Origin of the sequence: Wolbachia endosymbiont of Rhagoletis cerasi (assembly GCF_018454475.1) — a bacterium.
Taxonomy (GTDB): domain Bacteria; phylum Pseudomonadota; class Alphaproteobacteria; order Rickettsiales; family Anaplasmataceae; genus Wolbachia; species Wolbachia pipientis.
Map to the genome: position 1 here is coordinate 173,015 of NZ_JADCNC010000009.1, position 57,671 is coordinate 230,685.

Consider the following 57,671-nt stretch of genomic DNA (forward strand, 5'->3'; position numbering starts at 1 on the left):
GAGAAATAATAGGTAAAAACACGATCTCTTTTGCACTTGGTCAAGGCAGACCAGAAATTTCTAGAGATACTAGAATTCTATTGCAGCAGATTCTTGATGGATACCAAATGGGCATAGAGATTTTATCTGTTCAAATGAAAAAAATTGATCCACCAGAAAAAGTAATCAGTTCGTTTAGAGATGTACAAAGTGCTCGTGCAGACAAAGAGCGTACTATAAACGAAGCATATGCTTATAATAATGATATTATACCTCGAGCAAAGGGTGAAGCGATAAAGATAAAATTAGATGCACAAGCATATGAAAATGAAGTAATAAATGAAGCAAAAGGTAATGCAAATCGCTTTTTATCTCTTTATGAGGAATATAGACAGAATCCTTCTCTCGTTAAGAATCGTATTTATCTTGAAACTATGGAAAATATTTTCAGTAAGGTAGACAAAGTTGTTGTAACTGATGATCTGAAAGGTATGTTTTCTTATTTACCTCTTACAAATTTAGGAAAATAACCATGAGTAGTAATATTAAAATTGTTTTTGTTTCTGTATTTGTTGTTTTATTGATTGTTTTATCTAATTCAATATTTGTTGTGCAAGAAACAAAGCAAGCAATAGTTATACAACTGGGTAAAGTTGTAAGGGATGTTAGGGAAAGTGGCTTATATTTTAAGTTGCCATTCATAAATAGTGTAGAGTTTCTTGATAAAAGAGTTTTAGATTTAAGTCCTGATAAGATCCCAAGGGAAGTGATAACAGCGGATCAAAAACGTATTATAGTAGATGCGTATGCAAAATATAAAATAACAAATCCTGTTACTTTTTACCAGGCTGTGAGGAATGAATCAGGGCTGGTTAGAAGATTATATCCGGTTATAGAAGCACACATAAGAGAAAATATAGGCAGATTTTCGTTGATTAGCTTGTTGAATGAAAAAAGATCAGAGGTTATGCAATTGATTCAGCGTGGAGTTTATTCTGAAGCTGAAAAATTTGGCATAGAAATAATAGATGTAAGAATTAAGAGAGCAGATTTACCAGAAGAAAATAGTTCTGCAATATTTCGCCGTATGCAAACTGAAAGGGAAAAAGAAGCAAAAGAAATTAGAGCAGAAGGAGAGCAAGCTGGGCAGGAAGTTAGATCAAAAGCTGATAAATTAAAAAGGGAAATTATCTCCAGTGCAGTAAAAGAATCGTACGAAATAAGGGGCCGTGGTTATGCTGAAGCAACTAGAATTTATAATGAGGCATTTAAGGTTGATGAAGAGTTCTTTAACTTTTATCGCTCTATGAGCGCTTACAGTAAATCATTTGCCGAAAATAATACTAAATTTGTACTTTCACCAAACAATAACTTTTTAGATATTTTAAATAAAGGATGGAAATAATTTATGAAAAGTAAGGCATTTATTTTATCTATATTTGCATATTTTCTAATTGCGTTTTCTTCGTATGCTAATATGTTTGATTGGAATGCAAAAAAGGTCGTTGATGCTAGCACTACTGCATGCAACTGTAATCAAGGACTTGCCGATTTAGTGGAAGAACTCATTCCTGCGGTTGTAAATATTTCAAGCGAACAAATCATCAAACAAGAAAATAACAGCAGAACTAGAGTTCCATCTATGCCAGGAAATAATTTTTTTGATGATTTTAGAGAGTTTTTTGAGCATTTTGATCAGTTTTTTATGGATAGGGGCCCTAGTGTTAACAAAGAGGCGGTGTTGCTTGGTTCTGGGTTTATTATAGATAAAGGTGGAACTATAGTAACCAATTATCACGTTATTAAAAACGCCAAAGATATCACAGTTACTATGAACGATAATACTTATTTCAAAGCAGAAGTTTTAGGCTATGATGCAAGAACTGATCTTGCTGTGCTTAAGATTAATTCTGATAAAGATCTTTCTTCTGTTGCATTTGGTGATTCTGATAAAGCAAGGGTTGGTGATACGGTTATGGCAATAGGTAACCCATTTGGTTTGGGTGGCTCTGTAAGCACAGGAATTATATCTGCAAGGTCCAGGGACATTAGTATTGGCACTATGAATGAGTTTATTCAAACTGATGCTGCAATTAATAGGGGTAACTCTGGAGGACCGTTATTTGATTTAAATGGAAAAGTTATAGGTATTAATACTGCTATCTATTCTCCATCTGAGTCTGGCGGCAACGTGGGTATAGGTTTTGCCATACCATCTAATTTAGCTATGTCAATTATTGACACATTAAAAAGTGGCAAAAAAATAAAACATGGTTGGCTTGGTGTGCAAGTTCAGCCTATAACGAAAGAATTTGCTGAGTCCTTGGGTTTAAAAGATATAAAAGGCGCATTGGTTGCAAGTATAGTAAAGGATAGTCCTGCAGAAAAAGGTGGGATTAAAGTAGGTGATATATTATTAGAATTTGACGGTAAAAAAATCGATAGAATGACACAATTACCTCAAATGGTTTCAAGAGCTGGACCTGAGAAAAAAGTGCAAGTTAAGTTACTTAGAAAGAGCAAAGAGGTTAATATTAAAGTTGTGATCGGAGAATCTACAAATGATGGCCAAGATAACAATCAAGAAGAAAATAAATCAACATCTGATTATGTAACCGGTTTAACTGTTTCAAATCTGCCAAAAGAATCAAAAGAAAGTAAAAATAATGTACCTACAAAAGGTGTGATAGTTACCAATGTAGATAGTAACAGTAATGCCACGTTGCGTGGTATTAAAAAAGGAGACATTATTATCCAATTAGATGGAACCGATATAGAAAATACTAATGATTTTCAAAAACAAGTTGATTCAGCAGTAAAGAAAAACGGTAAAGATTCAATAATGTTGCTCATTTACCGCAATGGAAATCAATTTTTCGCTTCAATAAAGTTAAAGAAGTAATTTTATTCACTAAATTTACAAAACAGTAGTGTTGTAAGCTCGCTACTGTAACACTTCAATCTTATAAAATAAATTAAAATCTACACTAGATTTCTTGCATAACCATATAAAAAACCAAAGGATGTCATTCCAGTGTCAGCTACTTGCATGACGCCGTCATAAAGGAACCAGTGTCGGCTACTTGGATGACACCATAGGGGTTACTTGGGTGATACTATAGGAGGCCTAACATGAACTTTCTAAAATTCATTGAACTGTGCTTTCAAACAGTGGTGCCGGGATGTGAGTATAATGATTATCAGTACATAAAAGTCATAGCAGACAGGCTGGAAGCAGCGAATGCTGGCGAAGTAAGGCGCATAATATTCAATATGCCTCCGCGTTCAATGAAGTCCATATGTATGAGTGTTGCGTGGCCCGCATGGATACTGAGAAATCAGCCAACTGCAAGAATAATAGTTGCAAGTTATTCTAAGTTGCTTAGTGAAAAACATTCGCTCGATACCAGGTGCATAATGCAATCTGATTGGTATAAAAAGCTATTTCCAGAGGTAGAACTATCCAAAGACCAGAACACTAAATACAAATTCCAAACAGTACAGAGAGGATACAGAATCGCAACATCAGTTGGAGGAACATTAACCGGTGAAGGTGGTGACTTTATTATTGTGAATGATCCGCTTAACCCTGCTCAAGCTTTGAGTGAAACATTTAGAAAACGTGCCACAAACTGGTTCGATCAGACTTTAGTAACGAGACTCAACGATAGAAAAAAAGGAGTAATTGTGCTTGTGATGCATAGGCTCCACCTGGAAGACTTAACTGGGCACCTCTTATCCAAGCCAAAAAACATATGGCATCACATTTGTTTGCCAATGATTTCTGAAAATAAGGAGGTTATTTATTCAATTAATAACCATACTGGTGTCATTCCAACCCCCCCTCCTGTCATCCCAGTGCCCAGACACTGGGATCCAGAAAATTCAACCGCAAAAGACTGGATTCCAGCATCAAGTGCTGGAATGACACTACCTGCAAGAGTATTATACTCAAGAGAAGAGAATGAGTTATTATATCCCCTGGAGGGAGGAAGAGAAGAAGTTGAGATGATAAAAGTTGAACTCGGGAGTTACGCTTTTGCTGCTCAATATCAACAAAACCCCCTGCCGCTTTCAAGTGGTATAATAAAACAAGAGTGGCTAAAGCGCTATAAAAATTTCCCTGATAATCTCTCACATGTAACTCAAAGCTGGGACACTGCAGTTTCAACAAACGATTCCAGCGACTTTAGCGTCTGCACCACCTGGGCAAAAATAGATAATAAATTCTATTTACTTGATGTATATCGAGCAAAGCTTGAGTACCCAAAGCTTAAAGAGCAAGTTCTGTCACTAGCTGCAAGATGGACGCCACATGCAATTTTGATCGAAGCAAAAACAAGTGGTCAGCAATTAACACAAGAGCTAAAGGCAAATAGCGATCTACCGATTATTGAAATTGTGCCACACAATGACAAACTCACTCAAAATTGTTCCGGTGATAGAGTCTGGTAGGGTTTTTTTGCCACAGCAAGCAGTATGGCTCAGCGATTTCGAGTACGAAATTTTAATGTTCCCAGAAGCTCGCCATGATGATCAAGTGGATAGTACCGCGCAATATCTGCAATGGATGAGAAAAACTAACACCAGTGCTTTCAGGGTCAGGGATTTTGGTCCCAACCCTAATAAAACACTTGGGTGGTTAAGATATATCTAAAAACCTAAATTTCTTTCCCCCAAAGCTTCTGACGTATGCTTTACCTGTTGCGGATGTTTAAGCTCTGAAGAGACACTTCCCTTATGTTGCACATCAGGAGAAGCAGGTAATCCTGAAGAATAACCACTATCTCTTTTAGAACTAGAGTTATCAGGTGACAATAATTGTGCTTCTGCAAGTCGCCGTAACTGTGATTCTTTACTCTCACATAGAAATCTGCTTAGCTCCCTTTTCCCCTCAGGAGTATGCGTCAAGTATAAAAGCCGCTCCTTCCCAGGGGAGAAAGAGTTGGAGTCTAGCTCCTTTTGCAGCTCAGAAGAAAGACATAGGCGTAGTTCCTTCCTCTCGTCACTAGTAAGAGGTTTTAGTCCACCTGACGCACCTTCATGCGTAGGAGAAGTCACCGCTGAGGATGGATTACTTCTTGCTCTTATTCTAGCTGGGAATGAAGAAAATAGCTTAGACACAGATGATTTTTTAGTTACAGGAGTTTCAGGAGTACTTCGCGTTGTATCACGCCCTTCATCATGTCGCTTAAAGCTTGCGTTATGTTGCTTAGGCTGAGGAGATAAAGAGAAGAAACTTTTTATTTTACTTTGGAGACCACCCCCATGTTTCTTCGGAGATTTACTATCTTGTGACTTTGCTTCAGAATACTCATCACTACTTTTTCGATCACTTTTATCAGTAACTTGCTGTTTTTCAGATTCCTTATTAGAAACCTCAAGATTTAAGAATGTTGAACTATCCCATGCTCTAAGAGAACAAGTGGATTGACTTGGATCTATTTCCAGCACCCCCCGAAAAGGCTCTGTTTCTTCCTCTCTTTCTGATCCTTGCCTGGGATGCTTCTCTAACCTTTCACCACGACTCCGCTTGGGACACCCCCGTGTCTGTGATGCTTCAGCTAATAGCGTTCGAGGAAGCTCAGGGTCAATGGCCAGTTCATGCCTTTTATTGATTACGGAGCTTTCCACGATTTTATTCAGCACACAATAAGAAATGTCTTTGTCATAAAAGTCTATTCCATATACTCCTCCATTACCAAATACCGGTAGGTGTTTTGGTGAAGTACAATCTTCAACATTATTTAACACAACCATACCAAATACATTATTAATACAGCCCGCTTCTTTCTTATTTAAAAGTCTACAATTTTCTTTACCTCCAATACCAGGAGTAATTTGTATCATAGGTACAAGAATTGAATTCTCACTATGGCCTGTATAAGAAGTATGAAGTATAAAATCAACCGGTATACCTATTTCATAAAACAAATCAATTACTGGAAATTTTAGACTCTCAACAACTTCATCCTCGCTACTTGGAACCTGAAAGTCACGACATATCAAAGATGCTTTTCTTTTTACTACCTCCCTAATGAACTCAACATTATCAAAAATGCTTGCCTTTATATACACAGAATTGTCCTTGATTTTCAAAAAACCACCAGTTTCTTTAGGACTATTTTTATAACCTTTTACTGTCGCTGAGAATGACTCTATAAAATACTCTTGTAACCTTTTATCATAGAAATGCATACAATATAGATAAGATTTCCCGTTAAAGCTTTCATCAGATGTATACTCTTCTACATGTTCTAAACCAAAATCTCTTCCCATAGCACCTGTGACGTCTCTCGCAAGCCCATTAGCTAGCAAACATTTTAGATTAAAAACTACACCTTTATCTATTGGCACTGAAAATCTATACTTTCCATTACTATCTACCAATTGGCTCCGATTGAAATTAAAAGGAAAAGATTTCATATCAAAAGATAAACTAGCAGTACTTTCATTTCCACAGAATGTTTCTACTATCCTTCCTTTCATATTGTCTAAATACTCCATGCATTGACCAACATCCATACTTTTATCAAATGAGATAACAATATAATCCTTGTTGCGTAAGCTTTGACGTACATTTTGTACAGTAAAATTAGTAATGCCAATATCATTTTCACAAAGAATAATGTTAAATGCTCTTACTAACTCTTGATTTATTTTGCTAGGCATAACACCTCCCTACTTAAATTACCATAAACTTGCTGTTACTTACCACTTTTGCCACTACCTTGACTACTAGACTGATTTTGTTTTTTTTCTTCCTCTTTACGTCTAATTCTCTCTCTAAAGTCATCAACTCTTCTTGGATCTACTTTACTTAGGTCAATTCTTCCTCCTCCAGGAGCATTATTGTCACCATATTTTCGTTTATTATCATTATCATTCGGCATATTACTCTCCAGTAAAAATATTATGTAATTAATATACTAAAAATAAAATTAAGTGCAAGCACTTTTTTATATTTTTTTTCAAAAAATTTTATTCACTCTTTTTCATAAAATTCAGCTTTCTAGATTCCAGCGTCACGCGCTGGAATGACAAGAAAGAGGTACCAAAAAGAGTAAAATTCCTTTTTCTTGTCGCCTTAGTAGCCATTCTAACATAGAATGTCATCCCAGTGCCCAGACACTGGGATCCAGTCTTTTTTGTCATCTAAAGCTAACACTAGCTATCCCCTCGATGGTGCTTTTTCTGGTGCCTTTCCTATTGAATCCACATAATTATTAACTTTTACATCATCAATCAATCTTTTTGGTGGTTGAGCATTACTTGCAGAACTACGCTGATCAGCACTAGCATTAAACTTACCACTAGTGCCTGATGGAGCTTGCCAATCACCAATTGGATAATCGTGCGCAGGAGGTTTATTACTGTTATCTAGGTTTGCTCTTCTTAATTTCCTATCACCAAGTTTAAATTTTCCACCTCTTTTTCGCTGATCTTGTTTTGGCTTCTCCTCCTCCTGAGGTTTCGGTGGACACACTTCTTTCTTCGGTTCCTCCGGCTTCGCTTTTTTCTCTTCTTCCACTTTTGTTTCTTTTATCTCGCGGGTCTCCTCCTTTATAACTTCTTTAGGCATTAGTTCTTTCATAGGTTTTGGTAAAAGATCAAGCTCTGGTTTGCTCAGAGGAATTGGCCTTACAAATCCTGGTGAAATTTCAAAAAGGAAAACTGGCACTTTAGGTTTTTCTCTTTCATCTACCTTGATTTCTACGTCTTTACGAACTTCTTTATTTTCTTCCTTTAATGATGTTTTTTCTGCTTTTTTATCTTCTTTTTCTGTAGATGCCTCTACCGCAGCCGCCAACTCAACTCCAAACATCTCTGCGAACATTGTAACAATCCATCCGACAACGGCCATTTGTAACCTGAGTTTCAGATCTTGCAATGCAGTTAATCTTTCTAACGCCCTTGCAAACTCTTCTTCTGATAACTCACCACTGCCTAATTTCTCCTGCAATTCTTTTATCTCTTTGTCCAACTTCTGATTGAAACTTAAATCGCGTGCAAAAATCTTCTTGATTAACTCCTTAAGCTTGTCACGCATAAATTTAATTATCGAAAGAAGCCAATTTTTTTCTTTCTTCTCCTTGAGCATTTGGTAGATTTTCGGATCATCTACATCTACTTCAAAAAGGTTGAAGAGAGATTCAAAGAAATTCCAGAAATCTCCGAGTACTCTTCCTTTTTCACCAGTGAAGTAATCCTCATCATCACCTTCTCCGATATGTAGCTCTGCTTGAGATGATATTTCATCGATACAACTAGAAGCCTGACGCTCACACTCGAGCCTCCTGAGCAAATCTTGTCTGGTGAGCTCCTCTACGCACTGCCTCTATTGCTCTGATGTAGCTAAAGTGACTTACGATAATTTGAAAAACAAAAATTCGTCATTCCGCTACTTGTTAGCGGAATCTATACCGCGAATGAATCGCGGTATGACGTAGGACTGCTGTCATCCCAGTGCGTGACACTGGGATCTCGTTCCTTAACTTTATAGGTAAATTATTTCAAATTGTGTCTAGCTGCAAGTATAATAATTTCCATTTATAGATAAAGTATGTTGCAAATGTTATGCCAAAGAGTATAATAAAATCTATATCAAATACTTTACAAGAAAAAGTGGGATAGAGGCAAAAACAAATATTAATAAGGATAATTTAAGAAAAGAGCATGCTAGAGTTTGAAGAAGCAGTAAAAATAAAAAATATTATTGAAAGGTTAAATAGCACATGATATAATATATATATATAGTGTAAAAATGTAAATAATTTTATTGACATCTTTACATTAATAGTTCTTAAATATTTAGTACTGTAGAATTAAATTATTAAGTTTTATGAAGGAAGTAAAAATGGTGGAAAGCTTTTTAGGTAACAACAAAGGCAGTAATTTTATTGAGGAGGCAAAAATAATGGAAAATTTTTCAGATAATAACGGAAACGGTAGCTCAATCTTCCAAGGAAAAATCAGGGAGCAAGATTTCTCTGCAGAGCAGAAGTTAAATGAACTAAAAGCAGCCATAGAGGAGCTCACCAGACAAGATTTGCTCAGGAGGCTCGAGTGTGAGCGTCAGGCTTCTAGTTGTATCGATGAAATATCATCTCAAGCAGAGCTACATATCGGAGAAGGTGATGATGAGGGTTACTTCAATTGTGAAAAACCGCTGGGAGATTTTTGGAGTTTCTTTGAACCTCTCTTCAACCTTTTTGAAGTAGATGTAGATGATCCGAAAATCTACCAAATGCTCAAGGAGAAGAAAGAAAAAAACCTGATTGCTGCGATAATGAAGTTTTTGCGTGATAAGCTTAAGGAGTTAATCAAGAAGATTTTTGCACGCGATTTAAGTTTCAATCAGAGGTTGGACAAAGAGATAAAAGAATTGCAGGAAAAATTAGGCAGTGGTGAGTTATCAGAAGAAGAGTTTACAAGGGCGTTAGAAAGATTAACTGCATTGCAAGATCTGAAACTCAGGTTACAAATGGCCGTTGTCGGATGGATTGTTACAATGTTCGCAGAGATGTTTGGAGTTGAGTTGGCGGCTGCGGTAGAGGCATCTACAGAAAAAGAAGATAAAAAAGCAGAAAAAACATCATTAGAAACAACTAAAGAAGTTCGTAAAGACGTAGAAATAAAAGTGGATGAAAGAGAAAAACCTAAAGTGCCAGTTTTCCTTTTTGAAATTTCACCCGGATTTGTAAGGCCCATTCCTCTGAGCAAACCAGAACTTGGAATTGTGTCAGATCCTTTGAAACATCTATTACGTCTTACTGAACCTGAAAGAAAATCTCATGAAAATTCACAAAAACCAAAAGTGGAAGAAGAGAAAAAAGCGAAGCAGGAGGAACCGAAGAAAGAGGTGTGTCCACCTGCTCCAAAAACTGCAACGAATACGACGGGGACGGGGCAGAGGAGACAGGATGTTCAAGGATGCGATAGTAGTAAGGAAAGAAAGAAAAACCACGATGAAAATAATAATAAGCAAGCTCCAAACCAACCTACTCAAGGCTCTGTTCCTAACGGAAAAGCTTCGAACCAACCTATCCCAAAATCTATGTCTGACAGAAAGGCTTCAGAGCAATTTGTTAAAAATCCTGTTGCTGATTGTGAATATGATCTTACAGTTGGTTTTTGGAATGGTCCTGAGAATGAAGGTTCTGTGAGTAATGCTCAACCACCAAAAGAATTGACTAATGATGTAAAAGTTGAGAAATGTGCAGAAGGTCAGTCAGTAGGAAAGACATAATCATGAAGGTAGTTAGATTACAGTGATTTCTTTTTTGTCATTCCAGTGCGTGACACTGGAATCCAGGCTGTGGGTTTGGTAAGTGTAGGGTTTTATGTTAAAAGGGAGTGGTTTTGATGAAATTGCAAAGAACCAGTGTTAGCTACTTGGATGACAAAAAAGACTGGATCCCAGTGTCTGGGCACTGGGATGACAAGAAAGGGTAGCGCGTGACGCTGGAATCTTGAAATTTGTGTTTTATGAAAAAGAGTGAATAAATTTTTTTTAAAAAAAATATAAAGAAGTGCTTGCATTTAATTTTATTTTTAGTATATTAGTTACATAATATTTTTACTGGAGGGTAATATGCCGAATGATAATGGTAAGGAAAGTTTTAAGGGAGAAAAAGAGTGGGATCTCCGGAACAAGGGGCTAGGTGGTGGAATAGTGACGCATGTTAAAGGAGCAAGGATTGATGATCATCGTGATGCACTTAAGGACGTGCGAGAGAAGCTACGTCAGCCTAGCAGTTCTATGAGCGGGTCAAGCTCTAGTGGAGTTGGTAGCGGTAATAAAAGGTAGTAATAAAAAATAGTTGTTGTAATTTAAAAATGGGGAGGTTGGTATGCCTAATATAGAAACAGTAAGGGCGTTGATTAACGCTTTTAATGTACATAATTATTTTTCTAATACAGTTAAAACTAATTTTAAGCTGCAAAGCGAGGGCAAGAAGAACTATATCGTAGTCTCATTTGATAAGAGTATGGATACGTATCAGTGTAGAAGATATCTGGACAGTATAAAAAGGAAGATAATACGTGAATTCTACGGCATTGAGGAAAGTAATGATGCAGAAATATTGGATACAGCTAAGCTAATTTTTGATGTTAATTCTTTTCCGTTTGATATCAATGATAGAGACTGGTCTTGGGATAAACAGCATGGGTTTAAGTTTGTAACACCTGTAGATAAAGGTGTAATTTTTAATCTAAAGTCTCACTTAGCTTCTTCACTTAAAAAAGATGTTCTAGAAGGTATGCCAACTTGTAGCATATTCACTAATGCATTTGACAAGAAAAAATATTTATGGTGCGGTGAATTTGATAATGAAGAATTAAGTCAGCAATTTAAGAGTAAGTTTTTATCAAGGATGAGAGAAAGATATAAAAATGTTCCTAAGAGCCCTCTGAAGGTTGAAGGTAATGATGTATATATCAAAGATGTTTTTGATGACGCTCGTTTTATTGATAGTGTAACACGGTATAAGGCATGGCTTACAGGTATGGACCTTGGAGTTGGCAATGATGTTGATCATAGTGTGAAGTCATTTAAAAATATGATAATAAGATCTACTTATTCGGTGACAAAAGTGATGGTAGATGGTTTTATACTTGCTCCTCCTTTAAATGGGAGAGTAGTTTCAATTCTTACACCTATTACACAAAATGGTAAGGGGATTAAATTGTTAACAAAAGAAGAGGTACGTGCTATAAATCGTGCATTTAATCATGCTGTACTTGATGATATTAGTGGTAGAACTCAAGCAAAATTATCAGTGAATGGAAGCAGTGGAATATATGGCATAGACTTTTCCAATCCGTACATTTCTCACTGTGTGATAACCAAAATAATAAAAAACTCTGTAATCAACAAAGACCATGAACTGGCCATTGACCCTGAGCTTTGTTTTCGAGCATTGTCGCGATCACCATCGACTGAACTGTCAGATATGAAATGGGAGTCTCCCACGCGGAGTCAGGGTGGAGTAAAGGATTCTCCCAGGCAAGGATCAGAAAAAGAAGAAGGAGAAGAAGGACCGCGGTTGCTCAATTATGTAAATTCAGTTAGAACGAGTGATAGGCCATTGACAGATCTGAGTTATGCTACAACTAGTTGTGGTGTTCCAGGGATATCTAGAGATCTAAGTGCTGTTCAAAATGTGCAAGCAGGACCTAGTGGTTCATCATGGACACGGAGTGAACCTTCATCATCGAAAGGTGCTGAGGCAGATGATGAAAGTATGCCAATAGAGATTCGGGGTGAGCAAGTGAGCTATAGGTCATCATCGATTCCTTCTCCTATAGCATGGAATGATTCAACATTCTTAAATCCTGAGGTTTCTAATAAGGAACCTGAAAAACAGCAAGTTACTAAGGAAAAGGAAGAAGAAAAGTTGTTTAAAGCATTGCTTTATTGGTTTAACTTAAATAATTATGCTTTGGATCCTCCTCATACTAACTTTATTGCAGAAAATGGGAAGATTGCTAGTTTAATTGATGATAGTGTTGATGTAAAAGAATATTTACAGGAGATAATAGATAAAACGAAAGAAGAGTATCGTGTCAATAAGGAAGAAGCCTATGATTTCAATGAGTTTCCATTTCAATTTCTTTCTAATTGTGAGAAAAACCAAGAAACAACAGTTGTTGCTAATATAAGTTGTGGTGCCTTACTTAACTTAAAAGAACTTTTTAGTCGGGAGCATGAGGGAAAAGTAGAAATAAAAGATATCGACATTAACATCGTCGAAAAGGCAGTGAAATCTGAAAAGGACGAATGGGTAAATTCCCAGGTGCGAGAACATAGGTTATGCCCTGGCGCAGCAATTACATCCTGTTATCCCGATGAAAGCGCATTAGAATATATTTCAATTACAAAAGACGAAGGTGGATGCTGGATTGACCGTACTTATGATGCTTCGGAAGTAGAGTCGTTTAGGAAAGAGCAATGGCCTGCTAAAGGTATATCAAAAGCTGAAAAGATGAAGTCCGAAGATAATAAAGACAGCGGTATCTCTTCAGCAGAGGCGACTGATGCTGAAAACGTAAGCTCTAAAGCTGAGGCAACAACAAGTAGTGGTTATGAGTCTATGGATTGTGAGAATACTAGAGAAGGATCGCCAAAACGTACTCTAGAATTGAGTGTGGGAATGGAAGAATTGACAATATCCACAGACCTGTATGCCACTAAGGCCGAGCAGCACTCTCCCATAAAAAAACTTAGAAGCAATTGATCTAATCCACTGCTCTCAGCCACCTAAGCGTTTTATTAAGGTTAGGGCCAAAGCCCCTGACCCTGGGGATGCTGTCGGTGGTTTTTCTTGTCCATTGTAAGTATTGCATGGTACTAAATGTTTAAAAAGTATTAATATAAAGATATCAATAAAATTATTTACATTTTTATACTATGCCCATAGCATCATATATTACTTAACCTTACAATAATTTTTTTATTCTTGCTGCTTCTTCAAACTCTAAATTTTCAGCATGCTCTATCATTTGCTTTCTCAAATCATCCTTATTAGTATTTACTTTCGGTTCTGCTATTGCCCTCTCCTGTAAGGTGTTTGATATAGGTTTTATTATAGTCTTCGGGATAATATTGTGCAATATATTATGTTCTTCTTGTTTTTTTCTTCTTCTTTCGGTCTCTTTTAACGCACGGTCCAGAGAACCAGTGATTTTATCTGCATACAAAATTACTCTACCTTCAGCATTACGCGCAGCACGACCGATCGTTTGAATTAATGAAGTTTCCGATCGCAAAAATCCTTCTTTATCAGCATCCAAAATTGCAACCAACCCACACTCTGGAATATCAAGACCTTCCCTCAGCAAGTTAACACCTACTAAAACATCGATTTCTTTAGATCTCAATTTGTATATAATTTCTATTCTCTCCAGCGCAGCAATATCAGAATGCAAATAACTCACTCTCATATTCAATTCACTCATATATTCAGCTAAATTTTCAGCCATTTTTTTCGTCAATGTAGTGATTAAAACACAAAATCCCTTCCCTATTGTCACTTGTGCCTCATGAATTACATCATCAATTTGACTCTCTATTGGTTTTACAATGCAGATTGGGTCCGTAAGCCCTGTTGGACGGATAACTTGCTCTATAAATACATTACTGGTCTTTGCCAACTCATACTTTCCGGGAGTGGCTGAAATGTAAACAGTCTGCGGCCTAACTCCCTCCCACTCTTCAAATTTTAATGGACGATTATCAAAAGCGGAAGGGAGCCTGAAGCCATAGTCGATCAATTTCTTTTTACGCGCCTCATTACCACTGTACATCGCACCAACCTGAGGAACGGTGACATGACTCTCATCAACAAATAAAATTACGTCTTTGGGTAAATATTCAAACAAAGTAGGTGGTGGATCCCCAGCTTCCATTCCATAGAGATAACGCGAATAATTTTCAATACCTTTACATATTCCCGTTGTTCTCATCATTTCGATATCAAAATTAGTGCGTTGCTCGAGGCGCTTTGCTTCAACAATCTTATTTTGCGAGTAGTAATAATCCAAGCGTTCATGCAGCTCTTTTTTGACTAGTTCAATTGCCTGCAACAAAGCCTCACGCGGGGTTATGTAATAGCTATTTGGAAAAATGGTGATTTTATTTACGCCTTTGGTAACATTGCCCGTTATAGCATCAACTTCAGAAATTTCTTCTATTTCATCGCCAAATAACGATAAACGCCAAGCTTTATTTTCATAATGGGAAGGAAATATATCAACAATATCGCCGCGCACTCTGAAATATCCTCTCTCAAACCTGGCATCAGAGCGCTTGTATTGAAGATCAGTTAAGTTGCTCAGGAAATCATTAATACGAATTTTATTTCCAACACTAAGCGGTATGATCATGCTGCGGTAGCTCTCAGGCGAACCAAGACCGTATATGCAGGAAACACTGGCAACTACGATCGTATCCCTGCGCTCCAAAAGGGAGCAGACGGTGGAATAACGCAGCATCTCAATTCTTTCGTTAATTGCAGAATCTTTTTCGATATAAGTATCAGTTTGTGGTAAATAGGCTTCAGGTTGATAATAATCATAATAAGAAATGAAGTATTCAACAGCATTATGGGGAAACAATCCTTTCATTTCCTCATAAAGCTGTGCTGCTAAAGTTTTATTGTGTGCCATAATTAATGCAGGCCTGTTTGTCCTTGCAATAACATTTGCCATAGTAAAAGTTTTCCCAGAACCAGTAACTCCAAGCAAAACCTGATCTCTTTTATTGCTATTTAGCCCTGCAATTAAGCTATCGATTGCCTGTGGTTGATCCCCAGCCGGTTGAAAATGTGTAGCGATTTGAAATTCCATAGACTTTACTTACTATCTTTGATTCATTGTATAGTAAACACTATATTGCTTTTAAGATAAGTTGTATAGCTATCGTAAAGCCATAAAACATTAACCAACAATGTCATGCAAGTAGCTGACACTGGAATCTTGTTTCAATGTTAAACAAAATACCATAGAATTCAAGAAGACAATTCCTAAAAAATCCCTACATCCAAAAAAAGGCAAAATGCTGCTTGAATAAGCTAAATTTTTTTAGATGCAAAAACAATAAAACATAGTTGATACTAAAGTTATAGTACTCCTATGACAACGTTACAAAAATTAAGGAAATGGATAGCTCTGATCAATTGGAATAGTATTTTCAGGTACCGGTGGTCAATATGACATTTTTAAAATAAAGATTTAGAACCTGTTTAAAATCTTCTCAATAGAAGAGAAATGAAGGAAAGAACGACCATTTGTAGGCTAGTGTTAAGTTTTCGCTCGCAATTTTTCCACAATCGTCTGCATTTTTCTAACCAAGCGAAAGATCGCTCTACAACCCATCTTTGTGGCAATACAGCAAAGGAATGTAATTCACTTCGTTTTATTACTTCTACAGTTGCTCCAATAATCGTTTTTATTTGAGTTGCAAAATTTTCTCCTGTATAACCTGCATCGACCAGTATATTTTTAACTTCTGAGAGGTTTTCTTTTGCGCTTTCAACCATTCTCACAGCACTGCTAACCCCAGTTGTAAATTAGAAAAAATAGAAAAGGTAAGGAAATAGGGTAAACTCCGAGGTATTTGATATTCATTCCTAAAATAGGAGGTTACCAATGAAAGAAAAAGTAACAGAAATCTTTTGTATAGTCGATGATTTTTGCAATACAGTCGATGAAAATTTTGCAGAAAAACTTCTACCAAGTGGCAAAAAACCAACCAGGACGCCAGAGATTACGCATTCAGAGATTTTTACCATAATATTGCTATATCAAGTGCGACAATTTTAAAATTTTCTATGTGCATTATTTGAAATTATTATACGAATCAGCGTTTCCAAAATTGCCATCCTATAGTAGGTTTATCAGGTTAAAATCGCGGGCTTTATGGTATTTAGCGCTCTTAATGCAATGGTTTTGCGAACAGTCAAAAGTGACAGGGATTTCGTACATAATCTATCGCTGTTTGCCATCCAAAAAGGACCTCGAGAAACAAAGTTTTCAAAGGGTTGGCAAAGATTGGAAAGACTACTTATGGGTGGTTTTTCGGTACATCTAGTAATCAACGAAACTGGCGAAATTCAAGGGGTTACGGTGACAAAAGGCAACGTTGATACCTGTGCCAAATTTAACTCAGAAATTGACTGGATTATTGTTTAGAGATAAAGGATATATCAAAAAAGATCTTTTTCACGAATTATTCGATAGAGGGTTAAAGCTTGTAACCAGTATAAAAAGGGTATGAAAAACTCATTAATGGTGCTAAATGAGAAGATTTTGTTAAGAAAAAGATCGATTATTGAGACAGTTTTTGGCTCTCTGAAAAACAAATTTGAGATTGAGCATACTCGCCACAGATCACCGATAAATTTTTTGGTACACATTTTTTCTACGCTTGTTTCATATTCCATGCAGCCGCTGCATTTCTAAGCTTTACTTCGTTGGCTAATCCGCAACTGGGGTATATCTTACTATTACCCACAAATAAAAACATAGTATTGTATTTACTCAAATAATTTAATTTTATTAACCTGAAAGCTTATTAGATTAAAATTATTAAACTAAGAGTTATAATTTTAGCAACTAAAAGCTGTAAATTGCACCATATAAACAGTTATTTCAAGCAAAAGTTATGCCATTAAGAGCTATGCAACAAACATTTATATTTGCGGGTAATAGTAAGGGGGTATATAGGGTTGACACCAAGGCAATATTCTTCTGGAAAAGTTGATCGGCATGGCAGCATATCAAAGATGGGACCAGCGGAATGTAGAAGTATGTTATATGAAGCTGCACAAATAATGCTTACAGTTACCAAGAGGACATTTAAATTAAAAAACTGGGGTTGCGAAGAAAAAAGGAATGAAAAAAGCAATTGTAGCAGTAGCAAGAAAATTAGCTGTAATTATGCATAGGATGTTGGTTGATAAAACAGAATTTTATTATCAATAAATATCAAAAGAGCATAGGACAATAATTTTATTGAAAATAAAGATAGCAATGCCGATGGAAGGGACAAGCAAGAACTTAGTTAGACTTCGTGGTAAATATGTTGCCGTCCACTTCCGCCTAACAAGTATGATGCGGCTTGACAAATTTATTGTCATCTCAGACCGCGGAGAGAACCATATGCTACTTTTAACTTATGTAAAATTACCAAGGATTATGGAGAAGATATGCTGTTTTGATTTGTGTGAAAATTATTGTTGACTTATGTGCAATTAGAGAACCTAAGTCACTTTAGCTATATATAAAAGGTTTAAGTGGTTGTATTGATGTATCTTTGTATTAAAAAACACCCAATAAGCAGAGTTGTAAGTGGAATAAACCACAAAATGTAAGTGCTAGATTTTATAGGCGGTACGATTATAATTGAATTGCCGTAAGAATTTTTTAACTCTGAGATTATCTCTTCATCTGTGTATCCATCATTGATTTTTTTACGAATTGCTTCTCGCATATCATACGCGATCTGAGATCCAGATTCAGACAATGATTCGCCAGAACATATTGGACACCTTATTATTTCAAATAAACTTGTTGCTCGTTTTTCCATGCTTTTATCTCTGAGTTTATTATCCAGAGTAAAAGCGTTTACGCCTGAGTGGAATATCAATATGAAAAGTAAACTAACTACTGCTCTCATCCTTGATTAATTGGGTTATTTTACTGAGCTGGTTCATAAAATCAGTGGTGGATAACTTTCCAATAAAGCTTGACCCTACATCATCATCGTACTTTATTGAAAATTGAATGCCATCATCAGTTGTTTTTTCTGATAAGGAAGACATTAATTTTTCAAACGCATCTGAAGTTTTTGAGTCACCAATCATAAACGAGATTAATTCTTTATAATTTGATATAGCCACGTTGATTTTGTCTTTAAATGAAGACGTAACCAAATTATAATTTCGCACTCCACCATCTGCAGCAAGAGAAAAATTATTACTTTGAATTAAAAATTTCTCTATGTTGAAATTAATTCTGGAAGCTGAGATGTGGTTTACAAATTCGTAATCAAATTTAGTGTCGATACTAAGGTAACTTTCAGGACTTGCAGTATTTTTATACCGATAAGTATAAAAATCAAATCCTAGTTTAGTATTTCCACTTGGTTCTTTATCGAGGTGAAATTGAATGTAATTGCTTTTATCATTCACTTCAGTTATAACACTTTGCTGATTTTCTAAAACATCACATTTTAATCCATAATCTTCGTAACGAAGTGTATCTATATAGTCTATCACGGTACTATTTTTGTTGAATCGCAATGAAGATGGTAAATCGTTTAGTCTAACAACAAAGTGGCTGCTATCGTTTGTGTGGCATTTTATATTCTTTTTCTCATCATCATGAACAGCAATGTTGACTTCATTGCTTGGTATGTAGATATATACTGATTTATCAAACAATCTATTTTTTATCAATAAAGCATCAGATGAAATGGTTAATTGCTCATTGGAAAATTTTGGGTTTGTCACACGAAAAATTAGGTTAGAAGGAAATCCACTAAAATCATGTGAAATATCAAATTTTTCGTCGTTAATGTATAGTATTGTTTCAGCTAAAAGATTTTTTACCTTACATGCAGAAAAATACCAAAAACCACTATACGCTACAGGAATAAACAAAAGTAAAGAGATGATAATATAGATAAAAATCTTACGCATGATTCCCCTGTTTATCTAATGATATGTTTCTTGTACCCCTTGGTATGGTTACACACAAGCCGTCGATATCTTTTGTGATTTTTATTTGGCATCCAAGCCTCGACGTCTCTGTTAAGCCGAAAGCTAGGTCTAACATATCATTTTCCTCATCAGATATAGGGTTATGTATTTCTACAGCATTATAAAACTTTGGATCAACAATTACATGGCATGTAGAGCAAGCAAGAGAACCTTCACATGCACCTTCAAGCAGATCTGGATCACTTCTGTGGGCTAAATTGAGCAGAGTTTCTCCCTCTGCAGCTTCATAGCTTTTCTTACTCCCATCAGGTAAAATAAAAGTAACAGATGGCATATTATTCCTATTAAAATCCTTACTAATTTCTTTATATCCTACAGGTAATAACTAATATTTGCAAACTCTTTACAATTCCAGTACCTATATTTCTTGTTATCCAAGTAGCTCTTTGTTGTCATCCGAGTAGCTGACACTGGTTCCTTTATGACGGCAGTGCCCTCTTCTTGTCATCCCAGTGCCCTGATTACTTGGATCCAGAAAAAAGAATGGTGTCATGCAAGTAGCCTCCTTCTCCTGTCATCTGAGTAGCTGACACTGGGATGACACCCCACTTAACCGTCATACTGCCGCGGTATCTCTTAGCCGCTAACAAGCAGCGGGATAACGAGCTTATCGTCACGCCGTCGCGAACCGTCATACCGCCGCGAACCGTCATACCGCGATTCATTCGCGGTATCTCAGCCGCTAACAAGAGATCCCGCTAACAAGCAGCGGGATGACGATTGTCGTTTAGCCATAAATATTAAGAAATTTACCAAATGAAAAAAAGGCAAAAGAAGCCCCGTGGTTATTATCTGCTTTAAAATATTGGCGTTTTTTATGTTTTAAACGCTTGACAAGCGAAATTCAGCTGCTTTTAATTGCAACTAACCTACGCTGCAAATGTTTAAGAAATTTACCAAGCAGAAAAAAAGACAAAGAATCCCCGAGTTAGCTAGTCTTTTACTATCTCTGTCGAGTATTGGCATTTTTTGATGTCTTGTAACGCTTTATAAGCGCGTTCAGCTTATTTAGATAAAAATCTAGATGTAGATGAAGTTTTGTAAAGACATACAGTATCTATATACTGCAAAAAATTGAACATAAGACGCCGATACATTAAGTAATCCTTACCTTTTAATCTGCAGATTGGCGAAAGCAAATACAATAGCTTCAGTTTCATGATAAGGGCGCTGGCGGAGTTTGTCAAGCAAGTTTTTTCGTTTCTATTGAATGACAGTTATAACCTACGCAAGAAGTCTGTTGTAGTTTGTACGATATCTTTATAAAATGGTTCGCATAAGTTATCTAGCAGTGCAACTAAACAAATACAAAAATCAAAACGTCGCGGTTTTTGGTCTTGGTAAAACTGGTTTATCCGCCATTAACGCTCTAACAAAGAGTGGTGCAAGAATATATGCATGGGATGATCATGAAGAGCAAATAGCAAATGCAAAAATGATGTATAAAAAATGTAATTTTATTCATCCCAAGGAATACAATTGGCATGAGATCAGTGCATTGGTTTTAAGCCCTGGAGTGCCAACAGAGCCACATTGGATAGTAAAACTTGCAAGGAGATTTGATTGCAAAATAAAATCAGACATTGAGCTATTTCTTGAAGCTAAAACTACGAACCAGAAGGTAATAGGCGTCACAGGAACAAATGGTAAATCAACCACTACATCACTAATAGGGCACATATTAAAATCTGCAGGGAAAAAAGTAGCTATTGGTGGAAATTTAGGCGTTCCTGTTTTGGATCTAGAAAGAGATGCAGAAATTTATGTAATCGAACTCTCCTCTTTTCAATTGGAGTTGATGAATGAAATTAACGTGGACATTTCAGCACTGCTCAATATTACACCAGATCACATAGATAGGCATGGAAGTATGGAGAACTACATAGCAACTAAATTAAAACTGATAAACGGTAGTGAGGTTGCCGTAATAGGATGTGACAATGAGATTACTGCTGATATATTCAACAAATTCACTGGAGACAAAATTCCAATCTCAGTAACATATTCCCCGATGTCATTCCAGCGCGTGACGCTGGAATCCAGAAAAGAAAAACCATTGCCAACTACTCAGATGACAGAGGGTGGTGCAAGAGATCTAATATCATTGGCAGGTAACAATTTGCTTGATTATAGTGAACAGATTACTGGTATAGATCGAAATTATCTGGATCCCAGTGTCAGCTACTTGGATGACAAAAGGGGCACTGGGATCCAGAAGATCTCGTTAAAACTAGAGAATCATAGCTTATCAGTAAGCGACGTGAAAATAAACCTAATATCCAACGCAGAAAACATAGCAGCCACATATGCCGTATGTAAGGTACTTGGAGTAGATAGCAACACTATTATCAATGGAATCAAGTCCTTTTCAGGACTGAGGCATAGGAATGAACTGCTTGGCAAAATAAGAAATGTGTTTTTCGTGAACGATAGCAAAGCAACTAATGCAAAATCGAGCGAAAAGGCGATCTTATCTTATGAAAACATAAATTGGATCGCTGGTGGAAGAAGCAAAAAAGGTGGAATAGAATCATTAAGCAAGCATTTTACAAGGGTTAGAAAAGCTTTTCTTATTGGAGAATCAACCGAAGCTTTTGCAAATGTTATGGAGAACAAAGTAGATTATGTTAAATGTTGCAATCTAGAAGATGCATTCAGATTGGCTTTTGAAGAGGCCTTAAATAGCGCAGAAGAAGTAACAATATTACTTTCTCCCGCGTGTGCTTCTTTTGATCAATGGAAAAATTTCGAGGAACGTGGTGAAGCATTTTGTAGAATGTTTGAAAATCTCAGGTACAATCACACATGCTGTTTAGTATGATGTTGCGTGGAACAAAAGTTAATAATAGATAAGCTAATTAGGGTTATTCCATTTGAAGGGATAAGCGATGAAACCCTATTAAAGGTGTGCACTGACCTTAATCTAGCTAATAGCTTTTGCAAATTTCAGAATGGAATATATAGCGCTTTGGAGCACATAGCAGAGGACTTAAATAGCTCAATGGAAGCTGAACTAAGGAATTCTAATTTAGAAGATATGAAAGTGCGAGAGCGAGTAAAGTTAGCCATTCAAATACACCTTTCAAACTATGCTAAGCTACCGAATTATAGAGAACTTTTAAAAAATGTTTTATCATTCTCCGTATCACCAAAAAATACATATTTTTCTAGTAAACTTTTATACAGAACTATTAGTGCGATTTGGTATGGCATTCATGACCAATCAACAGATTTTAACTACTATACAAAAAGAGCAATATTAGCTGGAGTGTACTTAAGTACGATACTTTTTTTTATCAATGATTATTCAGAAGATTTTGCGGATACTTTATCGTTTCTTGATAACCGTATCAACAATGTCATGACATTTCAAAAATTCAAAACTCGCTTAAAAGGAATCATAGGAAATTTCTTATAAGCTATTGATTGTTGGTAGAAAAGTACTTGAGCACGATCCTGAAAAGGTTTGTGAAAATAAAAATATTCATGCTGATCATAAAGAACATTTAGTTTATTGTGAGGATAATAATGGTACAACAAAATACACCAGTTACGAAGAAAAAGAAAATAAATTTATTGAAGAAGCACATGAATATTTAATAGACTCTGAATTTAATAAAAATTTTGATCTAGGGCAGTACAGAATAAGTAATTTCTCCGGAAACTTGACGAAAATAGAACTGGAACTCATCAATGAAAAGTATATGCAAGTTCAAGTTAATAGAGAAAGAAAAATTATTCTCGCTATACCGTAGGTGCGTTCCAAGATTATACTGAAGTTTTTATTGCACTCAAAATCTTCGTTTTTCCTAATCTCTAGAATTATCAATGCATCATCACTTAACCAGCCTGAGTGAGCTAGTCCATTCAACGTTGATTCAACTAGATTGCTATTGTAAGGTGGGTCTATAAAAACTATGTCACATTTTGAAATAGGTTGTGGTAAGCAGTTAGCACTGCAGCAAATTAGCGTAACATTGTCCGTAATTCCAAAATCTTTTGCTGTTTTTTTAGGCAATTGCAAATTGTAATAATCTGAATCTACCATAAATGCATGTTTAGCGCCGCGAGAAAGCGCTTCAAATGAAAAAGAACCACTACCACAGAATAAATCAAGTACATTCAAGTTATAAATAGGTTTTCTTGAGGAAAGCATATTAAATATTGCTTCTCGGACAATACTCATAGTTGGCCGTGCAGCTAAATGCTTACCTGTAGTTATTTTTCTTCCGCGATATTTGCCTGCAATGATGCGTAGCATATTAAATAAGCTCCAAAATAATTAATTATTTATACTATATGATTAATGTCAATATGGCTTTAGCAGTTTAATAGAGAGAAGCTATCGAGTCGCTTGTAAGAAAAACACAAACACAAGACTCATCAGTTATCTTTTTCTGATTTGCCTGCTGCATTAATTGCTTGACCAATCTCATCTTGTAAATCATCATGATCATTTTTTTCATCATGATTTAGCCCTTCAATTCTGCTTTCTAACTCTAACTTAATTATAGTATTGATTTTATCTATATTATCAAGAAAGCCTCTACATTCTTCTTCACTATACTCTTCACCAGATGCTTTTTTTTCAATAAATAGGTTTTTAAATCCTGCTAGATCAGAATTCTGATCGGTATTTAGTACAACATTTCTCTCTATGAAGCTAAGATCTGACAGCAGTAAGCTAACCTCTAACAGATCTTCACTTTTCACGCTTTTAAGGTCTTCAAGACTTTCTAAAATACTAAACACCTTAATCCTTTCTTGTACAATCTCTTTGTCTTCCTTATCAAATTCAGACAATAAACTATGATTATCTACAAATTTCTCACTCAAAGCTTTATTCAATTTAGCAAAATTGACATCCTTGTCAAGTGATGTGTTATCCCGCAACAAGTCTACCCTTGCCCTACGCGCATTTAAAATGTCGTCGTAGTCATTTAACTTTATGTTGCCATCTTTGTCTTGCTGCAATTTATAATAATCAAGGCCTTTGAAATTTTTATTAGTCTTCATCTTCAATCCTCTTCTCATCTCCTTTTGCATCTGGTTTCCTCATTGGTTCCGGTAATTTCCTTTTACTGTCTTCTCGATTTCTTTTTTCCTCTCTTTCAGCACGTTTTTTTATAGCTTCCTGGGTATTCATTTCAAAAAGTGCCTTAACGTACTCTTCTGGATTTTTTGGTTCTTTAAATAAAGGCTTAAGATTATAAACTTCGTCTTTTCGATCTCTTTCTTCTTTTCTTCTAGCTCTTTCAGCACGTTTTTCTACAGCTTCTGGAGTGTTCATTTCAAAAAGTGGTGAGAGGTTGTAAACTTTATTTTGACTTCTTCTGCCTTCTCTTTCAGCACGTTTTTCCATACCTTCAAAAGCAGATCCAAAATCATCAATTTCATCTGGGCCTTTTGGTTCCGTGCCTAAATTTCGTGTCACTTCATTTGATTGATCAGGCTTATCTTCTTCTGTTGGCTGATCATGCTGTAGTTGATTAGGCTTGTCTTCTTGTTCTGTGCTTAGTTCTCGTACTACCTTATCTGGCTGACCTCCCCCTCGTAGTCGAAGAGGGTCGCCTTCTTCTAGTGGCTGATCATGGTTATCTCTTACTAGTTCCGTGCCTAACTCTCGTTCTACTTTATTTGATTGATCAGGATTGTCTTTTTCTGGTTCTCTCTTACGGCCGATAGTGTAATCATGAAGCTTCTCCAAGAAATCTCGCCTATATTCTTTTGCTCTATAGAGTAGGTTATGATCATAGCCATGCTTTCCTATAGAGTCAAGACCATGCTCCCAAGTAAATTTCATAGCATCTTCTATTGTATAGCCCAAATGTGATCCTACGTATCCTTTATAATAATCTAAATATTTACCGATCCTTCTGTGTGTAATATCTTCCTTATCAACTCCAAATGCCCTGTAAATTTTTTCCTCGAGCTTATCAACATCATTTTCAGGCGATGTTGCAAACTTCGTTGCTTCAATAGTAGCACCTACAAATTTACGTGGCACATCAATAGCGTATTTCAGCACTCCTCCAACTCTTGGTACTCTCCCCAGCAGATTAGCTGCACCTCCGGCTAATCTATCCGGTAAATGAGTAGCCCAACTGCCTAAAGACTCAAGTCCTCTACCAGCAAAATTTTGCCACTGCTGTTTGAATCCTTCCATTATGCCAGTCAAAGGCGATGCCTGATACATACTAGATATATTGTAAACGCTGAATCCACCACCAGCGATACTTGAGCCCATTTGTTGTACGAACGTGCGTAAGGAGAACATTAAAAATGAAAGCAAGAATAACACAAAGATTTCCCCTGCATTGATTAAATAACCTCTCTGTATGTCTTGCACCCTTTGGTAATCGCTATTTTCTTGATAATTTTTGCAATCCTCACAATCTTTACATTTCTGACAGTATTCACTGTTGGGATCCTTATATAAATCATGAAGTTTCAGTATTCTACAACCTTGTTTTTCTACCGCACTCCGCACTAAAGATCTTATTTCATTAATTATTTCCCTATAACTATTGCATTTATTTATATCTTGACAGTAGCGTTTTATTATTTCACTAACATCACCTATCCTTTTCTCTATATTGTTGATCAGTAATATAATGTCAGCCCTCTCTGATGCATGAGATAAACTATTTGTTAAGCGCACTAGATCTTTTTCACTACAGCCATTACTAACTACCATATCACTTTCTGCAATATAGTGGTCTGCTGGATTATCTTTAGTTCCAGGCATTGGATTAAAGAAAGGATAATCTATATAACGAAACCCTTTTATATGTTCACCATTTTTATCTTTAGGGTAATCCGGTGGAAGCGGGATATATCCAGCGCCTCCAGTAAATTTTATTGTACCACCTTCTCTGCTTATCTTTTCTATACCTTCTATACTTTTATCTATGTTAAGAGAAGAAGCTTCTCCAAGAGTGTAAGGTACAAAAATTTGCCCTGGGGTCCAACCAAAGTACTGCTTATCAACGATACAAAAACCGCCAAACACCCATTTTGGAGCACATAACTTTACCTCGAACCATTTATTGTAGCATACAGTAAAACCTAGTTGTCTATAAAAGGTGTTCATTATAATAGCAGCCAGCAATGACAGCAGGGTAAATATCATAATCGACTGTAAACAAAAGCTTATACAGAATTTTATCCAACCTTCAAATAGACTTTTCAGCGGTGAAAATAAAATAGAGATCAGGAACAGTGGCATGATAGCTATAAGAAAAGCTATACCCATAAAGCCAGAGAGAAATATTATGTAAGCATACAAGCACAACAAGAAGTATAGCACAATCCCTATGAAAATTGCCGGTATCATAAGAAGGCTTGCCCACATTTGGTAATGTAAAAACGCTGCAAACTTTTTCCAAACAGAATAAGCAAAAAATTTATTGAACATGTCCTCCATGAAGCTAAACAACTTAGCTTCATCTCCTTGAGCAATACTTCCGGTGTTCATGTTGGGAGCAAAGTTAGTAATTACACTTATCAATTGTTCAAGACCTTTAACGAATAAAACAAGAAAATGATCATAGAAAAATCTAAAACTTCCAGGAGATATAAGCACTATTACTAGAGTGATTTTCATCATTCTGATGAGCATATCATGCTTAGTTTCTCGTATCATGCCAAAAAGATAAAGAAGCGATGAAATCATTACAAATAGAACAAGCAAGGAAAGAACAAAATTGTGAAAGCTCGTACTTTTTTCAGCTATATTTTCGAACATAGCTTGTGCAACTGCAGGATCATTGCTATTAAAATGTTCTTTGCAATTTTCGTTAATCAATAATACACATTTTAGATAGTTATAAATGTAATCAAAAAACCCAAAACTACTTGGCTGCTGCACTCCACTTAAGAACTCAAAAGAGTAGCCACCTACATTATCTAAGTAATATCTATCTAATATTTTTACATATATTTTCCATCCCTTTTTTAATTTCACCGGGTTACAATTTCTGTCTTTTAATTTAGTGCTATCTCTGTCTAAAGTAAAAAGACCGCTCCCATTTTCTGCCACGGAGTTGTAACCTAGATGTACAGTAGGATATTGAGGATCGCGCATTAACTTTAGATTTTCGTTAGGATCATCTTTCCCCGTTTGAAACAAAAGATAAGCACCATGACCATTGGTAAACCAACATGGAGCACCACGTGATACTGTATTTGCGCTATCATCTTCATTAATGCACTTGCAATTTACAGTGCAACTTGTATCAGACTTACTTGAAAATTTTTGTATGCTAGGTTTATAATCATTACAAACTAAGTGAAAATTAGGTAAACTATTATCACTTTGTTTACCTTCAAATTTAGTTGCATATTTTAACTGCTCCAAGCTTTGTAAGGTATAACTGCCTTTTTTAGATTCCTTCTTGTTATTATTACTCCAAGATGTCCATGCACCATTTACTCGCACTATTAAGCTATCTCCATTGGTTTCTAATCCAGTATCTTTCCACTTCACCACTTGGTTATGGTGAAAACCAGAATTAATTTCACCAGTGTCAGGATCAATAACGCTTTCATCTTCACCTTCTGGAATAAAAGCATCATGATCGCTTGAAAAATGAGCGCTTACTGCAATAGGTTCAGGACCAAAATAGTCAGCAGATATGCACCTTGGAAAAGGCATATCGTTCTTACTACAACCTGTGATCAGCACATAAGCTGCAAGAAGTAATACCCTAAACCAACATTTGCCTAAACGTGATTGCATATCTAAACTTTTTCCAAATACAGAATAAATTTCTAAAACTTTACTTAAAATATCTTTTTAATTAGTTACTCCATAATATCATTTATATCTTACTCCTCTCCATTTTCTTCCTTGTTTTTAGCTTTAGCACTAGGATCACTTCTTATTGTTTCATCAGAATTTTTTTGCTGATCTGATTGTTTTAATGTTTTAGGTCTATCACTCGTTGTTTTATCAGAACTTCCTTTAGAATCTTCTTTTTTGTCTGGTTGCTTTGGCGTGTTAGGTAATTTAGCCTCAATTTTTCCCCGATCTTTACTCATTTTCTGCTTGATACTCTGTATCATACTTTGGGTCTTATCATCAAGGCCAACGGTTGACAGCATAGCTTGCGATGCGCTCTTAGCAACTGTACCAACACCGCCAGTAACTCCATAACCAGAGCTAAATAGTGTTTGTACCATAGTTTCCGATATAGAAACAAAAGCTTCCATTGCACCGGCAATAATGAGGTATATAAACGCCTGGATTAGGTCTATAGGTAATGCTGCAAAGTGTCCACCAGCCCTTTCTCCGGTACTGAGTGCAACATCAACGCTAGTGCCAGGACTGTATCCAAGAGGCAGTATTGATTTCATCAAGCACAGATCATACGATAAGAAATTTACGCTAATTAAACATTGATAGCATGCAGAAAAATTTGTGAGGTTATATAAAACTGAATACATCAACTGATTTAAAAGAGATAAAAATGAAAATAAAATGACTGGTTCTAATGAAACATGAGCCAACGTTTTTATCCAATTATCAAACAAGGGTTTAGTCTTTTGAAATAGAATAAATACGATAAATAAAGGTGTTAATGACAGTAAAAACGCCACTAGAACAGTAGATATTACATATTTAAACGTAGCGCTAATAATGCATTTTAAGAACATAAAAGTAGCATAGAGTATTGCCAAAAATGCAATAAAGCCAAAAGGACCAGAGAGCATCAACGATAAAAACTTTAGCCAAGTTTCTGTTGTGAATAATACTCCTGCTGTCAAGTCTAAGAATGCAAATTTTCTCCCCCCTTCCCCTATATAGCCAGAAAAGCTATCAACTAAATAAGTGCTACCATCTACAAAAAGTCTGGATAAAGTTGTACCAAAAAGTTCCCAGCTTCTATCGCTAAAGGCAAAAGCTATAAATGCTATCTTGAACATTCTTACAATGAAATCAAATTTACTTAGCTGTATTGTTCCAAGCATATAGCCAACGACAGTAAATATAACGTATAGAGTAAGCAAAGCTTTTACTCCTTGAAGAAGACCTCTTGCATATCCTTTGTATGAATCTTTAACGCTGTCCCCAATTACTTCTTCTTTTATAAATTTAAATACCCCGTTTACATTCGATGAAATAAAATCATTAATTTTTCTTTTGACAAATAAAGTTACACTATACTTATTGTTTTCGTAATATTTGCCATTTTTGTCCGTAATGTCATCTTTCTCTACGTTGCTTACATTGATGCCGAAATATATCTTCTTAGGTTTGCATTCATCTGTTATAGGTTTTTTGTCTTTGCATTCATCTGTTAAAAGACCTCCATCTATTATATAATATACCTTATCCTTTGTTTTATCTAAGTTCTCTACTTTTTTGAAATCATTAGTCTTTGGAGCAGATGGATCCCCTGGCGGGTTATCACCCAAATACACATACAGTTTTTTGCCATTGATATATTCACACGATCTAGTCACTTTAACATGGTACCCACCTCTATTAGCTCCATAGTGACCATAATCTGCAATGGCAAGCATCACACTGCTACCAGGTGTTACACTTCCTATTGGATAGTCATGATTTAATTTTAAGGAAAAATCTTCAAAATTATCACTGATTTTTGAGCATACTAGTTTATCATTTTTCTCCTTTCCTGCTCCTCCTCTTTTTGGAAGACATTGAATACCTTTAGCATCGCCCTTCATATCATTACGCTTGCCTTCAGAAATACTTGCATCACCTGGATCGCTTATTTTTGCAACAAGAGCCTCAGCCCAAGATTTATCATCTTCAGTAAAACTACCTGCTTTAACATTCCCTTCCATTTTTTCTAGATAAGAATACATATCACATTTATTTCCTTTATCGTACTTCTTATACCTTATAGAGGAGACACAGTTCCGTTCTCCTGCTTGACCTAAACCATAGTTCCATATACCCTTCTCAGTATAGCATATATTTTGATGGTAACAGTTAAGCTCATAGGAGGAGTACTTTTTTCTCTCATCAAGACTACAGTTTTTTCCATCACATAACTCGTTCAATCCTATTTTAGCGCGGCGTAAATCAAGTAGTGAACCATATACCCATGGTTCGTTGTCTTGAATATAACCTTTATTAAAATGCACCTTATTATCATATGGGGTATACCCATTGCCAACTAGCACTTTGCTTTCCTTTGCTTTTGTTTTATCAAGAGGTAAAAATTGTATTTTATTTTTTGTACCATCTTTACCATCACAAAAAAACTCTCCCCCCTGATGTACTTCACTCACTGTAGCTTTCTTATATACAGTTTCCTTACGGTCATTTTCTACAGCTTTATAACAATTGTCATCAAAATTGATGCCTTTCCCTTCTGGATTGTCGTAATCAATTGTTATTTTTCTGGGAACTAAGCTGAAGCTTAACTTGTCACCAGGATTTACTTTAATTCCAGTGTCCACATAACGTCTATTGCTGCCAAATCCTTTGCCACCACATAGTTCGTTTTTACTTTCATTAACACCATAATTGTTAGGTACACTATTAATATCCGCAGCCTTACTATAATTTGGTTCTGAGCCATCAGCACAAAAGCTAGCTGGCACAAGTACTTTCCTTGGATTTTTGTCTTCTTTAAAAGGGCAAAAATTTACTGATTCATCGAGGGTGAATTTGATTTTCTCACCCTGACTAATTACCTGACCAGAATCAACCCAATGAATTTTATCGGCTTTACGAACTGGAACATCCACATTAACGCTGGTGTTTTTGCTCTGCAACCCAGGCTCGACACAATCCATATTACAACCAGTGATTGCAAGACACAGTATCAACAATAGTGATCTTTTACTTATCATTGCTGTCTTCCTTGTGGTATCTGAGGCGTTGACCTTTGAGTCCCTTGTGGTATTTGAGGTCTTGACGTACCTGACTGTTGAGAGGCATCTCCTCTTTCTCTTCTTTGAACGCTTTGTTCATCTAACCCTACTGTTCCCATTAAGCTTTGTTGATACTGTCTTCCAGGTTCGCTTGCTACATAAGCACCAAACAACGAGTCAGATATTGCCGAAGAAGCTTCAACTAAAGCTTTCATAGCGTGTCCCAAAATAACAAAAGCCATCATAGCGGTAATATTAGGTGTATATTTGGAAGCATAACCATAAAAAATACAAGGGTTAAAAATCTTTAGGTTAATATTAAGTATACATGTAGAGCAGACCTCAAAATCAAATACTGAATACACAATATAATCCATAACCTGACTTATCAGTGATATAAAAATTAAAAGGACCACTGGATGAATTGCAAATCTTGCTAAATTTTTAACCCAGTTTTGAAACATCTGCCTAGTATACGCAAATAAAAGACAAATAATAAAAATAGGTGCTAAAGAAAGTAATAACGCAACTATTGCTATAGATGTAATAAAAGAAAATAAGGCATTAAAAATAGATAAGCTCACTGTGATTAAACCCCAAATCACCAAGCAAAAAGATACAATGCCCAAAGGGCCAGAAAATATAAGAGATACTATTAACAATACTGAATGCGATGACAAGAACCTATTGAGCGGCAAATCAAGAAACTCAAAAACATTTGAAGTAGTGCCTCTAAAATTTGCTATTTCTATTAGTTGTTTTGGAGTGTTAATAAATATAGAGAATGCGTTGTTATAAAAAAAGTCCCAGCTATTATCCTGCAATAGCTGGGCGATGATTCCTATCTTTACGCATATAATTAAAAACTCATATATAGAAATATGAGTTAATCCAAAAAAGTAATAAAGAGTATATAAGATTATATATAGTACTAATAGTGATATTATAGTAGATCTAATGGTATTTGTTCTGCTTGATTTTATAAAACTTTCGTAAAGAGACTTTACAGGACTAGTATCAGAGTGAATTGCGTTAGGGTCTTTATAATTAGAGCCGAAAAATGCAGTTTTCACTTTTTCATCAAAGAAATTATATATTGCACTAAAAGTTTTTGTAGGTGGCTCTTGAGTTGTTAGGTTAATGCTAAACTGACCTTCATTTTTGTAATCGCAGCCATGGTCTCTTATTCCGTAATATATGGTGCCTGTTTTGTCTTTTAATTTTCCTTTCAAGTTTTCCATGTCATGAACTTTGCTGATATCTACAGATATATCCGCTTGATTTTCACCAGGCTTATGCTCAGGGAATTTATCGGAAACACTTATATACAAGCTATTTTCCAGACTATGGTTCTTCGTTACTCTTATGTTGAACCCGCCTTTGTCATTTGTATTGTAGCAGCTCTTGTCATTTCTGCTACATAGACTAAAAGTTAAACTTGGTATTTGATGGTCATTCTCCATCTTATGATCACAACTAGTACATAAACCACCACCTGGAATGTGTTCAAGAGTTTCATTATCCATACCAACTTTTAGAAATGTAATGTCAGTTTTTACCTGTTTTCCCTTTAATACGTTACTAATAATTTCAGCAACAACAGATTCACCACTAGAATTTAAAGCATTGAATAGCTCAATTTCTATATTATTATATTCAATATACACGCAATCCTCGCCTCTACGACCAGAAGAAAATTTACATATACGTCTACAGAGTGAATTTAAAATGTGCGTATCTATCTTACTTGCACTGCTCTCTGAAAGCTTGCTGCAATCTATATTCTCTCCTTGTTTTATAGAGTTAATAATATTTTCAATTTCCTTTTTTCTTTCATCTTGATCTAACTTCGAAAACCAGTACTCTCTTCCACTCAACCATTGCGCATCGCCTATTATATATTTATTAGGACATATCCCATCCTTGCCACCTTGGCATTTCTCTTGATTTAAAACATGTGCAAAATGTTCCGTTTCTTGCTCGCTACACTTTTCGTCGATTTTCAAATACCTGATTTTTGTCTCACTCTCTTTATCTTTACACACTTTACTTCCAATCACACTAAAGCTTATCGTATCGCCTTTTTTAAGTGCAAATGGTAATGCAACGTCATTTCTCCCAGGCCCAATTGCAAAATCTGCATACTGCTTAGGACAAAAATTAACCTTACTAGGCACTATATCAATCTCTGTTACTCTTATTCTATCTGAGATATTAACACCAGAATCAACCCATTTCTGCTCTGTTGACACTATATCTAGTTTTTCACGCAAACCTGATAAATTTTCTGGCTTAATACAGTGATGTTCCCCGCAGCCTGACAGAAAAAAAAACGGTATTATCAGCAAAAATTTTAGCATAAATCCAACTCATTCAGTGCTTTTGTTAACACTCTCGGAGCTACTAGAACCAGAACCTCGAGATTTACTCTTGTCTCCACCACTCAACTTCTTAGCAGCAGCACCAGCAACTCCAGCAACACCTCCAGCAGCAGCTTTGGCAGCAGATAAAGCTTTGCCCACCATTTGTCCAGGTGTACTACCAGAACCGAGTGCTGCTCTATGGTTACCAGCAAGTTCGGCAGCCATGCCAGGAAGAATGTTTAAAAAGTGGTAAAAGAGGAATAATACTAAACACAATTTTAATAATTCTCCGATGAGAGAGCTGCCAAACTCCATGTATGTAAAGTCGAATAGACCAAGTATGCTGCTCTTTTTAAAGCTATAATTTTGCATCATACATGCAAGAGTAGTTTCATTTTTATCACATTCCCCATCTTTCAATTTAAACCACTGTTTTTTCTTACTATATGAGATTTCTGCTTGTTTCTTTTCATATGACTTGTCCGGTTGTTCATTTTTATATGACTCGTCCAGTTCAAAATTTAAATTTTTAAAATAGATTTTATCACATGCTATGAACATAAAGGACAAAAACGCAAAAAGGATAACCGGGTATAAGCTATAGGTAATCAACTCTTTCACCCAGCCTTCAAAATATCCTTTGGTGTGTTGGAATAAAACCATAGGAATGAACAAAGGTGATAAAATGATGATTACACTTAAAGCAACTAGAGATAAAATAAATACATAGCACAGCCACAAAATAACCATCATCATCAGAACGGCCATAAATATACAGACAAGAGCTACTAAAATTTGTCCACCAGCAAAAATAATACCGATTACCGAACCTGCAACTAATAAGACAGGAGCAGCACCAAGCAAGACTGCTAATGTTGCAACACCTCCAGTACCAATTTTGCCACCAATTCCATCTAAAGGGGCACCTAAATAAAACAAAATTCTACAATCAAGCCTATCCCAAGGTGCAAGATAACTGTAAGATACCCTCTTTCCTGCACGAGTATATTCATAATCTGTACCTGCTTTATAATTACATATGCCTTTACTTTCAGATGATGCTTTTAGCACTATCTCTGACAAACCATTTGAGAGACGAGTTAATTCTCCATAATAATGAGACATGGTACTGCCTGTTGTGAAGTAAATCACTAAAGCGAATTTTATGATCAACATATACATTTCTTGAGGCCTCTGAACTCCACCAGACATGGCTTTTATAGAGAACAGTATTAAAGCTAAAACTAAAACAGCAGTTACAGTGTTTTTCAGCCTTTTCTGTGCTACAGATATAAAACTCTCACCATTTGGTGCACCTTTACCTGCAACTAAATTATCTAACGATTCCTTAATGCATTGCACTATCATAGAAGTTACGGGAATAGGAGCTAATGATTTACTCCCTGCCTGGTTATAACAAGCTTCAGAAACATACGAGCTAAAACAGCCAGCATTATCATAACCTACAAAAATTTTCCCCCCTTGTCCGTTGAGTCTTTTTTCTTTAGATCTGATAATAGTTTTATAGTCATCATTATTACCAATAGGAACTTTTTCCTCTCCTGTACCATCTTTATTTTTGAATATCATCACAGATTTTTCACACATAGGAGCAAGTGGGTCAGGTGGCAATTCCGTGCACCCCATATCAACCCCTTGCGGCCAAGGAGTCATTTCGATACCAAGCATGCTAACACTGGCTAACTCCACACATAATCTGCCCGTTTTTCTCACTGCTTTGAATGTAGCTCCATGTATGGGTTCGCTCTGTCCTGCTTTGAGAACTCTACATTCCAGACCACCATCAACCTTCGAGGACCATGACCCATCTACGTATCCAGTGTCTTTCTCCCTGACATCAAAGTCTATGTATCCAGGTTTTCCTCTGGAATTAAAGTCTACCTTATTAAAAAGATTACCAAAAGTTAAAGGGTTTCGATGACATACTTCTATATATTCACTGTATTGCACACCATTTTTTGGCCAGTAATAACTCTCTGTACTCTCCTGAACGTTAGAATTTAAGGCTTCTTTTTCTGCTCTTTTCCCGTCATAATCTTTTTTGTTCACGTCTTCCCGAGCTTTATTTTGCAAACAAGAAAAATATTCCTCTTCTGTTTGGTAATTTTCATTGGTGCAGCCACTATAACCTGTGTCTTCTAATTTAAAATTTTTGTATTTTCCATCATGATCACGTGCAACTGGGTGTTTAACAAAACTATGTTCACAAACAACAAGCCCTCCTATCGCTTTCCAGACTCCAACAATTGCAGCTATCATTCCAACAATAACAAGAGCGGTAAACAAACCAGCAGAAGAAACGATCAAAACAATGCCAGTAAATATTGCGCCAACAGCAATCGCTATTCCAGCAAGTGCTGCAGCTGTTTTAAACGCTCCACAATCAGGATTAGAGGCACGACTAAAACTGCCAGTGGAATTAAATCTGCTAACAAATTCTGTCTTGTCAGTACCACTTACTCCATCTGCAAGCACTGGATATGAGAGTAAAAAGTCTATATTTAGTAAAAATATCGCAATTAATAGCAATGACAGCTTAGTCTTAAACATTTTTTACCTTCTGATAAAATATAGGCAACCATACTTTTGGGTTGTCCCCAACTTCATTTAATATATCGTGTAACAATAGAACACTTTCTGCACGTCCGGATAATACGTTGATTATATCATCCAGGCCTTTTAAGTCTATTCTAGCTACTACAGCATTGACTCCTTGTTTCACCAAAAAGAATCTAGTACTCGGATCTGTGTGCTTAATTAATATATATTCACGTTCAGTTAACATAAAAACATCCCGATAGACACTAGTAGCTTTCAGATTTGGTAAAAAAATCTGTGTCGCTGTTTGTTGTACAAGCGTATCGCTAATAGTACTTTTACTTGCATCCTCAACACTCTGAGTAGCAAAAATCACAAAAGCATTTAGTTTTCTCAGTACCTTCAACCAGTCTTTTATCTTGGGTGCAAAAACTGGATTATCTATTAACGCCCATGCCTCATCAAGAACGATAATAGATGGAGTGCCATCAAGAGATATACTAATCCTATGAAATAAATAAATCAAGACCGGTCCAAGAGCAACAGGATCTTTGAGCAAGCTAGCCATCTCAAAACCAAATACTCTTGCTCGTGAAAAATCTAGCAAATCTTCTTTATTGTCAAATATTGCAGCATGAGAACCATTATCATGCCACATAGATATTGCCCCAGCTAGAGTATCAGGACCTGCAAGCCCTAAAAACGGTACGAGGTTTCTCAAGAATCTGTCTTCTTTTCTTAATTTAAAATTTCCTTCAATTGCATCATTAATTCGTGCAATATCTTCTGAAGTAAATTTATCATTATATACCGAAATTAAAGACTTTATCCACTCCATTAAAAATGTTCTATTATCAGAGGTATCATCAAGTTGTAAAGGATTAAAATTTGTTTTAGTTCTTGGTTCTATTACAGTATAGATACCACTAAGTGCTCTTAAGAAAATCTCTGCACCGCGATCTTTATCAAAAAAGAATATCCTTGGAGAAAACTTCATCGCTTGGGCACACAGGAAATTCATTAAAACAGTTTTACCAGCACCAGTTGGGCCAATTATCATAGTGTGTCCAACATCCCTTATATGAAAGTTGAAAAAAAATGGAGTACCAGATGTCGTGTCAAAAACTGTAACGGCATCTCCCCAGTGGTTATTGAATTTATTACCAGTAGGATAATTATGTTGAGATGCAAATCCAGCCAAATTAAGACTACTTATTGTAGCTTTTCTCACTATATAATCGAAATTACCAGGAATTTGCGCCCAAAATGCTGGTTCAAGGTTAACTCTCTCACGTATAGGGTAAACACCGCAATTAGAAAGCTCTGATTCTACCAACGACAGAGCGTTATCCAATGATTTAGGACTTTTTTCTATACATAAAATAGTCAGGTGATGTTGACCAAACGCAATCTTACCACTCATTGCGTCATCAAGCGCTTGAGAAATTTCTGCTATTTGAGAAATAGCTTTATCTGCAGACTGTATCATTCGATTTTGCTGTATCTGCATTTTTCCAATCGCCATTTGCCTGTTTATAAATTGAAAAGATTGCGTAATTATAAACTCGTAAGGAAGTTGTAAAAACGAATCAAGCATTCCTGCAGAAGTATGATTTCCATATTCTTTGATACTAATTATTCCAGCATATTTACTCTCATTATGAGTCACAACCTGTATCATCTTACGGCCAAAGAATAACCTATGTACTGGTAAGTATCTTGATATTTCAGTTCTTAGCGGAAAAAGCGTATTTGTAACGAATCCACAATTTACGATTCTAGATAGAAACTCCATTATTTCGCAGAACAAACCATCTGGAGTTTCTTTTACTCCAAGAATTTTAGGCGAATAATTTCTAAGGCTTGTCACTACACGATTTGTCGTTTCCTCTAAATCTTCATACGTGGCACGTATATCACTTTCCCAAGCATGTTTTGAAGTTACATGTCCGAATTTTTTTAGTAGATGTGACAAAAATTCTACTCCTTTTGTGTCCGCTCTACGGATAATCGTAATGTATAGGTCATTAATAAATGATTGCCTTGTTGCGTGTTTTTCTCTCCATTTTAGATTTACGTGATTAGCGAAAAAATTCGGCAAACCTTGACTTGCAAATTCATCAGAAAAAATATTTTTCTTACGTCTGATAGTATGAAAATACAAACTAAATGCCGGAGATGAAATGCTTCTTAGCATCTGATTCCTGATGTTGTTCTGTATGACTAAATCCTCGTCATCGGCAGTTTCAAATGCAAAACCACTTAATTTTATAACCTTAACCAACCAATTTTCTTTTGTCATCAAGGTTGTGCTATTCCAATAGCAAGAATAAGGAATAAATTCAGCAGCGTGAACTTCCCTGTTCAGAGTAGATTTATTCTTTGATTGAATAGCCCTAAACCTCAGCATCACACAACGTTAAGCAATATCATAAGAATTGGCTCCATGGTAAAAACGATTTAAACATTTCGAGCACTTTCCCAATTTTACCATAAATAATTCAATAAACAACGGTTCTTTTGCAGAAGCTATATAACCAAGTCCATGTATACCTGGTAACATTAAGAGAATCACTCTTAAATCATTTGAATTAATGAAAATTAGCATGCAAATCAGGACGTTTAATATTGCAAACATATAACTCACACCAAAGAGCATTGCAGGTCTTGTAAGACCTTTAAATAATTGATCTGTTTGTATACTACCTGTGGACATATCTTTAACCTTCTAATAATAGCTCTAACACTAATACTATATCATTATATTAAAAATCCATTGAAACTAGTAGCACTTTAAGTTAAGATACATTATTTAATCCCGATAATGACAAGTTGGCCATTTCAAGAAGCAGAAAAAATATTGCAAGAGTTTCCTAATAAAAAAGAAATAATATTTGAAACTGGTTATGGACCCTCTGGTTTACCCCACATAGGAACCTTTGGAGAGGTTTTCCGCACTACAGTTGTTGTAAATGCATTAAAAAAAATAGCTCCTGGTATAAAAACCAAAATCATTGCAATTTCAGATGATATGGATGGTTTGCGAAAAATACCAGATAATGTGCCAAATCAAGAGATGCTAAGAGAGCACTTAAATAAACCATTGACTATGATACCTGATCCATTTGGCACTCATCAGAGTTATGGTCATCACATGAATTCATTGTTGTGTAAATTTCTTGATTTGTTTGAATTTGAATACGAGTTCAGGAGTGCAACAGAGTGTTATAAATCTGGCGTTTACGATGAAAAACTTTTACTACTGCTGAAAAATTATGATAAAGTGATGGACGTAATGCTTCCATCATTTCGGGAAGAAAGGCAGCAGACTTATAGTCCATTCTTGCCAATATGCCCAAAAACTTCTCAAGTTTTACAAGTTCCAGTAATTGAAACAAATACAGATAAAGGAACAATCACGTATGAAGATCCAAACGGGGAAAAAATAGAAGTTCCGGTGACAAAAGGAAAATGTAAATTGCAGTGGAAACCTGATTGGGGAATGAGGTGGGCCGCATTTGGAGTAAATTACGAAGCTCACGGAAAAGATTTAACTCCATCTGCTGTGCTTTCAAGTCAAATATGTGAAATACTTGGAGAAAAGCCACCACTTCTGTTTTGCTACGAGCTTTTCCTTGATAAAGAAGGAAAGAAAATATCAAAATCAAAAGGAAATGGCATTTCAATTGAAGAGTGGCTAACTTACGCACCAACAAAGAGCTTAGCATTGTACATTTTTCAGAGTCCTAAAAAAGCTAAACGTTTATATTTTGATGTGATACCAAAATCAACTGATGAATATTTAGAATTTGTAAAGCGTTATCATGAGAACAAAGAAAAGGATATAAATAATCCTGCTTGGCACATTCACCAGGGCAATGTTCCCAGTATAGAAACTTCAGGCATAAATTTCTCACTACTTTTAAACCTAGCAGCAGCTTGTAATGCTGAAAACAAAGAGATCCTATGGGGTTTTATATCCTCTTATGCACCAAACGTTACACCAGAAAATAATAAAATGCTTGATAGACTTTCAGACTTCGCAGTAAAGTATTATCACGATTTTATCAAGCCAACAAAATCATATAAAACTCCAAATGAAAAAGAAAAAGCAGCGTTACTAGATTTGAAGGACACTTTACATTCTCTATCTACAACTGCTACTGCTGAAGAAATTCAATCTCAGGTATTTTCTATTGGAAAAAAATATGATTACACCAACTTACGTGACTGGTTTCAGCTATTATATGAAACGTTACTTGGCCAAAAAACCGGTCCAAGAATGGGATCTTTCATAAAGCTTTACGGAATAGGTAATACGATTTCTCTCATAGAAAGCGCTACTAAATGTATACTTTAGAGTTTACCTCCTTTCATTTGAGCTCTTTAGTTTTAATAAGAATTCCTTGACAAACTCCGCTAGCCCCCTTATCATGAAACTGAAGCTATTGTATTTGCTTTCGCCAATCTGCAGATTAAAAGGTAAGGATTACTTAATGTATCGGCGTCTTATGTTCAATTTTTTGCAGTATATAGATACTGTATGTCTTTACAAAACTTCATCTACATCTAGATTTTTATCTAAATAAGCTGAACGCGCTTATAAAGCGTTACAAGACATCAAAAAATGCCAATACTCGACAGAGATAGTAAAAGACTAGCTAACTCGGGGATTCTTTGTCTTTTTTTCTGCTTAGTAAATTTCTTAAACGTTTGCAGCGTAAGTTAGTTGCAATTAAAAGCAGCTGAATTTCGCTTGTCAAGCGTTTAAAACATAAAAAACGCCAATATTTTAAAGCGGATAATAACCACGGGGCTTCTTTTGCCTTTTTTTTCATTTGGTAAATTTCTTAATGTTTGTGGCTGAACGACAACCGTCATCCCGCTACTTGTTAGCGGGATCTCTTGTTAGCGGCTGAGATACCGCGAATGAATCGCGGTATGACGGTTCGCGGCGGCATGACGATAAGGTTTATACCTTGTCATCCCAGTGCTTGACACTGGGATCCAGCTTTCTTTATAAATTCACCAAAAGTGCTTCATTCTATAACGCAAAACCCATACTCACCAAATCCAATGCATTACTTGCAATTAAGTTTCCTGGATCCCAGTGTCTGGGCACTGGGATGACACCATCATAAAGGAATCAGTGTCAGCTACTTTCATGACACCATTCTTTTTCCTGGATCCAAGTAGTCGAGCTACTTGGATGACAGCTAGCCTGACAACCGTCATCCCGCTACCTGTTAGCGGGATCTATGCTAAGAGATACCGCGAATGAATCGCGGTATGACGGTTTGCAACGGTATGACGGTTCGCGGCGGCATAGTAATTCGTCATCCCGCTGCTTGTTAGCGGGATCTCTTGTTAGCGGCTAAGAGATACCGCGAATGAATCGCGGTATGACGGTGTAGACGATGGTTAAGTATCCCGCTGCTTGTTAGCGCCGCGGCGGTATGACGGTTCGTGGTGGTATGACGTAGAGTGCTTAGAAGCTGTTATTTTGCTATAAATGGCTGTAATGACATCATCTATTTTATTGCTATCACAGCCTGTTTGTGCAAGTTCAGCATTTCCACCACAGTTCTTTTCAACTGCTATTGATATTAGTTCTTTTGCGCTAATCTTATTGATTAAGTCTTTACTTACTTTAATAATCAAGACTGTTTTATCTTTTTCTGTTGCCGTGAAAGCTATTACCGTTTTTGGTTTTTGTTGCTGCAAAACAAACTCTCTTATTACATTTGCTGGAATATCAGTGAAAGTGTGGCTTATAAAATTTATTCCATTTATTTCGGTGCTTTTTATATTCTCTGCACTCACAAGCTTTTTATATAGGTTTTTTATTTTGGTTTCGGATTTTTTGTGTTCTTGACTTAAAATACTTAATCTGCTTGTTATTTCACTCACTGGCGCTTTTACGAATTCTGCAACTTTTTTTAAGTTAATTTCATTATCACGTACATAATTGATTGCTTCCTGACCAGTTAAAGCTTCAATTCTCCTCACTCCAAAAGCAACAGAACTCTCTGTTACTATCTTAAACAAACCAATTTCTCCAGTATGTTCAACGTGTGTGCCACCACACAGTTCCCTTGAATCTCCAATCTTCACTACTCTTACTTGGTTGCCATATTTTTCACCGAATAACGCCATAGCTCCTTCGTCTATTGCCTGATTCATGCTCTGAATTTTTGTAGACGTAGAAAGGTTTTCTCTGATTAGAGAGTTTACCATATCTTCTACTAAGAATAGCTGATCCTGAGTAACTTGAGTGTTATGACTAAAGTCAAATCGTAACTTATCCGGTGCAACTAGGGAACCTTTTTGAGTGACATGATCACCCAAGATTTTTCTCAATACAAAGTGCAAAAGGTGTGTAGCTGAATGATTTCTTCTTAAGGTTTGCCTTCTTTCCTTATCTATGCTTGCTGTAACTGTGTCACCTTTACAAATTGAACCGAATTTAACTATGCATCTGTGCAAACATAGGTCATTAACCTTATTGGTATTCTCGACTATAATAATACTTCTACCAGGTTTGATCAGACTGCCAGTATCTCCCACCTGTCCACCTGACTCGCCATAAAAAGGTGTTTTATCAAGTATAATGGTTATCTTTTCTCCCTCCTTTGCAGAATCAATTACTTCATTTTTGGAGGAAACTATAGCTAGTATTTTCGCATCACTTACTTCATTGAACTCATAACCAACAAATTTTGTTTTGCCAAATTTATCAATCAAATCAAACCACACTTGCTCAACAGATTTTTCACCAGATCCAGCCCATTTAGCACGTGCTCTCTCTTTTTGTTCTTCCATTGCATCATCAAAACCCTTCTGGTCAAAATTTATTTTTTTCTCTTTTAAAATATCAAGTGTAATATCCAAAGGAAATCCGTAGGTGTCATATAGCTTAAACGCTGATTCTCCAGGCAAAGTATCGCCTGGTTTTAAATCTGCAGTGAATTTCTCCAGGAGATTGATACCTTTCATCAAAGTGTCTTTAAAGTTTTCTTCCTCTGATTTTAACGTCGTTTCTATTAAGCTTTTAGCTCTGATCAATTCAGGATAAATATCCCCCATATAAGCCGAACTCGTGCTATCTATCAGCACCGGAAAAACGCGATGGAGTAGGGAATCATTATATCCAAGCAGGTGGATATAACGCGCGGCTCTCCTAATTAATCTGCGTAATACGTAATTCCTGCCTTCATTTCCAGGGAGCACCCCCTCTGCGATGAGAAATGCAGCCGCGCGAAGATGATCTGCTACGATCTTATGCGCTATTTTATTTTCTGTTCTTCCACAATACTCTTGAGATTTATTTATCAGAGCAGAAAATAGATCAATATCATAGTTATCATGGACGTTTTGCATAACAGCCGCTATTCTTTCAAGGCCCATTCCAGTATCGATGCATTTTTTTGGCAATTTGTGTAAATTACCTTCTTCATCTTTGTTAAACTCCATGAATACCAGATTCCAGATTTCAACAATTCTATCGCCCTCTTGTAAATTAGGACTCCCATGGTCATAAAAAATTTCAGAACATGGACCGCACGGACCAGTGCTTCCCATACTCCAAAAGTTATCATCCGTTGTAATTCTTATGATTTTATCACTTGAAAAGCCACTTATCTTACGCCAAATCTCGTACGCCTCATCATCAGTATGGTAAACGGTTATGGATAGTCTGTTTTTATCAAGAGATAACTCCTTAGTGATAAATTCCCACGCAAATTCTATCGCAGTTTCCTTAAAGTAATCACCGAAGCTAAAATTTCCGAGCATTTCAAAAAATGTGTGATGCCGAGTTGTATAGCCAACATTTTCAAGATCGTTGTGTTTACCGCCTGCTCTTAGGCACTTTTGACTTGAAACAGCACGCTTCATTTCAGTTTTTTGAGCACCAGTAAAAATATTTTTAAACTGCACCATACCAGCATTTGTGAACATGAGCGTTGGGTCATGTTCTGGAATCAAAGGAGAAGAAGAAACCTGCTCGTGGTCATTACTTACAAAAAATTTTATAAATCTTTCTCTGATTTCGTTTAGCTTCATCGTTTTTATTGAGGTTATCTATAAATAATAAGTTGTAATGGAAATAAAATCAATACCACTCTCTAGATCTCAGAACTTCTAGTGACATGCACCTTGTGGTAAGAAAAAATCAATATATTCACGATAAATTTACCTCATATCTGTGTTTTATATGTGGAAATTAGAATGGAAATTTATGTAGGCAAAGAAAAAAGAATAGCAAATGTGGTGACTCAACACTGGAATGACATAAAAGGATCAGACAGAGATTGGCCAGAAAGGCATGAAATAGACACTGCAGAAATAATGGAGTCATGGCAGCATTGTTTTATCATTGAAGTCAAGGATCAAGGTTATATTTGTGAAAATGCAGGAGAAAAGGCTGTTGAATTCTATGGTTTTGAGAAAAAGATGCGCATTGATAATAAGTATGCAATTGATGCACCATTTCTGCGACTATATAAAATAGATGCAGTTATTGATAAACTTGATACTGTAATAGAGAGTAAATGCCCAATCAATGAAGAGGAAGAAAGTGAAAGTGTTAAAATGAGGCAAGTATTGTTGCCACTTGGGGATAAAGAAGGTGTAACACATATATTGGGCGTAATTACTTTTAAACTCCTTTAATATACAATTTTAATTTGATTCTTTAATAAAATTATTTATACTAATGCTTAATTACTATTAAAGAACTCAATAGTAGTGCTTGTAAATTTATTTGGAATATGAAGAAAATAAAATTAAAAACCAAATCTTCTGTTAAAAAGCGCTTTCACCTTACAGCCAAGGGTAAAGTCATTTCTACTCAGTCAGGCAAAAGGCATGGCATGGTAAAGAGAAGTAAATCTAATATTCGTAATCAGCGCGGTACAACGATTCTTGGTAAATCTGACTCGCGTATAGTTAAGCTTTATATGCCTTATAGTATTTAACAAAATGGAGGTAAAATAAAATGGCTCGGGTAAAACGTGGAGTCACTACTCACGCTCGTCATAAAAAAATATTGAAACTAGCAAAGGGTTATAGAGGACGCGCAAAAAGCTGTTATAGAATTGCATTACAAAGAGTTGAAAAAGCACTGCAATATGCTTACAGAGACAGAAGAACCCGTAAACGTGATTTCCGTAGCTTATGGATAATACGTATTAATGCAGCAGCAAGAGAGCATGGGCTTACTTATGGTAGGTTTATGCATGGTCTTACACTTGCCGGCATTGATTTAAATAGAAAAATTCTGGCTGAGATGGCCGTTAATTATAAGGATGATTTTGCCAAATTAGTAGAAGCTGTAAGTGGTAAATTAGCGGAGAATTCTTAAAGCAAAGACACTATGAGAATTATTTTCATGGGGTCACCAGAATTTGCTGTTAATTCTCTGAGCTTGTTACTGAAATCAAAGAGCGAAGTGGTAGCAGTATACACTAAGGCTCCAAAACCTTCAGGACGTGGACAGAAGCCAACGAAATCTCCAGTACATGTTATCGCTGAAGAAAGTAACATAGAGGTATGTACTCCTATCTCTCTAAAGTTCTCGGCAGAGCAAGAAAAATTTAGAAATTTCAAGCCAGACGTTGCGGTTGTTGCCGCGTATGGATTGATACTTCCAAGAGAAATTTTGAATATTCCAAAATATGGTTGTATTAATATTCATCCTTCATTACTACCAAGGTGGCGTGGTGCAGCCCCGATACAGCACACAATTTTAGCAGGAGATCAAGAAACCGGGGTTAGCATTATGCAATTGGATGAAGGATTAGATTCCGGCCCTATTTTAAAACAGGAAAAATTTCTTATCGAAAAGAACGATAATTACAAGACATTGCATGATAAATTATCTGAATTAGGCAGTGATTTACTGCTTGAGGTGTTAAATGAAATTGAAAAACAGCTTCCCTTAAAACAGAACGATAACGATGCATGTTACGCTGACAAAGTGGAAGACTATAAAATTTATGCAAGTGATGCCTGTGAAGTTGCTTATAGAAAAGTTAAAGCGTTTTACCCAAAAGCATTCATCAAGATAGAGAATAAACGTATCAGGATACTTGATGCTGATTGTGAAGCTCTCGCTTCAGAACAAGGTAAGATTGTTAACGATAATATGCACATAAGTTTAAAAGGTGGCACTTTAATTCCTAAAGTTGTACAAATGGAAGGGAGAAATCCTTGTAGTATTGAAGATTTTATTCGTGGCTTGAAATCAAGCATGGTAAAAAAATTTATAGAATAGGCTGCTTTAAATTAGTGTAGAAATGTAATAGCTAAATTTCCTTTTCTTAGATATAATCTTATAAAATTTTCTGTACAAAAATGAAAATCAAAAGAGCTTTAATATCGGTATATGATAAAACGAATATAATTGATCTTGCATCGTTTTTAATGCAGCAACAAATAGAAATTCTTTCAACGGGCAATACTTATAAAGTGCTATCTAGTGCAGGAATAAAAACACAAGAGGTCTCAGATTACACACAATTTCCAGAGATACTGGGTGGTAGAGTGAAAACTTTACACCCTAAAATTCATGGAGGAATACTTTATGATCGAGAAAAGCATAAAAAGGAAGTGCAAGATCTAGGTATTGAGCCAATAGACCTGCTTATAACTAACCTATACCCATTTTGGGAGACAGTAAGTAGCGGCTCAAATGAAGAGCAAATTATAGAACAAATTGATATCGGCGGAGTGGCGTTAATTAGAGCTGCAGCAAAAAACTTTCGTTTTACTTCAGTTATTTCTAGCATTCAAGACTACGAAGCACTAAAAGCTGAGATGATAGAAAATAACAATAAAACAACATTGGAATATAGAAAACACTTAGCAACCAAAGCATTTGCTCTCACTGCACACTATGATTCTAATATTCACAGTTGGTTTTTATCCCAGAGTAAAAATAATGAGTTGCCAGAGTTTTTCGCACTATATGGGCATAAAGCACAAGAATTAAGGTATGGTGAAAACCCTCATCAAAAAGCTGCATTTTATAGCAATCAATTCACCAAATATCCGCTGGAAAAAATACATGGAAAAGAGTTGAGTTATAATAATATAGTAGATATAGAGTCCGCACTTAACATAACTTCTGAATTCGAAGAGCCTGCAGCAGTGATAATAAAGCACAATAACCCATGTGGCGCTGCTGTTAGTAATAATGCTTTGGAGGCATATGAAAAGGCTCTATCATGTGATGAAGTAAGCAGTTTTGGTGGCATAGTTGCCTTAAATCGGGAGATAGATTTAAAGCTAGCAGAAAAATTAAACGAGATATTTTTGGAAGTAGTGATAGCACCATCGGTAAACAATGAGGCACTAAAAATTTTACAAAGAAAGAAAAATTTAAGAGTGATTATTCATAAATCTTTTCAACAAAATGTGAAATACCAAACTAAAAATGTTGTTGGTGGGTTTTTGGTGCAAGAAAATAATGACCACACAATAAAAGCAGAACAAGTAACAGAATGCACTGCAACAGACAAAGAAAAAAAAGATCTTATTTTTGCCTGGAAAATATGTAAGCATGTGAAATCCAACGCAATAGTTATAGCAAAAGATGGTTGTGCTATTGGCATCGGTGCAGGGCAAACAAGCAGAATAGATAGTGTGAACATTGCAGTGAAAAAAGCAGGTGAAAAATGTAAAGGTGCAGTGCTTGCTTCAGATGCATTTTTTCCATTCCCAGATAGCATAGTAGAAAGCGCAAAACATGGAATTACAGCTATAATTCAGCCCGGTGGCTCGCTAAAAGATCAAGATGTGATAAAAGCTGCAAATGAAAATAAAATTGCTATGTTTTTCACTGGCGTTCGCAGTTTTTTCCATTAGGCTTGTATCTCATGTCAATGTACACTTTTTCGCGCATTTAACATTGCTTTGATCATAATTGTATACAAAAACCGTTTACAACCAACGTTCAACATGATAAATTAAAAACGGTTTATTCCTCGGTAGCTCAGTGGTAGAGCAGTTGGCTGTTAACCAATTGGTCGCTGGTTCGAATCCGGCCCGGGGAGCGTTTCTCTGTGAAATTCTAGTGTTGATTTTATATGAACATTAAATCAGTGGTTTTATGTATACTAGATGGCTGGGGAAATGGAATAGAGAATAATAAATACAACGCTATCAGCAACGCAAATCCACCCTGTTGGCAATATATTAGCTCTAATTATCCAAAATGCAGTTTATCCGCCTGTGGAGCTGATGTGGGGTTACCTGGTGGTCAAATAGGTAATTCAGAAGTTGGCCATATGAATATTGGCAGTGGTAGAGTGGTAATACAAAGCCTTCAGCGCATTAATCAAGAGATTGGAACAATAGAAAACAATGTAAATCTACAAAGTTTTATTAGTAATCTAAAAAGTAAGAATGGTATATGCCATCTAGTGGGATTGGTGTCAGATGGCGGTGTTCATTCGCATCAAAAGCATATTTCAACTTTAGCAAATAAAATATCACAGCATGGAATCAAAGTGGTGATACATGCATTTTTAGATGGCAGAGACACATTGCCAAATTCAGGAAAAAAATGCATTCAAGAATTTACAAAGAGTATAAAGGGAAATGACACAAGAATTGCTACTGTTTCTGGGCGTTACTATGCTATGGACCGTGACAACAGGTGGAAGAGAACAATCGAAGCTTATGAGGCTATCGCATTTGCAAAGGCACCTTGTCATGATAATGCAGTATCGTTGATTGATGAAAATTATCAAAATAACATAACTGATGAGTTTATTAGGCCCGCAGTAATAGGTGACTATCAAGGTATAAAACCAGAAGATGGAGTGCTGTTGGCTAACTTTCGTGCTGATCGAATGATACAATTAGCAAGTATTTTGCTTGGCAAAACAGATTACGCTAAGGTAGCAAAATTCTCTTCAATTTTAAGTATGATGAAGTATAAAGAAGATCTCAAAATTCCTTATATTTTTCCTCCTACTTCTTTCGCTGATACTCTAGGACAAACAATAGAAGACAATAAATTACGACAATTACGTATCGCCGAAACCGAGAAATACGCTCATGTGACTTTCTTTTTCAATTGTGGAAAAGAAGAACCTTTCTCTGGTGAAGAAAGAATACTCATTCCCTCACCAAAAGTTCAAACTTACGATTTGCAGCCCGAAATGTCAGCCTTCGAGCTCACAGAAAAGCTTGTAGAAAAAATTCATTCCCAAGAATTTGCACTGATAGTTGTAAATTATGCTAATCCTGACATGGTAGGGCATACAGGTAATATAAAAGCAGCCGAGAAAGCTGTGCTAGCTGTAGATGATTGTCTTGCGAAAGTGCTGAGTGCTGTTAAAAAGTCAAGCAACACCGCATTAATTGTTACTGCAGACCATGGTAATGTGGAATGTATGTTCGATGAAGAAAATAATACACCTCACACAGCACACACTCTAAATAAAGTGCCATTTATTGTGTCTTGCGATAATCTAAAACTAAGAGACGGAAGGTTATCTGACATTGCCCCTACTATTTTACAGCTACTTGGAATTAAAAAACCAAACGAAATGACAGGCAGTTCGTTGATTTCTTGCATTACCCTCTGTCATTCCAGCTAGGCAGCGTTATGCACCGGAATGACATCAAATAGATGTGTTTTAACTTAATCCAACTTTTAAATTTTTCGCTGTTAGTACTAATGATTCATTAAAGAAGCTGTCAATATCACCAATACTATCTATATTTTTTGTACTGATAGATTGGTCAATTCTTTTGACCAAATTAGATAAAACTTTATTAGGGCCAATTTCAACAAATTTGTTAATGCCACGGCTTGACATATACAAAACCATTTCTCTCCATTTCACTCTGCTTACAACTTGCTTGGCGAGTAAAGTTTTTATAACTTTGGGATCACTCTCCTCTTTAGCTGTAACATTTGATATCAAAGGAACTATAGGGCGAGTCATTTTAATACCCTTCAAAAATTCCAAAACTTTTTCATCAGCAGGTTTCATAAAAGATGAATGAAAAGGCCCACTAACCTGTAATTTAATTAGTTTCCTCACACTCGAGTTTTTGAATAAATCGGGTAACATTTCAAGAGCTTCTCTAGTGCCACTTATAACCACTTGTCCGCCACCGTTATCGTTTGCAATTTCACAAATTCCGTCAATTTGAACTGATTTCAATATATCTTCCACTTCATTTATCTCTGCTCCAAGCAACGCAACCATTCCGCCTTTACATTTCAGTGAAGCTTCATGCATTGCTTCGCTGCGAACTTTCAGCAGCTCGATTGCAGACTCAAGCGTTAACGCTCCTGCAGCACACAGCGCTGTATATTCGCCAACTGAATGCCCACAAACATATTTAACATTGTGATCAGTGAAAAGAGATTTGCCAAACACATGCTCCATAACACGTAGCATTGCAATTGATACTGCCATTATAGCTGGCTGAGCGTTTTCTGTAATGGTTAATTCTTCAATAGGACCGTTGAAGATTAAATGAGACAGCTTTCCATCCAATATGCTATCTACTTCATTAAATACTTGTCTTGCAACAGAAAACTCACTATATAAGCTCTTTCCCATTCCTACAAACTGAGAGCCCTGACCGGGGAAAGCAAAAATCATGATAGTTATTATTTATTCCTTATTAAATATACTACTTTATTTATTTTTTGTCAATATTTTAGAATAATGATTGACTTAGTGAATTAAGTTCACTAGAATATTAACTGACTAAAAGTTTATAAACAACAATGAATTATCATAAAATTATTATAGTTATGACAGACGGTCAAGAGTTTGAAACTCGTTCCACTTATGGAAAGGAGGGAGATAGGGTAAAACTTGATAGAGATCCTCTTACTCACCCTGCATGGACTGGAAGTTTGACAAGCGGGTTAGCAAGTAAAACTAGCAAATTAGCTAAGTTTAACGATAAATATGGAAGCATTTTCTAATTCTCCTCCTCTTTAAGTTTTAGAGAGTTTACTGAAGCATGCATAAATACAAAAATATAGGCTATGTTGCTTCTCCATCACCAAAATCGCAGGAAGTATCTAAACTATTAAAGAAACTTAATTTTATCAATATAACAGAAGAAAATAAGTCCGAAATCGATCTATTGATAGTTGTTGGCGGTGATGGCTTTATGCTACGCACTTTGCACAATTACGTCATAGAAAATAAAAACATGCATGTGTATGGGATAAACACTGGCAATGTTGGGTTTTTGATGAATAAATGCTTTAGCTGCAGTGAAGATTTAATTGATCATATAGAGCATGCAACTTCAACTCAGTTAACTTTGCTAAAAATGGAAGCAACAGACACAAGTGGCAAGAGATATCATTACATAGCAGTAAACGAAGTATATGTTTTTAGAAAAGCAAACCAAATAGTAGAAATGAATATTACTATTAATGATAAGCTAAAAGTAGAAAAATTTAGAGGGGATGGAGTAATATTATCTACTCCCACAGGCAGCACTGCATACAACTTCTCTGCCGGTGGCCCAATCTTGCCGCTAAATTCAAATTTACTTGCACTCACTTCTATCAATAGCTATTACCCAAGGCATTGGAATGGAGCGTTAATATCAAACGATACAATCGTACAAATTGACATTAACGACACAAAAAACCGTCCAGCACTTGTAGTATCAGATTACAAGGAGTTTCATAATATATCACAGATAAAAATACAAAAAGACCACGAAAACACAATAACTTTGCTTTTTGACAAAGATTACCCTCTGAATGAAAGGATCTTTGATAGACAATTTCTATACTAATAATTATCCGTAAATTGGTATTTACTATATCTTAATAACTATAGCGTAATCAATGCAGCATAGTAATTAATTTTGGAGTGAATATGCCTGGACCAGTAAATGAAGAACAAACAGTAACATTAATTTCTTCCACATCAATAAGTGAAGATGGCGAGATAACACCAGGAATTTTACCAATACCAGCACTTAGGACAAGTACTCCGAAAAAAAATGATGAAAATACAGCTTTAGAAGCTTTGTTAGAGGAAGAATTTAAAGAGAAAAAAAACAGCAATGCTAATTCAAGAGATCCGTTAACTCTTGAGACTCAAGTATCACCTCCTTCCCTAGAAGAAACAAAAGGTGAAGAAACTCATGTTGACGTGCCACAAAATTCAACTCTAAGCAGATCCCCTTCTCAAGAGACAGTATTTGATGATCCTGATGATCTTGATAAAACATTAACACGGTTAAGCAGAGAATCAAGTAACAAACTTAGCAATGTACCTTCAACTTCTCCACCATCATATAAGACAGATGACTCTGAAGAGTCTTTGTCACTAAATTCTGATGTAGGTGGCACAACAAATAAAAAAACAAACAGATTCTTGCCAAGAGCAAAGTATTCCATGCAGCAGAAGGGCTTTATAATTTTTACTGCAAGTGCTATTATACTCAGCACATCTGCAGCTTTATTATATTTACAAGATAAAGAAAAATTTATTGCATTTTTTACAAACAGCCCAAAATATATCACTATACCAGTTATCGCACTTGCTGCATTGCTTGCAATTGGTCCAATATTTTTTGCAACAAGGCAATTTATAGATACTGAAGAACATTCCATTCAAAAAAAAGATGCGGATAAAATTTTAGCTGAGGTGTTGGAGCACCAGCCAAAAGATAAAGCTATAAAATCTGTAAGACTGGAATATAGCAATGGCACTCATTCAAATTTTGTACTTAATGCTTGGGAAGCTAAACAAGGCTTCACTAACATTGACGAAAAAGTAATTACTAGAACTAATAAAATAAAATCAGTAATTAACGACAGACCAATATTTACTGCATTATTTACTGGTGTAGTTGCTGCAAATATAGCGTTTCCTCTAGGGCTACTTGCAACACATGGTGTTAATGGTGTACAAAAATTTTACCAAAACCCTTTGACTAATAACATAGGATTATCATTACTTATAGGTTCTGGTATACTTGCATTATCAATTATATGTCTTGGCGTGCATTATTATAGAAAAACAAATTGCACTAACCTTATATATTCTGAAGAAGAGATTGATCCTAAAGATGTTAATGGGAAATTCATTGAGGAAATAAAACGAGAAAGAACAAATGTTCTTGGGAAAAATCACAGTAAAGACGCTAAACGCAGCAGCTTAACGCTTGAGCAAGTTGTGGTTCAATCTCATAATTGTAAGGATATTGTTTATAGTGTCGGTTAATAAAATGCATGATATAGCTAGTGCAGCCCTACGTCATACCGCTGCAGACCGTCATACCGCGATTCATTCGCGGTATCTCTAGATCCCGCTAACACGTAGCGGGATGACGATTGTCAGGGTAGCACCTCCCTCCCCTGTCATCCAAGTAGCTGACTGACCTTACCCAGAAAAAGTGGAGAGAAAGTTTGGAATGTTTTTCACAAAGAGAATGATGCATCAAATTGTTCTGGAATGCAATAGTTAATAGTGACGTTGTTTGTTATAAAAAATTTCTATATATTCAAATATAGCAGTTTTGATATGCTGTTTAGAGTGCCGAGAGGTGTCTATTGGTAACTCCCTTTTTAGAGAACTGAAGAAGCTTTCCACAACAGAATTGTCGTAACAACAACCTTTATGACTCATCTATGTTTTTTATGGATAAGAGATATTGATAACCTTGCGAAGTATATTGTGAACCTTGATCACTATGTAATAGTAGATTTTTGGCAGGTTTACGCTTGTTAACGGCCATTAATAAAGAGTCCATAACCAATTGTTTATTTATTGAACTGCTCATTGACCAGCCAACTACCATGCGTGAATATAGATCGATTATTGTTGCCAAATATAGCCATCCTTCTTTGGTTTTTATATAAGTAATCCCATACTTTATTTGGTTGATCGACAATAAAGTTTTGGTCTAATATATTGGGAGCTACTGTCCGTTTGTTGTTTCTTAATTTTAAATTTTCTTCTCAATATAGCCTGAATACCATTTTTCTGCATAATACTTTGCACTGTTTTTAAGTTGCAACTTTTACCCAAAGCCTTCAATTCAGCATGAATTTTAGGAGCTCCATATCTACATTTAGAAACTTGATATATTTTTTGAATAGCTTCGAGTAGCTCTTTATTTGCTGATTCTCTACTGCTTATTTTTCTTGTGGTCCACTTATAGTAGCCACTAGCAGAAAATCCTACATAATTCCTGTACTTTATAGCAGTTACTATGCTCTTTTATAAAAAAATATTTTACTCTTTTTGACTGGCCAGGGCTTTTTTTTAAATGTCTCTTTCCCTTGTTACTCTTGCTTTGTAAATCAAACCTCTCTTTGTCGTAAGGAGCCATGTTACCTCTACCTGGAAATGCATTTGCCGCTGACTTTTTTTCGTTATATTTCTTCATCCATTTTCCTAATACACTATCCCTTATTCCTAGATCTCTTGCTACTTTTGCAACTGGTTGACCTACCTTTCTTTGTTCATTTGCCAGCTTAACAGCTTCCAATTTGAATTCTGCCGTATATTCTCTTACCATTTCTAATCCTCCAAAATTTTATTTTACCCAAAAAAACTCTTTTCTTTCTCTCCACTTTTTCTGGGTAAGGTCAGAAATTTAATGATCCAGGATATACTCCTTTGTTAAGGGAGATTGAGCATTTTCGAATATTTCTTGAGTGCTTCCAGACTCAACAATTCTGCCATTATGAAAGAAAATTACACTATCAGATAACTTTTTAGCTTGCTTCATTGAATGAGTCACCATAATTATAGTAAATCTTAATTTCAGCTCTTGTATAAGATTTTCGATTGCATTGGTTGCCATTGGATCAAGAGCAGAGCACGGTTCATCCATTAATAAAATAGTTGGCTTCACTGCAATTGCGCGAGCGATGCATAGCCTCTGTTGTTGGCCACCGGATAAATTGAGTGCGCTATCTTGCAATCTGTCCTTCAATTCTTCCCATAAACCAACCTTGGTTAAACTATTTTCCACCATCTCATTCAATTTTTGCTTATCCTTCGCCATACCATGCAATTTTGGCCCACAAGCAACATTATCATATATTGATTTTGGAAAAGGATTTGGCTTTTGAAATACCATACCAACTTTTGCTCTAAGTAGTACAACATCCATATCGCGTGAATATATATCACCCAGCCCATCGATATCTAATTCACCAACAGTTTTGCAACCTGGTACATAGTCATTCATACGATTAAAACAACGCAAAAATGTTGATTTACCGCACCCGGATGGTCCGATAAAAGTAGTAACTTTTCTTTTATAAATATTCAAATTTATATCGAATAAAACTTGCTTAGAGCCGTACCAGAGATTTAAATCTTTAACAGAGGCACGTGTATTGCTCATATCACATCCTGCATTGAATAGAGCCCCGGAATTTCTCTTTTATTTTCGTATAGCCATACTGCTGCTTGAACAGCTCCTCTAGCAAATGTTGTGCGATCAATTGCTTTGTGGTTTAGTTCTATCCGTTCATCAGAATTAACAAACATCACGCTGTGATCTCCTATTACTCCACCTCCACGAGATACTGCAAAACCTATTCCCCCCTTTTTCCTTATGTTTGAACCACTATGTAAATATTGATTGGACTGAAAATCCACTTTTGAAGCGTTAGCAATTGTTTTGCCAAGTTCTATAGCTGTTCCAGATGGTGAATCCTTTTTTAAGTTATGATGCATTTCCCAAATCTCAACGTCATATTCATTACCTAAAAGCTCAGCAGCTTTTTTTACCAATTTCAGCAACACATTAACCCCAACACTCATATTTGCTGACCATAATATTGGAACTTCAGCAGCATATTCTTTCAAATCGACACCTTCTATTCCAGTTGTGCCACTAACCAGCGGTGTTTTAAATTTTACAGCTGCTTTAAGGCAGTCTAACATACATTCTTTAGTTGTAAAATCTATTACAACGTCAGATGACTCAAATATGCCACTAATAGAACTTGTAACTTTAATTCCTAGATTGGCTATAATTGGTCCAATATCTGAATCTATGTACTTACTACCTGAACGGGCAACAGCACCTGCTATTTCCACTTTGGTATTTGTAATTAATTCATTGAGTATTTTTTTGCCCATTCTGCCTAAGCAGCCTATTACTCCAACTCTGATTTTCATAAAGCTTTTTACGTTTATTAAGAATGTTAGGCCTTTTTTTAAGCTCTGTCACTTCTGATCTATATTCTATAGCTGTACGAACACTGCAATTTCAGATCCCAGTGCCTTGACCACAACTATTGCAATATGGTACATAGTGAACGATGTCATTCCAGTCTGGAATCTAGCCTTTCTGCAATCTCATCGAAAACGTTGTAACCACTTTCTATGCTAGTTTGCTTGCTTACAAGCAAACTTTTCTGGATCCCAGTGTCTGGGCACTGGGATGACAGGAGAAGGCACTGGGATGACAAGAATAGGGCACTGGGATCTAGTGGGCTCAAACTACAATGTTTGTACAGCTGTGATCTATATTCTATAGCTGAATAATTTAACAATTCAAAATGAATACATATCCTATTGAGCTCTATATTACATACCAGGTTGCTTTGCCTTTTCCATGCTGAGTGATGTGATTACTCTTTACGAGATTAGATACGTGCTTCTTTAAGGTATTGCAGTTTGCTTTAGTAATATTTTCCAAATCCTTAATTGTAAGACGTCCATGTTTGCTGAGTAGTGCTAATACTTTAGCAGAAAGTGGTGGTAAATAGAGATTTAACACTTTTTCATGTGACACCTTTTGTTCAAGATGAAATTTTTGCTTTTGTAGTGACCTTAAAAAGAATATAAGCCATGGATTAAAATCATAGCTGCTCGTCTTCAAGGATTGTTGAGTACGACGCAAAGCCAAGTAGTAACTCTCCTTATTACTTTCAAGGGAACTGTAAGGTACATAGATATACCCTAACTTTAGTAACAAGAAAGTTGTGAGAATGCGTGATAATCTGCCATTTCCATCCTGGAAGGGATGAATAGCTAAAAAAGTAACTATAAAAATGCCAATAATTAATAGAGGGTGTAACGATTTCACCTCTAATTGCTGGCTAGTCCAATAAATAAGTTCTTGCATTTGTGTTGCTGTCTCAAATGGAGAGGCTGTTTCAAAAACTATGCCCAAGCTTTTTCCAGATTCATCAAACGCTTCAACATGATTGGGGAATTTTTTATATTCTCCCATGTGCCTTTGATCTTTATATGAAAATTGTAAAAGCCAGATGTGAAACTGTTTTATAGTGTTTTCTGTAAATGGCATCTTGTTAAAGTTTTGAAATACTTCTTCACACACATACGCATATCCGGCTATTTCTCGTTCATCTAGAGAACGAAATGAGCGTGTATCAAGTTTGGATAGTAATTGCTCAACTTCACGGTCTGATAATCTTGCCCCTTCAATACGAGTAGAAGAACCAATACTTTCAATTGTTGCAATTTTCTTGAGCATTTGTAAACGTTCTGGAGCTAAATTACCAAACAATTGCCATGCTCCTTTAAATTCATCAATTTCAGCAACTAATTTTAACATTTCAGGTGTTATTACAATTTTTGAAATGTCAAACATATCTGTATTTTTATCTAGTTATATTCAATTATATTCG

General features: G+C 35.9%; 47 protein-coding genes, 1 tRNA gene and 5 pseudogenes (1 of these 53 cut by a window edge). 27 read left to right on the forward strand and 26 right to left on the reverse strand.

Annotated features, from left to right (window positions below; all coding sequences use genetic code 11):
* From hflK to terL, 4 genes and pseudogenes are all read left to right on the forward strand, one after another.
* A protein-coding gene (hflK, locus tag INQ25_RS03230) for an FtsH protease activity modulator HflK (protein WP_006279849.1) crosses the window boundary here: on the forward strand, positions 1 to 509 show its 3' end. It extends 526 nt beyond the left edge of the window; 509 of the gene's 1,035 nt are visible here — the last part of the coding sequence; the start codon falls outside the window, past its left edge; its stop codon occupies positions 507 to 509.
* A 2-nt stretch (positions 510 to 511) separates the two neighbouring features.
* Entirely contained in the window at positions 512 to 1,384 is an 873-nt protein-coding gene (hflC, locus tag INQ25_RS03235) for a protease modulator HflC (protein ID WP_012673275.1), read from the forward strand.
* A 3-nt stretch (positions 1,385 to 1,387) separates the two neighbouring features.
* Positions 1,388 to 2,881 carry a DegQ family serine endoprotease gene (locus INQ25_RS03240; RefSeq protein WP_213863048.1) on the forward strand — a complete coding sequence of 498 codons (1,494 nt, stop codon included), beginning with the start codon at positions 1,388 to 1,390 and terminating at the stop codon, positions 2,879 to 2,881.
* 230 nt (positions 2,882 to 3,111) lie between these two features.
* A pseudogene (terL, locus tag INQ25_RS03245) lies at positions 3,112 to 4,636 on the forward strand (phage terminase large subunit).
* On the opposite strand, the gene INQ25_RS03250 reads toward terL, so the two are convergent.
* The 4 genes from INQ25_RS03250 to INQ25_RS03265 form a co-directional block, all read right to left on the reverse strand.
* A complete protein-coding gene (locus INQ25_RS03250) occupies positions 4,633 to 6,651 on the reverse strand; it encodes a hypothetical protein (protein WP_213863049.1) in 2,019 nt (672 codons plus the stop codon). The pseudogene terL and the gene INQ25_RS03250 overlap by 4 nt on opposite strands.
* 35 nt (positions 6,652 to 6,686) lie before the next feature.
* On the reverse strand, positions 6,687 to 6,872 hold the full coding sequence (locus INQ25_RS03255; protein ID WP_213863050.1) for a hypothetical protein: 186 nt from the start codon (positions 6,870 to 6,872) through the stop codon (positions 6,687 to 6,689).
* An 88-nt stretch (positions 6,873 to 6,960) separates the two neighbouring features.
* Positions 6,961 to 7,134, reverse strand: coding sequence for a hypothetical protein (locus tag INQ25_RS03260; protein ID WP_213863051.1), 174 nt, complete (start codon positions 7,132 to 7,134; stop codon positions 6,961 to 6,963).
* A gap of 16 nt (positions 7,135 to 7,150) precedes the next feature.
* Positions 7,151 to 8,284, reverse strand: coding sequence for a hypothetical protein (locus tag INQ25_RS03265; RefSeq protein ID WP_246484082.1), 1,134 nt, complete (start codon positions 8,282 to 8,284; stop codon positions 7,151 to 7,153).
* 552 nt (positions 8,285 to 8,836) lie between these two features.
* Here INQ25_RS03265 and INQ25_RS03270 point away from each other — a divergent pair.
* The 3 genes from INQ25_RS03270 (at position 8,837) to INQ25_RS03280 (ending at position 13,220) form a co-directional block, all read left to right on the forward strand.
* On the forward strand, positions 8,837 to 10,228 hold the full coding sequence (locus tag INQ25_RS03270; protein ID WP_407075201.1) for a hypothetical protein: 1,392 nt from the start codon (positions 8,837 to 8,839) through the stop codon (positions 10,226 to 10,228).
* Positions 10,229 to 10,573: 345 nt separating this feature from the next.
* Positions 10,574 to 10,789 (forward strand): hypothetical protein, encoded by a 216-nt coding sequence (locus tag INQ25_RS03275; RefSeq protein ID WP_209472615.1) that lies wholly within the window; start codon positions 10,574 to 10,576, stop codon positions 10,787 to 10,789.
* Between the two features lie 43 nt (positions 10,790 to 10,832).
* Positions 10,833 to 13,220, forward strand: coding sequence for a hypothetical protein (locus tag INQ25_RS03280; RefSeq protein WP_213863147.1), 2,388 nt, complete (start codon positions 10,833 to 10,835; stop codon positions 13,218 to 13,220).
* Between the two features lie 202 nt (positions 13,221 to 13,422).
* On the opposite strand, the gene uvrB is transcribed toward INQ25_RS03280, so the two are convergent.
* Positions 13,423 to 15,330, reverse strand: coding sequence for an excinuclease ABC subunit UvrB (gene uvrB, locus INQ25_RS03285; protein ID WP_213863052.1), 1,908 nt, complete (start codon positions 15,328 to 15,330; stop codon positions 13,423 to 13,425).
* A 395-nt stretch (positions 15,331 to 15,725) separates the two neighbouring features.
* Positions 15,726 to 16,046: pseudogene (locus INQ25_RS03290) on the reverse strand (transposase); the annotation flags it as partial.
* An 85-nt stretch (positions 16,047 to 16,131) separates the two neighbouring features.
* Here INQ25_RS03290 and INQ25_RS06785 point away from each other — a divergent pair.
* The 5 genes and pseudogenes from INQ25_RS06785 (at position 16,132) to INQ25_RS03300 (ending at position 17,429) form a co-directional block, all read left to right on the forward strand.
* Positions 16,132 to 16,305, forward strand: a complete 174-nt coding sequence (locus INQ25_RS06785; RefSeq protein WP_010082315.1) for a hypothetical protein — start codon at positions 16,132 to 16,134, stop codon at positions 16,303 to 16,305.
* A gap of 96 nt (positions 16,306 to 16,401) precedes the next feature.
* The gene (locus INQ25_RS06955; protein ID WP_022626362.1) at positions 16,402 to 16,674 is read left to right on the forward strand and encodes a hypothetical protein; all 273 of its coding nucleotides are present in this window, start codon (positions 16,402 to 16,404) and stop codon (positions 16,672 to 16,674) included.
* Positions 16,634 to 16,815: pseudogene (locus INQ25_RS06795) on the forward strand (transposase); the annotation flags it as partial. The gene INQ25_RS06955 and the pseudogene INQ25_RS06795, both read left to right, overlap by 41 nt.
* On the forward strand, positions 16,792 to 16,944 hold the full coding sequence (locus INQ25_RS06800; RefSeq protein WP_369408987.1) for a transposase: 153 nt from the start codon (positions 16,792 to 16,794) through the stop codon (positions 16,942 to 16,944). The pseudogene INQ25_RS06795 and the gene INQ25_RS06800, both read left to right, overlap by 24 nt.
* Before the next feature lie 266 nt (positions 16,945 to 17,210).
* Positions 17,211 to 17,429 carry a transposase gene (locus INQ25_RS03300; protein WP_213863053.1) on the forward strand — a complete coding sequence of 73 codons (219 nt, stop codon included), beginning with the start codon at positions 17,211 to 17,213 and terminating at the stop codon, positions 17,427 to 17,429.
* Positions 17,430 to 17,773: 344 nt separating this feature from the next.
* Here the strand turns inward: INQ25_RS03300 and INQ25_RS03305 are convergent, their stop codons facing one another.
* The 4 genes from INQ25_RS03305 to INQ25_RS06615 form a co-directional block, all read right to left on the reverse strand.
* Positions 17,774 to 18,160, reverse strand: coding sequence for a cytochrome c-type biogenesis protein (locus INQ25_RS03305; protein WP_015589263.1), 387 nt, complete (start codon positions 18,158 to 18,160; stop codon positions 17,774 to 17,776).
* On the reverse strand, positions 18,144 to 19,184 hold the full coding sequence (locus INQ25_RS03310; RefSeq protein ID WP_213863054.1) for a hypothetical protein: 1,041 nt from the start codon (positions 19,182 to 19,184) through the stop codon (positions 18,144 to 18,146). Before INQ25_RS03310 ends, INQ25_RS03305 begins: the two co-directional genes overlap by 17 nt.
* Positions 19,177 to 19,539 carry a ferredoxin family 2Fe-2S iron-sulfur cluster binding protein gene (locus INQ25_RS03315; protein ID WP_077188202.1) on the reverse strand — a complete coding sequence of 121 codons (363 nt, stop codon included), beginning with the start codon at positions 19,537 to 19,539 and terminating at the stop codon, positions 19,177 to 19,179. The genes INQ25_RS03310 and INQ25_RS03315 overlap by 8 nt, the downstream gene beginning before the upstream one ends.
* 96 nt (positions 19,540 to 19,635) lie before the next feature.
* On the reverse strand, positions 19,636 to 19,758 hold the full coding sequence (locus tag INQ25_RS06615; protein ID WP_007549233.1) for a hypothetical protein: 123 nt from the start codon (positions 19,756 to 19,758) through the stop codon (positions 19,636 to 19,638).
* Positions 19,759 to 20,532: 774 nt separating this feature from the next.
* On the opposite strand from INQ25_RS06615, the gene INQ25_RS03320 reads away from it, so the two are divergent.
* The 3 genes and pseudogenes from INQ25_RS03320 to INQ25_RS03330 form a co-directional block, all read left to right on the forward strand.
* Positions 20,533 to 22,086 carry a Mur ligase family protein gene (locus INQ25_RS03320; protein WP_007549232.1) on the forward strand — a complete coding sequence of 518 codons (1,554 nt, stop codon included), beginning with the start codon at positions 20,533 to 20,535 and terminating at the stop codon, positions 22,084 to 22,086.
* 6 nt (positions 22,087 to 22,092) lie between these two features.
* Positions 22,093 to 22,683, forward strand: a complete 591-nt coding sequence (locus INQ25_RS03325) for a COQ9 family protein (RefSeq protein ID WP_065106633.1) — start codon at positions 22,093 to 22,095, stop codon at positions 22,681 to 22,683.
* 22 nt (positions 22,684 to 22,705) lie between these two features.
* Positions 22,706 to 23,020 (forward strand): annotated as a pseudogene (locus INQ25_RS03330) (hypothetical protein); the annotation flags it as partial.
* Here INQ25_RS03330 and rsmD read toward each other — a convergent pair.
* The 8 genes from rsmD to INQ25_RS03370 all read right to left on the reverse strand — a co-directional run bounded on the left by rsmD (position 22,978) and on the right by INQ25_RS03370 (position 38,756).
* Entirely contained in the window at positions 22,978 to 23,526 is a 549-nt protein-coding gene (rsmD, locus tag INQ25_RS03335; protein ID WP_006280837.1) for a 16S rRNA (guanine(966)-N(2))-methyltransferase RsmD, read from the reverse strand. The pseudogene INQ25_RS03330 and the gene rsmD sit on opposite strands and share 43 nt — an antisense overlap.
* A 122-nt stretch (positions 23,527 to 23,648) precedes the next feature.
* Positions 23,649 to 24,281: a WD_0853 family protein gene (locus INQ25_RS03340; RefSeq protein WP_010082417.1), complete on the reverse strand. Its 633-nt coding sequence runs from the start codon at positions 24,279 to 24,281 to the stop codon at positions 23,649 to 23,651.
* Entirely contained in the window at positions 24,271 to 28,005 is a 3,735-nt protein-coding gene (locus tag INQ25_RS03345; RefSeq protein ID WP_213863056.1) for a TrbL/VirB6 family protein, read from the reverse strand. The genes INQ25_RS03340 and INQ25_RS03345 overlap by 11 nt, the downstream gene beginning before the upstream one ends.
* Positions 28,006 to 28,094: 89 nt before the next feature.
* The gene (locus INQ25_RS03350) at positions 28,095 to 31,097 is read right to left on the reverse strand and encodes a TrbL/VirB6 family protein (protein ID WP_213863057.1); all 3,003 of its coding nucleotides are present in this window, start codon (positions 31,095 to 31,097) and stop codon (positions 28,095 to 28,097) included.
* Entirely contained in the window at positions 31,094 to 33,478 is a 2,385-nt protein-coding gene (locus tag INQ25_RS03355) for a TrbL/VirB6 family protein (protein ID WP_213863058.1), read from the reverse strand. The genes INQ25_RS03350 and INQ25_RS03355 overlap by 4 nt, the downstream gene beginning before the upstream one ends.
* 9 nt (positions 33,479 to 33,487) lie before the next feature.
* Positions 33,488 to 36,052, reverse strand: coding sequence for a TrbL/VirB6 family protein (locus tag INQ25_RS03360; RefSeq protein ID WP_213863059.1), 2,565 nt, complete (start codon positions 36,050 to 36,052; stop codon positions 33,488 to 33,490).
* Positions 36,045 to 38,450 carry a VirB4 family type IV secretion/conjugal transfer ATPase gene (locus INQ25_RS03365; protein ID WP_010962886.1) on the reverse strand — a complete coding sequence of 802 codons (2,406 nt, stop codon included), beginning with the start codon at positions 38,448 to 38,450 and terminating at the stop codon, positions 36,045 to 36,047. The genes INQ25_RS03360 and INQ25_RS03365 overlap by 8 nt, the downstream gene beginning before the upstream one ends.
* 9 nt (positions 38,451 to 38,459) lie before the next feature.
* The gene (locus INQ25_RS03370) at positions 38,460 to 38,756 is read right to left on the reverse strand and encodes a type IV secretion system protein VirB3 (protein WP_007548615.1); all 297 of its coding nucleotides are present in this window, start codon (positions 38,754 to 38,756) and stop codon (positions 38,460 to 38,462) included.
* 108 nt (positions 38,757 to 38,864) lie between these two features.
* Here INQ25_RS03370 and INQ25_RS03375 point away from each other — a divergent pair, with 108 nt between their 5' ends.
* Positions 38,865 to 40,400, forward strand: coding sequence for a lysine--tRNA ligase (locus tag INQ25_RS03375; protein ID WP_213863060.1), 1,536 nt, complete (start codon positions 38,865 to 38,867; stop codon positions 40,398 to 40,400).
* A gap of 619 nt (positions 40,401 to 41,019) precedes the next feature.
* Positions 41,020 to 41,181, forward strand: coding sequence for a hypothetical protein (locus INQ25_RS06870; protein ID WP_010962888.1), 162 nt, complete (start codon positions 41,020 to 41,022; stop codon positions 41,179 to 41,181).
* On the opposite strand, the gene INQ25_RS03385 is transcribed toward INQ25_RS06870, so the two are convergent.
* A complete protein-coding gene (locus INQ25_RS03385) occupies positions 41,132 to 41,275 on the reverse strand; it encodes a hypothetical protein (RefSeq protein ID WP_153801319.1) in 144 nt (47 codons plus the stop codon). The genes INQ25_RS06870 and INQ25_RS03385 overlap by 50 nt on opposite strands.
* Positions 41,276 to 41,461: 186 nt before the next feature.
* Positions 41,462 to 44,104: an alanine--tRNA ligase gene (gene alaS, locus INQ25_RS03390; protein WP_213863061.1), complete on the reverse strand. Its 2,643-nt coding sequence runs from the start codon at positions 44,102 to 44,104 to the stop codon at positions 41,462 to 41,464.
* 165 nt (positions 44,105 to 44,269) lie between these two features.
* Between alaS and INQ25_RS03395 the strand changes: the two genes are divergently transcribed.
* From INQ25_RS03395 to gpmI, 7 genes are all read left to right on the forward strand, one after another.
* Positions 44,270 to 44,713: a PAS domain-containing protein gene (locus tag INQ25_RS03395; protein WP_213863062.1), complete on the forward strand. Its 444-nt coding sequence runs from the start codon at positions 44,270 to 44,272 to the stop codon at positions 44,711 to 44,713.
* Between the two features lie 98 nt (positions 44,714 to 44,811).
* Positions 44,812 to 45,018, forward strand: a complete 207-nt coding sequence (gene rpmI / locus INQ25_RS03400; protein ID WP_213863063.1) for a 50S ribosomal protein L35 — start codon at positions 44,812 to 44,814, stop codon at positions 45,016 to 45,018.
* A gap of 20 nt (positions 45,019 to 45,038) precedes the next feature.
* Entirely contained in the window at positions 45,039 to 45,404 is a 366-nt protein-coding gene (gene rplT, locus INQ25_RS03405; protein ID WP_064125369.1) for a 50S ribosomal protein L20, read from the forward strand.
* 12 nt (positions 45,405 to 45,416) lie between these two features.
* Positions 45,417 to 46,316: a methionyl-tRNA formyltransferase gene (gene fmt, locus INQ25_RS03410; protein ID WP_213863064.1), complete on the forward strand. Its 900-nt coding sequence runs from the start codon at positions 45,417 to 45,419 to the stop codon at positions 46,314 to 46,316.
* 80 nt (positions 46,317 to 46,396) lie between these two features.
* Entirely contained in the window at positions 46,397 to 47,908 is a 1,512-nt protein-coding gene (purH, locus tag INQ25_RS03415; RefSeq protein ID WP_213863065.1) for a bifunctional phosphoribosylaminoimidazolecarboxamide formyltransferase/IMP cyclohydrolase, read from the forward strand.
* Between the two features lie 116 nt (positions 47,909 to 48,024).
* Positions 48,025 to 48,096, forward strand: a tRNA-Asn gene (locus INQ25_RS03420).
* 33 nt (positions 48,097 to 48,129) lie between these two features.
* Entirely contained in the window at positions 48,130 to 49,650 is a 1,521-nt protein-coding gene (gpmI, locus tag INQ25_RS03425; RefSeq protein ID WP_213863066.1) for a 2,3-bisphosphoglycerate-independent phosphoglycerate mutase, read from the forward strand.
* Positions 49,651 to 49,689: 39 nt separating this feature from the next.
* Here the strand turns inward: gpmI and fabD are convergent, their stop codons facing one another.
* Complete coding sequence (fabD, locus tag INQ25_RS03430; protein WP_213863067.1) at positions 49,690 to 50,670, reverse strand: ACP S-malonyltransferase; 981 nt, start codon at positions 50,668 to 50,670, stop codon at positions 49,690 to 49,692.
* A 128-nt stretch (positions 50,671 to 50,798) separates the two neighbouring features.
* On the opposite strand from fabD, the gene rpmE reads away from it, so the two are divergent.
* The 3 genes from rpmE to INQ25_RS03445 all read left to right on the forward strand — a co-directional run bounded on the left by rpmE (position 50,799) and on the right by INQ25_RS03445 (position 53,274).
* A complete protein-coding gene (gene rpmE / locus INQ25_RS03435; RefSeq protein ID WP_007548602.1) occupies positions 50,799 to 51,002 on the forward strand; it encodes a 50S ribosomal protein L31 in 204 nt (67 codons plus the stop codon).
* A 38-nt stretch (positions 51,003 to 51,040) separates the two neighbouring features.
* The gene (locus tag INQ25_RS03440; RefSeq protein WP_070356930.1) at positions 51,041 to 51,835 is read left to right on the forward strand and encodes an NAD kinase; all 795 of its coding nucleotides are present in this window, start codon (positions 51,041 to 51,043) and stop codon (positions 51,833 to 51,835) included.
* Positions 51,836 to 51,918: 83 nt separating this feature from the next.
* On the forward strand, positions 51,919 to 53,274 hold the full coding sequence (locus INQ25_RS03445) for a hypothetical protein (RefSeq protein ID WP_213863068.1): 1,356 nt from the start codon (positions 51,919 to 51,921) through the stop codon (positions 53,272 to 53,274).
* A 197-nt stretch (positions 53,275 to 53,471) separates the two neighbouring features.
* Here the strand turns inward: INQ25_RS03445 and INQ25_RS06960 are convergent.
* The 5 genes and pseudogenes from INQ25_RS06960 to INQ25_RS03485 all read right to left on the reverse strand — a co-directional run bounded on the left by INQ25_RS06960 (position 53,472) and on the right by INQ25_RS03485 (position 57,634).
* Positions 53,472 to 54,574: pseudogene (locus INQ25_RS06960) on the reverse strand (IS3 family transposase).
* 78 nt (positions 54,575 to 54,652) lie between these two features.
* Positions 54,653 to 55,411 (reverse strand): phosphate ABC transporter ATP-binding protein PstB, encoded by a 759-nt coding sequence (gene pstB / locus INQ25_RS03470; protein WP_006280935.1) that lies wholly within the window; start codon positions 55,409 to 55,411, stop codon positions 54,653 to 54,655.
* Positions 55,408 to 56,193, reverse strand: coding sequence for a 4-hydroxy-tetrahydrodipicolinate reductase (gene dapB, locus INQ25_RS03475; protein WP_010962542.1), 786 nt, complete (start codon positions 56,191 to 56,193; stop codon positions 55,408 to 55,410). Before dapB ends, pstB begins: the two co-directional genes overlap by 4 nt.
* A gap of 146 nt (positions 56,194 to 56,339) precedes the next feature.
* Complete coding sequence (locus INQ25_RS03480) at positions 56,340 to 56,516, reverse strand: hypothetical protein (RefSeq protein WP_153801318.1); 177 nt, start codon at positions 56,514 to 56,516, stop codon at positions 56,340 to 56,342.
* 83 nt (positions 56,517 to 56,599) lie between these two features.
* Entirely contained in the window at positions 56,600 to 57,634 is a 1,035-nt protein-coding gene (locus INQ25_RS03485; RefSeq protein ID WP_209472855.1) for a Fic family protein, read from the reverse strand.
* Positions 57,635 to 57,671 lie beyond the last annotated feature (37 nt).

What these genes read in the sequence shown, in the direction of transcription:
- INQ25_RS03320 (WP_007549232.1), top strand. Translation starts at nt 20,533, where the DNA reads ATGGTTCGCATAAGTTATCTAGCAGTGCAACTAAACAAATACAAAAAT.
- INQ25_RS06615 (WP_007549233.1), bottom strand. Translation starts at nt 19,758, where the DNA reads ATGACACCATTCTTTTTTCTGGATCCAAGTAATCAGGGCACTGGGATG.
- INQ25_RS03395 (WP_213863062.1), top strand. Translation starts at nt 44,270, where the DNA reads ATGGAAATTTATGTAGGCAAAGAAAAAAGAATAGCAAATGTGGTGACT.
- INQ25_RS03350 (WP_213863057.1), bottom strand. Translation starts at nt 31,097, where the DNA reads ATGATAAGTAAAAGATCACTATTGTTGATACTGTGTCTTGCAATCACT.
- rpmE (WP_007548602.1), top strand. Translation starts at nt 50,799, where the DNA reads ATGAATTATCATAAAATTATTATAGTTATGACAGACGGTCAAGAGTTT.
- fmt (WP_213863064.1), top strand. Translation starts at nt 45,417, where the DNA reads ATGAGAATTATTTTCATGGGGTCACCAGAATTTGCTGTTAATTCTCTG.
- INQ25_RS03305 (WP_015589263.1), bottom strand. Translation starts at nt 18,160, where the DNA reads ATGAGAGCAGTAGTTAGTTTACTTTTCATATTGATATTCCACTCAGGC.
- INQ25_RS03275 (WP_209472615.1), top strand. Translation starts at nt 10,574, where the DNA reads ATGCCGAATGATAATGGTAAGGAAAGTTTTAAGGGAGAAAAAGAGTGG.
- INQ25_RS03485 (WP_209472855.1), bottom strand. Translation starts at nt 57,634, where the DNA reads ATGTTTGACATTTCAAAAATTGTAATAACACCTGAAATGTTAAAATTA.
- INQ25_RS03240 (WP_213863048.1), top strand. Translation starts at nt 1,388, where the DNA reads ATGAAAAGTAAGGCATTTATTTTATCTATATTTGCATATTTTCTAATT.
- uvrB (WP_213863052.1), bottom strand. Translation starts at nt 15,330, where the DNA reads ATGGAATTTCAAATCGCTACACATTTTCAACCGGCTGGGGATCAACCA.
- INQ25_RS03360 (WP_213863059.1), bottom strand. Translation starts at nt 36,052, where the DNA reads ATGTTTAAGACTAAGCTGTCATTGCTATTAATTGCGATATTTTTACTA.
- INQ25_RS03315 (WP_077188202.1), bottom strand. Translation starts at nt 19,539, where the DNA reads ATGCCATCTGTTACTTTTATTTTACCTGATGGGAGTAAGAAAAGCTAT.
- rsmD (WP_006280837.1), bottom strand. Translation starts at nt 23,526, where the DNA reads ATGCTACGCATCATTGCAGGCAAATATCGCGGAAGAAAAATAACTACA.
- INQ25_RS06955 (WP_022626362.1), top strand. Translation starts at nt 16,402, where the DNA reads ATGGTATTTAGCGCTCTTAATGCAATGGTTTTGCGAACAGTCAAAAGT.
- INQ25_RS03310 (WP_213863054.1), bottom strand. Translation starts at nt 19,184, where the DNA reads ATGCGTAAGATTTTTATCTATATTATCATCTCTTTACTTTTGTTTATT.
- pstB (WP_006280935.1), bottom strand. Translation starts at nt 55,411, where the DNA reads ATGAGCAATACACGTGCCTCTGTTAAAGATTTAAATCTCTGGTACGGC.
- INQ25_RS03365 (WP_010962886.1), bottom strand. Translation starts at nt 38,450, where the DNA reads ATGCTGAGGTTTAGGGCTATTCAATCAAAGAATAAATCTACTCTGAAC.
- dapB (WP_010962542.1), bottom strand. Translation starts at nt 56,193, where the DNA reads ATGAAAATCAGAGTTGGAGTAATAGGCTGCTTAGGCAGAATGGGCAAA.
- INQ25_RS06785 (WP_010082315.1), top strand. Translation starts at nt 16,132, where the DNA reads ATGAAAGAAAAAGTAACAGAAATCTTTTGTATAGTCGATGATTTTTGC.
- INQ25_RS03375 (WP_213863060.1), top strand. Translation starts at nt 38,865, where the DNA reads ATGACAAGTTGGCCATTTCAAGAAGCAGAAAAAATATTGCAAGAGTTT.
- INQ25_RS03370 (WP_007548615.1), bottom strand. Translation starts at nt 38,756, where the DNA reads ATGTCCACAGGTAGTATACAAACAGATCAATTATTTAAAGGTCTTACA.
- alaS (WP_213863061.1), bottom strand. Translation starts at nt 44,104, where the DNA reads ATGAAGCTAAACGAAATCAGAGAAAGATTTATAAAATTTTTTGTAAGT.
- INQ25_RS03345 (WP_213863056.1), bottom strand. Translation starts at nt 28,005, where the DNA reads ATGCAATCACGTTTAGGCAAATGTTGGTTTAGGGTATTACTTCTTGCA.
- hflC (WP_012673275.1), top strand. Translation starts at nt 512, where the DNA reads ATGAGTAGTAATATTAAAATTGTTTTTGTTTCTGTATTTGTTGTTTTA.
- gpmI (WP_213863066.1), top strand. Translation starts at nt 48,130, where the DNA reads ATGAACATTAAATCAGTGGTTTTATGTATACTAGATGGCTGGGGAAAT.
- INQ25_RS03250 (WP_213863049.1), bottom strand. Translation starts at nt 6,651, where the DNA reads ATGCCTAGCAAAATAAATCAAGAGTTAGTAAGAGCATTTAACATTATT.
- INQ25_RS03270 (WP_407075201.1), top strand. Translation starts at nt 8,837, where the DNA reads ATGGTGGAAAGCTTTTTAGGTAACAACAAAGGCAGTAATTTTATTGAG.
- INQ25_RS03340 (WP_010082417.1), bottom strand. Translation starts at nt 24,281, where the DNA reads ATGAAGACTAATAAAAATTTCAAAGGCCTTGATTATTATAAATTGCAG.
- INQ25_RS03280 (WP_213863147.1), top strand. Translation starts at nt 10,833, where the DNA reads ATGCCTAATATAGAAACAGTAAGGGCGTTGATTAACGCTTTTAATGTA.
- INQ25_RS03355 (WP_213863058.1), bottom strand. Translation starts at nt 33,478, where the DNA reads ATGCTAAAATTTTTGCTGATAATACCGTTTTTTTTTCTGTCAGGCTGC.
- INQ25_RS03260 (WP_213863051.1), bottom strand. Translation starts at nt 7,134, where the DNA reads ATGACAAAAAAGACTGGATCCCAGTGTCTGGGCACTGGGATGACATTC.
- purH (WP_213863065.1), top strand. Translation starts at nt 46,397, where the DNA reads ATGAAAATCAAAAGAGCTTTAATATCGGTATATGATAAAACGAATATA.
- INQ25_RS03440 (WP_070356930.1), top strand. Translation starts at nt 51,041, where the DNA reads ATGCATAAATACAAAAATATAGGCTATGTTGCTTCTCCATCACCAAAA.
- INQ25_RS03445 (WP_213863068.1), top strand. Translation starts at nt 51,919, where the DNA reads ATGCCTGGACCAGTAAATGAAGAACAAACAGTAACATTAATTTCTTCC.
- fabD (WP_213863067.1), bottom strand. Translation starts at nt 50,670, where the DNA reads ATGATTTTTGCTTTCCCCGGTCAGGGCTCTCAGTTTGTAGGAATGGGA.
- INQ25_RS03255 (WP_213863050.1), bottom strand. Translation starts at nt 6,872, where the DNA reads ATGCCGAATGATAATGATAATAAACGAAAATATGGTGACAATAATGCT.
- rpmI (WP_213863063.1), top strand. Translation starts at nt 44,812, where the DNA reads ATGAAGAAAATAAAATTAAAAACCAAATCTTCTGTTAAAAAGCGCTTT.
- rplT (WP_064125369.1), top strand. Translation starts at nt 45,039, where the DNA reads ATGGCTCGGGTAAAACGTGGAGTCACTACTCACGCTCGTCATAAAAAA.
- INQ25_RS03385 (WP_153801319.1), bottom strand. Translation starts at nt 41,275, where the DNA reads ATGACGGTTGTCAGGCTAGCTGTCATCCAAGTAGCTCGACTACTTGGA.